49 protein-coding genes and 1 other annotated feature (1 of these 50 running past the window's edge) are annotated in these 57671 nt (G+C 30.4%); of the genes, 42 read left to right on the forward strand and 7 right to left on the reverse strand.

All coding sequences use genetic code 11. From position 1 onward, the window contains the following. From BUA92_RS18995 to BUA92_RS19055, 13 genes are all read left to right on the forward strand, one after another. Nucleotides 1–356 (forward strand): PTS transporter subunit EIIC (locus BUA92_RS18995; RefSeq protein ID WP_139259386.1); only part of this gene is annotated, 356 nt, incomplete at its 5' end. Nucleotides 357–514: 158 nt separating this feature from the next. Further along, on the forward strand, nt 515–1162 hold the full coding sequence (locus BUA92_RS19000; RefSeq protein ID WP_073022247.1) for a YczE/YyaS/YitT family protein: 648 nt from the start codon (nt 515–517) through the stop codon (nt 1160–1162). Between the two features lie 125 nt (nt 1163–1287). Continuing rightward, nucleotides 1288–1719 (forward strand): MarR family winged helix-turn-helix transcriptional regulator, encoded by a 432-nt coding sequence (locus tag BUA92_RS19005; RefSeq protein ID WP_073022248.1) that lies wholly within the window; start codon nt 1288–1290, stop codon nt 1717–1719. Between the two features lie 54 nt (nt 1720–1773). After that, nucleotides 1774–3507 carry an ABC transporter ATP-binding protein gene (locus tag BUA92_RS19010; RefSeq protein ID WP_073022249.1) on the forward strand — a complete coding sequence of 578 codons (1734 nt, stop codon included), beginning with the start codon at nt 1774–1776 and terminating at the stop codon, nt 3505–3507. Then, the gene (locus tag BUA92_RS19015) at nt 3500–5386 is read left to right on the forward strand and encodes an ABC transporter ATP-binding protein (protein WP_073022250.1); all 1887 of its coding nucleotides are present in this window, start codon (nt 3500–3502) and stop codon (nt 5384–5386) included. The genes BUA92_RS19010 and BUA92_RS19015 overlap by 8 nt, the downstream gene beginning before the upstream one ends. Before the next feature lie 324 nt (nt 5387–5710). Further along, the gene (locus tag BUA92_RS19020) at nt 5711–8161 is read left to right on the forward strand and encodes a GH39 family glycosyl hydrolase (protein WP_073022251.1); all 2451 of its coding nucleotides are present in this window, start codon (nt 5711–5713) and stop codon (nt 8159–8161) included. A 166-nt stretch (nt 8162–8327) separates the two neighbouring features. Continuing rightward, complete coding sequence (gene srtB / locus BUA92_RS19025) at nt 8328–9104, forward strand: class B sortase (RefSeq protein ID WP_083553598.1); 777 nt, start codon at nt 8328–8330, stop codon at nt 9102–9104. A 98-nt stretch (nt 9105–9202) separates the two neighbouring features. Further along, nucleotides 9203–11905, forward strand: coding sequence for a prolyl oligopeptidase family serine peptidase (locus BUA92_RS23410; protein WP_073022253.1), 2703 nt, complete (start codon nt 9203–9205; stop codon nt 11903–11905). Between the two features lie 119 nt (nt 11906–12024). Next, on the forward strand, nt 12025–12408 hold the full coding sequence (locus BUA92_RS19035; protein ID WP_073022254.1) for an SdpI family protein: 384 nt from the start codon (nt 12025–12027) through the stop codon (nt 12406–12408). A gap of 299 nt (nt 12409–12707) precedes the next feature. Further along, nucleotides 12708–16232 (forward strand): pyruvate:ferredoxin (flavodoxin) oxidoreductase, encoded by a 3525-nt coding sequence (nifJ, locus tag BUA92_RS19040; RefSeq protein WP_073022255.1) that lies wholly within the window; start codon nt 12708–12710, stop codon nt 16230–16232. A 299-nt stretch (nt 16233–16531) separates the two neighbouring features. After that, complete coding sequence (locus BUA92_RS19045) at nt 16532–17224, forward strand: aspartate/glutamate racemase family protein (RefSeq protein WP_073022256.1); 693 nt, start codon at nt 16532–16534, stop codon at nt 17222–17224. 217 nt (nt 17225–17441) lie between these two features. After that, nucleotides 17442–18173, forward strand: a complete 732-nt coding sequence (locus BUA92_RS19050; RefSeq protein ID WP_073022257.1) for a GntR family transcriptional regulator — start codon at nt 17442–17444, stop codon at nt 18171–18173. Between the two features lie 104 nt (nt 18174–18277). Continuing rightward, nucleotides 18278–19162: an ROK family protein gene (locus BUA92_RS19055; RefSeq protein ID WP_073022258.1), complete on the forward strand. Its 885-nt coding sequence runs from the start codon at nt 18278–18280 to the stop codon at nt 19160–19162. 416 nt (nt 19163–19578) lie between these two features. Here the strand turns inward: BUA92_RS19055 and BUA92_RS19060 are convergent, their stop codons facing one another. Further along, the gene (locus tag BUA92_RS19060; protein ID WP_073022259.1) at nt 19579–20325 is read right to left on the reverse strand and encodes an EFR1 family ferrodoxin; all 747 of its coding nucleotides are present in this window, start codon (nt 20323–20325) and stop codon (nt 19579–19581) included. Nucleotides 20326–20481: 156 nt separating this feature from the next. On the opposite strand from BUA92_RS19060, the gene BUA92_RS19065 reads away from it, so the two are divergent. Together BUA92_RS19065 and BUA92_RS19070 are read left to right on the forward strand one after the other, a co-directional pair. Next, a complete protein-coding gene (locus BUA92_RS19065) occupies nt 20482–21024 on the forward strand; it encodes a TetR/AcrR family transcriptional regulator (RefSeq protein ID WP_073022260.1) in 543 nt (180 codons plus the stop codon). A 111-nt stretch (nt 21025–21135) separates the two neighbouring features. Beyond that, nucleotides 21136–22557: a glycoside hydrolase family 1 protein gene (locus BUA92_RS19070; RefSeq protein WP_073022261.1), complete on the forward strand. Its 1422-nt coding sequence runs from the start codon at nt 21136–21138 to the stop codon at nt 22555–22557. A gap of 46 nt (nt 22558–22603) precedes the next feature. Here BUA92_RS19070 and BUA92_RS19075 read toward each other — a convergent pair whose 3' ends face one another. Then, nucleotides 22604–23602, reverse strand: coding sequence for a choloylglycine hydrolase family protein (locus tag BUA92_RS19075; RefSeq protein WP_073022262.1), 999 nt, complete (start codon nt 23600–23602; stop codon nt 22604–22606). A gap of 180 nt (nt 23603–23782) precedes the next feature. Here BUA92_RS19075 and BUA92_RS19080 point away from each other — a divergent pair, with 180 nt between their 5' ends. The 13 genes from BUA92_RS19080 (at nt 23783) to BUA92_RS19140 (ending at nt 35306) form a co-directional block, all read left to right on the forward strand. Then, nucleotides 23783–25228: a glycoside hydrolase family 1 protein gene (locus BUA92_RS19080; protein ID WP_073022263.1), complete on the forward strand. Its 1446-nt coding sequence runs from the start codon at nt 23783–23785 to the stop codon at nt 25226–25228. A gap of 187 nt (nt 25229–25415) precedes the next feature. Further along, a complete protein-coding gene (aguA, locus tag BUA92_RS19085; protein ID WP_021803253.1) occupies nt 25416–26501 on the forward strand; it encodes an agmatine deiminase in 1086 nt (361 codons plus the stop codon). A gap of 13 nt (nt 26502–26514) precedes the next feature. After that, nucleotides 26515–27384, forward strand: coding sequence for an N-carbamoylputrescine amidase (gene aguB / locus BUA92_RS19090; protein ID WP_073022264.1), 870 nt, complete (start codon nt 26515–26517; stop codon nt 27382–27384). A gap of 231 nt (nt 27385–27615) precedes the next feature. Continuing rightward, on the forward strand, nt 27616–28254 hold the full coding sequence (locus tag BUA92_RS19095) for a beta/alpha barrel domain-containing protein (RefSeq protein WP_073022265.1): 639 nt from the start codon (nt 27616–27618) through the stop codon (nt 28252–28254). A 212-nt stretch (nt 28255–28466) separates the two neighbouring features. Further along, entirely contained in the window at nt 28467–28949 is a 483-nt protein-coding gene (locus tag BUA92_RS19100) for a PTS sugar transporter subunit IIB (protein ID WP_073022266.1), read from the forward strand. A 23-nt stretch (nt 28950–28972) separates the two neighbouring features. Next, nucleotides 28973–29719, forward strand: coding sequence for a PTS mannose/fructose/sorbose/N-acetylgalactosamine transporter subunit IIC (locus BUA92_RS19105; protein ID WP_073022267.1), 747 nt, complete (start codon nt 28973–28975; stop codon nt 29717–29719). Next, nucleotides 29716–30564: a PTS system mannose/fructose/sorbose family transporter subunit IID gene (locus BUA92_RS19110; RefSeq protein WP_021803247.1), complete on the forward strand. Its 849-nt coding sequence runs from the start codon at nt 29716–29718 to the stop codon at nt 30562–30564. The genes BUA92_RS19105 and BUA92_RS19110 overlap by 4 nt, the downstream gene beginning before the upstream one ends. Nucleotides 30565–30659: 95 nt before the next feature. Then, on the forward strand, nt 30660–31589 hold the full coding sequence (locus tag BUA92_RS19115; RefSeq protein WP_073022268.1) for a phosphoglycerate dehydrogenase: 930 nt from the start codon (nt 30660–30662) through the stop codon (nt 31587–31589). Between the two features lie 11 nt (nt 31590–31600). Then, nucleotides 31601–32206 (forward strand): SIS domain-containing protein, encoded by a 606-nt coding sequence (locus BUA92_RS19120; protein WP_073022269.1) that lies wholly within the window; start codon nt 31601–31603, stop codon nt 32204–32206. Between the two features lie 8 nt (nt 32207–32214). Next, nucleotides 32215–32619: a PTS sugar transporter subunit IIA gene (locus tag BUA92_RS19125; RefSeq protein ID WP_073022270.1), complete on the forward strand. Its 405-nt coding sequence runs from the start codon at nt 32215–32217 to the stop codon at nt 32617–32619. A gap of 49 nt (nt 32620–32668) precedes the next feature. Then, nucleotides 32669–33553, forward strand: coding sequence for a 4-hydroxy-tetrahydrodipicolinate synthase (gene dapA / locus BUA92_RS19130; RefSeq protein WP_073022271.1), 885 nt, complete (start codon nt 32669–32671; stop codon nt 33551–33553). Between the two features lie 200 nt (nt 33554–33753). Then, nucleotides 33754–34833, forward strand: coding sequence for a PucR family transcriptional regulator (locus tag BUA92_RS19135; protein WP_242950204.1), 1080 nt, complete (start codon nt 33754–33756; stop codon nt 34831–34833). Next, on the forward strand, nt 34830–35306 hold the full coding sequence (locus BUA92_RS19140) for a PTS sugar transporter subunit IIB (RefSeq protein WP_073022273.1): 477 nt from the start codon (nt 34830–34832) through the stop codon (nt 35304–35306). Before BUA92_RS19135 ends, BUA92_RS19140 begins: the two co-directional genes overlap by 4 nt. Nucleotides 35307–35343: 37 nt before the next feature. Here BUA92_RS19140 and gatB read toward each other — a convergent pair whose 3' ends face one another. From gatB to aspS, 4 genes are read right to left on the reverse strand one after another with little or no spacing between them, the layout of a single operon-like run. Next, nucleotides 35344–36801: an Asp-tRNA(Asn)/Glu-tRNA(Gln) amidotransferase subunit GatB gene (gene gatB, locus BUA92_RS19145; protein WP_073022274.1), complete on the reverse strand. Its 1458-nt coding sequence runs from the start codon at nt 36799–36801 to the stop codon at nt 35344–35346. An 18-nt stretch (nt 36802–36819) separates the two neighbouring features. Beyond that, entirely contained in the window at nt 36820–38283 is a 1464-nt protein-coding gene (gene gatA / locus BUA92_RS19150) for an Asp-tRNA(Asn)/Glu-tRNA(Gln) amidotransferase subunit GatA (protein WP_073022275.1), read from the reverse strand. Between the two features lie 13 nt (nt 38284–38296). Then, complete coding sequence (gene gatC, locus BUA92_RS19155) at nt 38297–38584, reverse strand: Asp-tRNA(Asn)/Glu-tRNA(Gln) amidotransferase subunit GatC (RefSeq protein WP_021803238.1); 288 nt, start codon at nt 38582–38584, stop codon at nt 38297–38299. A 13-nt stretch (nt 38585–38597) separates the two neighbouring features. Continuing rightward, nucleotides 38598–39887 carry an aspartate--tRNA(Asn) ligase gene (aspS, locus tag BUA92_RS19160; RefSeq protein WP_073022276.1) on the reverse strand — a complete coding sequence of 430 codons (1290 nt, stop codon included), beginning with the start codon at nt 39885–39887 and terminating at the stop codon, nt 38598–38600. Between the two features lie 172 nt (nt 39888–40059). Beyond that, nucleotides 40060–40304 (reverse strand) — a binding site (T-box leader). A 157-nt stretch (nt 40305–40461) separates the two neighbouring features. On the opposite strand from aspS, the gene BUA92_RS19165 reads away from it, so the two are divergent. The 7 genes from BUA92_RS19165 to BUA92_RS19195 all read left to right on the forward strand — a co-directional run bounded on the left by BUA92_RS19165 (nt 40462) and on the right by BUA92_RS19195 (nt 48434). Next, the gene (locus BUA92_RS19165; RefSeq protein ID WP_073022277.1) at nt 40462–41109 is read left to right on the forward strand and encodes an HAD family hydrolase; all 648 of its coding nucleotides are present in this window, start codon (nt 40462–40464) and stop codon (nt 41107–41109) included. Between the two features lie 152 nt (nt 41110–41261). Further along, nucleotides 41262–41525, forward strand: a complete 264-nt coding sequence (locus BUA92_RS19170; protein WP_073022278.1) for a late competence development ComFB family protein — start codon at nt 41262–41264, stop codon at nt 41523–41525. Between the two features lie 33 nt (nt 41526–41558). Then, nucleotides 41559–41972, forward strand: a complete 414-nt coding sequence (locus tag BUA92_RS19175; RefSeq protein WP_073022279.1) for an acyl-CoA thioesterase — start codon at nt 41559–41561, stop codon at nt 41970–41972. 150 nt (nt 41973–42122) lie between these two features. Continuing rightward, nucleotides 42123–44228 carry a methyl-accepting chemotaxis protein gene (locus tag BUA92_RS19180; protein WP_073022280.1) on the forward strand — a complete coding sequence of 702 codons (2106 nt, stop codon included), beginning with the start codon at nt 42123–42125 and terminating at the stop codon, nt 44226–44228. Between the two features lie 37 nt (nt 44229–44265). Then, nucleotides 44266–45060: a nitroreductase family protein gene (locus BUA92_RS19185; RefSeq protein ID WP_073022281.1), complete on the forward strand. Its 795-nt coding sequence runs from the start codon at nt 44266–44268 to the stop codon at nt 45058–45060. Nucleotides 45061–45261: 201 nt separating this feature from the next. Then, nucleotides 45262–47733, forward strand: a complete 2472-nt coding sequence (locus BUA92_RS19190; protein ID WP_073022282.1) for an ABC transporter permease — start codon at nt 45262–45264, stop codon at nt 47731–47733. Nucleotides 47734–47744: 11 nt separating this feature from the next. After that, a complete protein-coding gene (locus tag BUA92_RS19195) occupies nt 47745–48434 on the forward strand; it encodes an ABC transporter ATP-binding protein (RefSeq protein WP_073022283.1) in 690 nt (229 codons plus the stop codon). 202 nt (nt 48435–48636) lie between these two features. Here the strand turns inward: BUA92_RS19195 and BUA92_RS19200 are convergent, their stop codons facing one another. Continuing rightward, nucleotides 48637–49653 (reverse strand): oxidoreductase, encoded by a 1017-nt coding sequence (locus BUA92_RS19200; protein WP_073022284.1) that lies wholly within the window; start codon nt 49651–49653, stop codon nt 48637–48639. A gap of 142 nt (nt 49654–49795) precedes the next feature. On the opposite strand from BUA92_RS19200, the gene recQ reads away from it, so the two are divergent. The 7 genes from recQ to BUA92_RS19235 form a co-directional block, all read left to right on the forward strand. Further along, nucleotides 49796–52207 carry a DNA helicase RecQ gene (recQ, locus tag BUA92_RS19205; RefSeq protein ID WP_073022285.1) on the forward strand — a complete coding sequence of 804 codons (2412 nt, stop codon included), beginning with the start codon at nt 49796–49798 and terminating at the stop codon, nt 52205–52207. A gap of 16 nt (nt 52208–52223) precedes the next feature. After that, nucleotides 52224–53264, forward strand: a complete 1041-nt coding sequence (dusA, locus tag BUA92_RS19210; RefSeq protein ID WP_073022286.1) for a tRNA dihydrouridine(20/20a) synthase DusA — start codon at nt 52224–52226, stop codon at nt 53262–53264. 83 nt (nt 53265–53347) lie between these two features. Then, nucleotides 53348–54538 (forward strand): sensor histidine kinase, encoded by a 1191-nt coding sequence (locus tag BUA92_RS19215; RefSeq protein ID WP_242950205.1) that lies wholly within the window; start codon nt 53348–53350, stop codon nt 54536–54538. Then, a complete protein-coding gene (locus BUA92_RS19220) occupies nt 54531–55172 on the forward strand; it encodes a response regulator transcription factor (protein WP_073022287.1) in 642 nt (213 codons plus the stop codon). The genes BUA92_RS19215 and BUA92_RS19220 overlap by 8 nt, the downstream gene beginning before the upstream one ends. A gap of 94 nt (nt 55173–55266) precedes the next feature. Then, nucleotides 55267–56385: an ABC transporter permease gene (locus tag BUA92_RS19225; protein ID WP_073022288.1), complete on the forward strand. Its 1119-nt coding sequence runs from the start codon at nt 55267–55269 to the stop codon at nt 56383–56385. 1 nt (nt 56386) lies between these two features. After that, on the forward strand, nt 56387–57061 hold the full coding sequence (locus BUA92_RS19230) for an ABC transporter ATP-binding protein (RefSeq protein WP_083553601.1): 675 nt from the start codon (nt 56387–56389) through the stop codon (nt 57059–57061). 4 nt (nt 57062–57065) lie between these two features. Further along, nucleotides 57066–57671: the 5' portion of an ABC transporter permease gene (locus BUA92_RS19235; protein ID WP_073022289.1), read on the forward strand. The gene runs 501 nt beyond the window's last position; 606 of the gene's 1107 nt are visible here — the first part of the coding sequence; it begins with the start codon at nt 57066–57068; its stop codon lies beyond the right edge, outside the window.

Below are 57671 nucleotides of genomic sequence, written 5' to 3' on the forward strand. Positions count from 1 at the left end.
AAAACAAAGCATTAGGTGGATTATCTATAGGGCCTGGAATATTCAACATAAATGAACCGATAATATTTGGTTTCCCAATGGTTATGAACCCATTAATGTTCTTACCATTCGTATTAGCACCAACAATTTCAGCAGTAGTAGCATATTTTGCTATGAGAATAGGATTAGTTCCACTATTTACAGGTGTAACTGTTCCTTGGACTACACCACCAGTAATCGGAGGATTAATAATGGGTGGATGGAGAATGGCTTTACTTCAAGTAGTATGTATAACTATATCTGTATTAGTATACTTCCCATTCTTCAAGAAAGTGGATGCTATGAACCTTAAGAGTGAACAAGAAGCTCAAGCTTAATATAGAATTTAATAAAAATAACAATAAAGACTTTAATTAAAGTCTTTATTGTTATTTAAGGAAATATATTTGATTTTCAGAAATAGATAATTTATGGAGTCAAGGTTGTGGTATATTTTTAGTGTATGAATTAGAGTTACTAAGGAGAGTAGTATTAGATGAATAAAAAAATTAATAGGATCATTATGGTAGCTATAGCTATGATTATAACTGCAATGGGAGCAAGCTTAGGGATAAAGATAGCAATAGGGGTAGGTGCATGGGATGCATTAAGCCAAAGTATATCAATGGTATTAGGGGTAAAAGTAGGAACTTTTTCTATGATTCTTAATATTAGTTGTGTTTTAGTACAAATCTTTATTTTAAAAGATGTATTTAGATTTAATCACTTGGCTCAGATAGGTGTTTCAATATTATTAGGAACTGTTGTTAATTTTATGATATACAAAGTTTTAGCAGAAATTGTGATTGATAATTATTTTATAAGTATAAGTTTGTTTGTTTTATCAGTAGTAATGTGTGCTTTAGGTATAGCTATGATTACTGCAATTAATCTTATTAGTTTTCCACTAGAATCATGTTGTATGGTTTTAGCAAAAAAGATTAATAAAAACTTTGGTTCCATAAGACAAGGTGTAGATATAATAGCAATTGTAATATCTTTAATAATTACATTTATCTTCAAAAATTCTATGACGGTAAGAGAAGGTACTGTAATAGCAATGTTGATTTTTGGACCTATGTTAGATATTTTTGTGAAGCTTATGAGTCCAAGCTTAAGAAAATTATCTTTAATTAGAGAATAGTGTTTAGTTTCATGTTATTCTCTTTGTTATTAAACTATACTAATTTTCAAAATTAGAAAAATAATTGACAAATTAGTTTAAGAATTTTATAATTAGTTAGAAGTCTAACAATTAGAGGTAAAGTAGTGGATAAAGAAATCTACATAGGGAAAAAGATTAATATCTTATCACATGGAGTTCATAGAAAAATAGCTAAAGAAGCATCTAAATATGGTTTGACTGGGGTTCAAGCACGGATACTTGGATTCTTGAATCGTGAAACAAAGATAAGATCAATATTCCAAAAGGATATAGAAGAAGAATTGGATACTAGACGCTCTTCTGTAACTAGTGTTCTTCAACTTATGGAGAAAAATGGGTATATAGAAAGAGTAAGTGTATGTGAGGACGCAAGACTTAAGAAGATAATCCTTACAGATAAAGGAACTGAAATTCAAGACAAGGTTTATAGTTACATACTTGAATTTGAAAAATCATTAAGAGATGAATTGAGTAATGAAGAATTAGAAATACTAACTGAATTAATAGATAGATTAATTAAAAAAATTGCTGATTAGGCAATTTTTTTTAAATGATTAGTTAGAAGTCTAACAAAGATGAGGAGGTATGTTATGGTAAAAAAAATAGCAAATTATATTGGAGAGTTTAAAAAAGATACAATTATGACTCCAATATATATAGGATTAGAAGTGGCAATGGAGGTTATGATTCCCTTCCTAATGGCTTGGATAATTGATAATGGGGTAGGGAAAGGTGACGTGAAGTATGTAACAATGGTAGGGATTGGAATGCTTATAGCATCATTTTTATCACTTACATTTGGAATTATTGCTGGTAAGACTGGAGCCAGTGCGTCATCTGGTTTTGCAAGAAACTTAAGAAAAGGAATGTTTTATAATATACAGGACTTTTCTTTCTCAAATATAGATAAATACTCAACTGCAGGGCTTATCACTAGATTAACTACTGATGTTACAAATGTGCAAAATGCATTTCAAATGATAATAAGAATGTTTGCAAGAGCTCCTCTTATGTTGGTATCGGCTATGCTAATGTGTTTTTATATTAATTGGAAACTAGCACTTATATTTTTAGGAGCAATAGTTTTTCTATCTATAGTGTTGTATGCTATCATCATGAAAGCGCATCCAAACTTCGTAAAAGTATTTAAAAGATATGATGATTTAAATGCTAGTGTTCAAGAAAATTTAACAGGAATTCGTGCTGTTAAGGCGTATGTAAGAGAAGATCATGAAATAGATAAGTTCTATAAAGAATCAAAAACTCTTTATGATTACTTTATGAGAGCAGAAAAGCTAGTTATTCTTAATGGACCTATTATGCAGTTTACTGTTTATACTTGTATATTACTTTTGTCTTGGCTTGGAGCTAAAATGATAGTTTCAAACACTATGACAACAGGTGAATTAATGAGTTTATTCACCTATACTGCAAATATAATGATGAGTCTTATGATGATGTCTTTTGTATTTGTTATGGTTATTATAGCTAGACCATCTGCTGAAAGAATTGTAGAAGTTTTAGATGAAAAAAGTGATTTAACTAATGGAGAAAATCCAATATATGAAGTTAAAGATGGATCTATAGAATTTAAGGGTGCTAGTTTTTATTATAAAACTAATAAAAATAACTTAGTACTAGACAATATAAGCCTAAAGATAAACTCTGGAGAAACAGTAGGAATTATAGGTGGAACAGGAAGTTCTAAATCTAGTTTAGTTCAACTTATACCAAGACTATATGATGTTACAGATGGTTCAGTAGAAGTTGGTGGAGTTGATGTTAGAAAATATGATATAGAAACACTTAGAAATGAAGTATCCATGGTGCTTCAAAAAAATGTACTGTTTTCAGGAACCATAAAGGAAAACTTAAGATGGGGAAATAAAAACGCAACAGATGAAGAAATAATAGAGGCATGTAAACAGGCTCAAGCATCTGAGTTTATAGAAAGTTTTACAGATAAATATGATACTTTCATAGAGCAGGGTGGAACTAATGTATCTGGTGGGCAAAGACAGAGACTTTGTATAGCAAGAGCATTACTTAAAAAACCTAAAATATTAATTTTAGATGATTCAACTAGTGCGGTTGATACTAAAACAGATGCTCTTATAAGAAAAGCCTTTATAGAAACAATACCTAATACAACAAAGATCATTATTGCACAACGTATTTCTTCAGTTCAAGATGCTGACAAGATTATAGTATTAAATGATGGGCTTATAGATGGATTTGGAACTCATGAAGAATTATTAGAAAGAAATAATATATACAAAGAGGTTTATGAATCACAAGTTAAAGGAGCTGATAAAGATGAATAAAGACAAGAATTTTAAAGGTAATGTAAGCTCTTTAAAAACATTAAAAAGATTAATAAACTATGTAGTTAAAGAATATAAGTTTCTTTTTTTCATTGTTACTATAGCTATAATAATAAGTTCTATAGCTAATGTTATAGGTACAATGTTCCTTAGAAGCTTAATTGATGATTATATAGCCCCTCTTATGAATAAATCAAATATAGATTTTGCACCACTACTTAAAGTAGTATTAACTATGGCTGTTATTTATTATGTAGGAGTTTTGTGTACTTATATATACAACCGTATAATGATTGTAATTTCTCAAGGATCTTTAAAGAGAATAAGAGATGATATGTTTTCACATATGGAAAAGCTACCTATAAGTTTTTTTGACAGAAACTCTCATGGAGATTTAATGAGTTTATATACTAATGATACAGATACTTTAAGGCAGATGATAAGTCAAGGGATTCCACAGCTTCTAGCAGCTATAATAACAGCTGTAAGCATATTTTTTTCTATGATATTTTTAAGTATCCCTCTTACAATTGTTCAGATAATAGCTATAGCTACTATGTCATATGTCACTAAATTAATTGGTGGGAAAAGTAGAAAGTACTTTGGATTTCAACAAAAGGATTTAGGTAAAGTAAATGGTTATATAGAAGAAATGATGGAAGGTCAAAAGGTAGTAAAGGTCTTTGGTTATGAGCAAGAAGCCAAGGCTAACTTTGACAAAATAAATGATGCTTTACGTGATAGTGCTAATAATGCAAATAAGTTTGCAAATATATTAATGCCTATAATAGGTAATATAGGGTATATAACTTATGTTGTAATGGCTATCTTAGGAGCAACTTTAGCAATAAACTCTTTTGCAGGCTTTACTATTGGAGGACTAGCAGCTTTCCTTCAACTAACAAGAGCATTTAGTCAAACAACAGGACAGATGTCACAACAGTTTAACTTTGTAGTTATGGCTTTAGCAGGAGCTGAACGTATATTTGATTTTATAGATGAAAAACATGAAGAAGATGAGGGGTATGTAACGCTTGTTAATGTTAATGAAGATGAGCAAGGAACATTAACTGAAACTAATAAGCGAACTGGTATATGGGCATGGAAACATCCTCATGAAGATGGATCAGTTACCTATACTAAGCTTTTAGGAGAAGTAGTATTTGATGACGTTGATTTTGGGTATACAGATGAAAAATTAATATTAAAAAATATAAATCTCTATGCAAAACCTGGTCAAAAAATAGCCTTTGTTGGAGCTACAGGTGCTGGTAAAACTACTATAACCAATTTAATTAATAGATTCTATGATATTCAAGATGGAAAAATAAGATACGACCATATAAATATCAATAAGATAAAAAAAGATGACTTAAGAAGATCCCTTGGTATGGTACTTCAAGATCCTCATTTATTTACAGGAACTATAGCGGATAATATTAGATATGGTAAGTTAGACGCTACAAATGATGAAGTAATAGCAGCTGCAAAACTTGCAAATGCAGATACTTTCATAAGACATTTACCACAAGGTTATGATACATTTATTACTGGTGATGGAGGAAGTCTATCTCAAGGACAGAGACAACTATTAACAATAGCAAGAGCTGCAATTGCAGATCCACCAGTATTAATACTAGATGAAGCTACTTCAAGTATAGATACAAGAACAGAGAAAATCGTACAAGAAGGAATGGATAAACTTATGAGAGGCAGAACTGTATTTGTAATTGCACACAGACTTTCTACAGTTAAGAATTCAGATGTTATTATGGTTTTAGACCAAGGAAAGATAATTGAAAGAGGAAGTCATGATGACTTAATTAACCAAAAAGGAAGATATTATCAGCTTTATACAGGAGCTTTTGAACTTTCTTAAAATTATATATATTATATTAAATAGCTGATATTAGGAGCTTGAGGCCCTTAGTATCAGCTATTTTTATTATGAAAATTAAATTATTTTATAATGACTATAAAGCCTAAACACTCAAGAATAATATTCAAACACTAGGGAAAAAGTCACAAACACTACATTGATTTATTAAATAGAAAGTTGATTAATGGCTGTTTTAGTGTTTTGGTATGATATTTGCTGGATTATATTAACAGATATAAGTAAAGTTAATGAAAGGTCTAACGAAATATTAAATGTAAATAATTGTAAGCAAAATCTAAATTTAAGGTCAAAGGGGGAAGGATAATGATATTTGAGAAAACAAGTGATATTCCAATTAGTATTACCAGCTATGGAGTAACTAAATCTCAATACTACTTCAATAAAGAATTGAAGCTAATCTTTATATTAAAGGGGAAGATTAATGTCACAACAAACAGCAATTTATATAATCTTTCAGAAGGAACTGTATTTCTACTCAATAATGAAAGCCTATGTTTATTAGAGCCTTTAGAAGAAAACGTTATTATTACATTAAATATAGATAGTAACTACTTTAACAATTATTATAAAGATTTTTCTGAAATTAGATTTTACTTAAATACTAAAGAAGATAAGAGTTTTTGGAGAATGCTTTTAAAGATAATAGAATCATTTATAAAAAAGGAAAAGTCCTATGCTTTAGAGATTAAAAAGAGGGTTTTAGATTTGATTTTAGTTTTTACAACTAAATATATAGATGAAAAGGAATATATAAAATCAAATTCCCAGATAGAAGATAAAAGAATAGAAAAATTGATTAATTTTATTAATATTCACTATAAAGAAAAATTAACTTTAAATGATTTGGCTGAGGAAGTGAACTTAAACCCTCAATATCTATCTAGATATTTTTCTAAACATATGGGGTTAACTTTAAATGACTTCATTTCTAATGTGAGATTAAAAGAATCACTAAAGGATTTGAAAAGTGAAAAAAATAAGATAACCTATGTTGCTTTAGAAAATGGGTTTCCTAATCTTAAATCCTATTTTAAGGTGTTTAAAGAAAAATACAATACCACGCCGTCAATTTATAGAAAAAATATCCACAATACTAATCCAATTAAAATTAATAATCCCAAAAGTAATATTAATTTAGAAGATATAGAAATTATAGATTTAATTAAAAGATATTGTTCAAATGAAGATAAGGAAAATATAGTCAATGAAAAATATAGTATTAATTGTGAGAAGACTATAGGGGATATAAAAGATTCATGGAATAAAATCATTTGTTTTGGAAGAGCTTCAGAGGGGTTAAGAGCTGAATGGAGGCAGCAGCTTAGAGCTATCCAAGAAGAAATCCCATTTAAATATATAAGATTTCATGGAATCTTTAGTGATGACATGATGATATATAATGAGAATTCCAATGGAGAAGTAGAACTCAATTTCAGTTATATAGATGAACTTATAGATTTTTTATTAGAAGTTAAGTTAAAGCCATTTATTGAATTAAGTTATATGCCTGAAAGCCTTGCTAGTGAAAAAAAGTATATGTTTAATTGGAAAGCAAATATAAGTTACCCAAAAAGCTTAGATAAGTGGGAGAGTCTTGTTAGAAATTTTACAAAACATTTAATAAATAGATATGGAATTGATGAGGTTACTTCTTGGTATTTTGAAATTTGGGATAACTTTACCATTGAAAAGAGTGTGAGCAAAAAAACATTGGAGTTTTTTAAAAGAACTTATTCAGCTGTAAAAAAGGTTAATTCAAAGTTAAAAGTTGGAGGAATAAATAATTTCATCGAGATTTTGATAAACACAGATATTCTAAAAATGTATAATGACTTCTTTCTTAAAGAAAATATAGAACTTGATTTTATATCGCTAAAGATTTATTCAATTAAACCTAAAAACAATACTGATTTAGTTACCATTTTTAAGAATTCTGGAATAGATTCGGATGGGAAATTAATTCTCCAAGACTCCGCTAATGAATGTGTATATGCTGAAGAAATGTATATAAGTGAAAACCTAGATAAACTTATGAAAGTATTAGATAACTTCCCAGCTTTGAAAAAACAAATATTTATTACTGAGTGGAATCTTAATGCCGACCCTAGAGATTTAGTTCATGATACTTGTTTTAAAGCTTCTTATTTAGTTAAAAACGTTGTTGAGAATTTCAATAAAGTTGATGGAATGGGATATTGGACATTTACTGATATTTTTGAGGAAGTAAAAACTAGTTATGATACTTTTCATGGGGGGCTTGGGTTTGTTACTAGCAACGGACTTAAAAAACCTATATATAATTCTTATAAACTATTAAAGAAACTTGGATCTCAAATAATAGAAAAAGGCGAGGACTTTATAGTAACTAAAAATTCTAAAGGGGTTATTCAAATACTAGCCTATAACTACTGTCATTTTAAAAATGAAGATATTAAATACAACGAAAAGGAAGTTTTAAGTGATAGGTATAGTATATTTAAAGAAAAAATAAGAAATATAAAAATCACCTTATTAGGTGTTAATGGAAATATAACTAAAAAAATATATAGAATAAATCAAGAAAATGGTTCTGTTTATGATGAGTGGATTAAAATAGGATGGCAAAAAAATATATATCAAGAAGAACTTGATTATCTTAAACAGAAATCAATATATGGATATAAAAGAGAATATGTTTTTTGTGAAAACGATTTAGAAATCTATGAAAATATGCAACCTCACGAGGTTATGCTAATAGAGGTAGTTAGGGAATAAAAAAATTATATACCCTTTTTTGACTTGGTTAGAAAAGGTGAAAAAGAAGTAACAGAAAGGAATGTAGTAAAAGAGGATTAAAAAAATAAATAAACATACGTTTATTGGAAAGAAATTCTATTGGGTGAAAGATATAATTTTAATAGATTGAGGTAAAGTAGGTGCTATGAATTTAATGAAATTAGAAGATGGAAATAAGAGCAAAAAGAGGAAATGGACAAGATTAGCATTACTTATTATTAGTCTCTCTGCCTTAATATATTCAGCAGTTTCCCTATTAGCTATTTTTAATGAATATAAAAAGGGTAAGAAGGAATATGAAAGTCTTCAGAAATATGTTAATAGAGACTCTAAGATTTCAGAAAGTGAGGATAAAGAAGTTTTATCAGTAGATTTTGGGAGTTTGAAAAAGCTTAATGAAGATATTGTTGGATGGATTTCTTTTAAGGACACAGAAGTTAATTATCCAATTGTTAAAGGAGCAGACAATAGTTATTACTTGAATCATACTTTTAATAAAACAGAAAATGATTCAGGAAGTATTTTTATGGATCTTGAAAACGATTCAAGTTTTAAAGATAAAAATACAATCCTATATGGTCATAACATGAAAAATGGTTCGATGTTTAGCATTTTAAACAAATATATGGATAAAGATTTCTACGAAAGTACTCCATATTTTTGGCTATATACAGAAAATGAAATATATAAATGCGAGATATTTTCTGCTTATAAAACAAGCGCAAATAACAGTAAAAGTTATATTAAAAAGTTCTCTACAGACCAAGAATATGAAGATTTCTCAAAAGAAATAAAGAACAGTTCTTTATATGATACTGGAATAACTGTAAATAAAGATGACATAGTTTTAACCTTGTCTACATGCACAAATAATGATAAAGACAGCCGCTTTGTAGTAAGTAGCAAAATGGTAAAACAATAATTTCTATTAATTAAGTGAAACTTTATAACCATTAATATATAGGTTTTAAGTTTAAAAGGTTCTATATAAGGAACTTTTAAAATGGGAGGGGGATAAAAATGATTAAAAGATTCCGCAAATACGGAAAAAGCTTTATGGCACTTATGTTATCAACATCTATGATACTTTCTTCTGGAGTAACAGTATTGGCAGCTGATGGAAAGTCAACTTCTTACAGTACTATTAGTGAAGTTCATGATTGGGGTATTGCAATCCCAAGAGTAGTAGTTGACTTAGGCAAGACAGTTAATAAAAATTCAATATCAAAGGATACATTTAAAGTACACGTAAAGAGAACTGAAAAAGGTAAAGATACGGTTTTATCAGAAGGGGATCGTAACATCACTAAGATTTACGTATCCGACAAGGATGGTAATGCTCAAGAAAGTGGAAATTATGTAGTTATTGAAATGGAAATAGGACCAACTTTAGATATTGCATCACCAATTCAGTTCAGTATGAAAACTTTCTTGAATGAGTGGATCGATTCTCACTATACAATCACTCAAGTACAAGATATAACTACTCCTACAGAAACAATTTCTGGATTAGTTATTGATACTTTTTCAGGAGATACAAAAAAGCTTGTTGATGATTTTACTGTAGGAAGTGGAACTTATGATAATATAAATTTAAAATATGCAAGCTATGCACCTGAAACAACTGGTGAAAAGAAACCTTTAATTATATGGTTACATGGTATGGGTGAAGGTGGAACAGATGGACTTCTTCCAATATCAGCAAATAAAGCTGCTAATTTTGCATCAGAAGATATACAATCATATTTTGATGGAGCTTATGTATTAGCACCTCAAACACCAACAATGTGGATGCAAGGACCAAATGGTGAGTTTGGAGGCAAAGATTCAAAATATACAAAAGCCTTAATGGGATTAATAGAAGACTATGTTTCTAAAAATAGTAATATAGATAAAAATAGAATTTACATCGGAGGAGATTCTAACGGTGGATATATGACTATGGTTATGGCTAGAGAGTATACAGATTACTTTGCTGCTGCATTTCCAACATGTGAAGCATTGGCTGATTCTTTAATCACAGATTCAGATATTCAGAAAATGAAAGATCTTCCAATGTGGTTTATTGCATCTAAAGATGATACAACAGTTGATGTAAATAACTATGTAGTTCCAACACATAAGAGATTAAAAGATGCTGGAGCTAAAAATCTTCATTTATCATTATATGATAGTGTAGTTGACCAAACAGGTTTATATAAAAATTCAGATGGTACACCATTTAAATATAATGGACATTGGTCATGGATATATGTTTATAATAATGATCCAAAAGAAGTTATAAATGGAAAAGAGACAACCATTATGGAATGGTTAGCATCTCAAAACAAATCTGATTTTACTACCTATAATACTATTACAGAAATCGAAGATTGGGGTCCAGCAACTACAAAAGTTGTAATTGACTTAGGACAAACAGTTAAAGAAGGTTCTGTTAATACTGATAGTTTTTCAGCATTTGTTTCTAGAAGTGACAAAAGATTAGCTACACCATTAATACAAGAAGGTTATAGAAAGATAACAAAAGCTTATGTTTCTGATGCAAAAGGTAATGCAGCTACAACAGGAAACTATGCAACTCTAGAAATGGAAATAGGACCAAGTATAACTTTAGGTTCACCATTTAACTATGTTCCTGCTTCAGGCGGTAATGCATGGATTGACACTAAATATACAATTACTCAAGAAAAGAATATTGTATCTGATAACACTACAATATCACGTCTTGTAGCTAATGAGATTAAAGATCAAATAAAAGTAGGCGTAGATGATTTTGATGTTTCAAAAGCAACTTATGATAACGTAACTTTATCATATGCAAGTTATGCTCCTGCAAAAGATAATGAAAAAAATCCATTAGTTATTTGGCTTCATGGTGGTGGAGAAGGTGGTTCAGATGCAACTGTACCTATATCAGGAAATAAAGCAGTAAACTTCTCTTCAAAAGAAATACAAGATTATTTTGGTGGAGCATATGTTTTAACACCTCAAGCACCAACTAGATGGATGCAAACTGAGTCTGGAAAACTTGATGGAACTTCAATTTATACAAAAGCCCTTATGTCATTAATAAAAGATTACGTTTCTAAAAATGATGACATAGATGCTAATAAAATATATATTGGAGGATGTTCTAATGGCGGATATATGACAATGGTTATGATTCGTGATTATCCAGGATATTTTGCAGCTGCATTCCCAGTATGCGAAGGCTTAAACGATAGTTTAATATCAGATTCTGATTTAGAAAAAATGAAAGAAACTCCAATATGGTTTGTTGCAGCTTCAACAGATACAGTATTGCCACCAGCAATAAACACTGTACCAACTTATGAAAGATTAATAAAAGCTGGCGCAAAAAATGTTTATCTAACACTATTTGATAAAGTAATAGATACAACAGGATTGTATAAAAATGCAGATGGTACTCCATATGAATACAATGGACATTGGTCATGGATATATGTATTTAATAATGAAGTTAGTCAAGTAATAAATGGAAAACAAACAAGCATTATGGAATGGATGGCTGCTCAAAGCCTAAAAAAAGTTGAAACTCCAGTTGAAGAACCAACAGAAGAGCAACCAACCCAAAATACTACTAACACAGATGTAAAAACATCACCTAAAACTGGTGATACAGCACCAATAGCTCCACTATTAGTAATAATGACATTATCTATAGCTGGAATATATATTTCTGTAAGAAAAAAATCAGCTTAAAAACATTTCCACCTAAAATTTAATTTTAGGTGGATTTTTTTACTGGAAGGGTTAGTATATTTACAAAATATGTTATTATTATAGGTGATGATAATTTTAATTTATAATAGGGAGAAATTATGTGGCAAGAAATATTTATATTTGTAAGTAATTTAATTATTCCAATAATGATGTTGTTCTTCGGAATAACATTTAAAAATCAGGGACCTAAAAAAATAAACGGTTTTTATGGTTATAGAACCTCAATGTCAATGAAAAACAAGGAGACTTGGAATTTTGCACATAGATATTGTGGGAAGTTATGGACAAAATTAGGGCTTATAACATTATTTTTATCAATAATTATTAGCTTAATTATCTTAAATTTTGATGAGGAAATTCAAGGTATTGTTGTTGCAATAATAGTAACTGCTCAAACTATTCTTTTGATTGCATCTATTTTTCCTGTTGAGAAGGAATTAAAAAAGAATTTTGATAAGGATGGAAATAGAAGGATTAAGTAATTAATACTTTAGGAGTGTTTTGTTTATGAAAATAAAAGTCCCAATTAAAGGGACTTTTTTTAATTAAAACAATAAATAACTATAATCTAAATAGTTGATTTAATAGCTTTATATATACTTTTGATAACAATATTATAAAGCGTTTAGCCATAGCAGTAAAATGGGGCAAAACAATATAACGTTTTCATCTATAATGATATACTAATATTGGTATAAGATTTAATCTAATGTTCTCTATAAAATAAGGAACTTAATTTAATTCTTATAATTAAATCATAAGAATTATGGAGGAGTAATTAATGTCTAAGGTTATAAAAACTATGGATGGAAATGAGGCTGCAGCTTATGTATCCTATGCATTTACAGAAGTAGCAGCTATCTATCCAATTACCCCATCATCACCTATGGCTGAACATGTAGATGAGTGGTCAGCAAAGGGAAAAAAGAATATTTTTGGACAAAGAGTAAGATTGGTAGAAATGCAATCAGAGGCAGGAGCTGTAGGAGCAGTTCATGGTTCGTTAGAAGCAGGCGCTTTAACAACCTCATATACAGCTTCACAGGGATTACTTTTGATGCTTCCTACTATGTATAGAATAGCAGGTCAATTAAAGCCTGCAGTACTACATGTGACATCTCGTACAGTTGGAACACATGCTCTCTCAATTTTTGGAGATCATTCAGATGTTATGGCATGTAGACAAACAGGATTTGGAATGTTATCCACCTCAAGTGTACAAGAAGTTATGGACTTATCAGGAGTAGCACATCTTAGTGCAATAAAAGGACGTATTCCTTTTTTACATTTCTTTGATGGATTTAGAACATCTCATGAAATTCAAAAAATAGAATGTTTAGAATATGATGATTTAGCTAAGCTTGTAGATAAAGATGCACTTAAAGAATTTAGAAAAACTTCCTTAAACCCTGAAAGGCCTGTACAGCGTAGTACAGTTCAAAATCCAGATATATTTTTTCAAGCACGTGAAGCAAGCAATAGATTCTATAATGAGATTCCAACTATTGTAGAAAATTATATGAATGAAATAAACAAGCTAACTGGAAGGAATTATAGGTTATTTAACTACTATGGAGCACCTGATGCAGAGCGTATAATAATTGCAATGGGATCAGTATGTGGACCAATAGAAGAAACTATAGATTACTTAAATAATAAAGGTGAAAAAGTTGGACTTGTTCAGGTACATCTTTATAGACCATTTTCAGTTACACATTTCCTAAAAGTGGTTCCAGAAACTGTTAAAGCAATAGCAGTTTTAGATAGAACTAAGGAACCAGGGGCAGTAGCTGAACCGTTATATGAAGATGTTTGTGCAAGCTATATAAATAATGATAAAAGACCGAAGTTATATGCTGGACGTTACGGTCTTTCCTCAAAGGATACAACACCAGCACAAATTGTTTCTGTTTTTGAAAATCTTAAAAAAGAAACTCCTAAAAATAACTTTACAATCGGAATAGTTGATGATGTTACAAATCTTTCTTTAGAAATAGGAGAAGAATTAGATGTAGTACCTAAAGGAACTATAACTTGTAAGTTCTGGGGACTAGGTTCTGATGGAACAGTAGGTGCCAATAAAAATTCAATAAAAATCATAGGTGACTATACGGATATGTATGCTCAAGCATATTTTTCATACGATTCTAAAAAGTCTGGTGGGGTGACTCAATCTCATCTTCGTTTTGGAAAAGAACCTATACGCTCTAGTTATCTTGTGAAAAAAGCAGACTTTGTTGCATGTCATAAAGCATCCTATATAGATAATTATGATATAGTTTCAGACTTAAAAGATGGGAAGACATTTTTATTAAATTGCAGATGGAATAAGGAAGAGCTAGAGGAACGTATACCAAAAGCCATGAAGAAGTATATCTATGAGCACAACATTCAGTTTTATACAATAGATGCAACAGGTATAGCTAAAGAAATAGGTCTTGGAAATAGGATAAATACTGTGCTTCAAGCCGCTTTCTTTAAACTTGCAAATATAATACCTATAGAAGAAGCAGTAGCGCACATGAAAAAAATGATATATAAAAGCTATAGCAAAAAAGGTGATAAGATTCTTAACATGAACTATGCCGCTGTTGATAAAGGGGTAGAGGGATTAGTAGAAATTAAAATACCATCCTCTTGGGGAAATTCTATAAAAGAAGAAAAAGCTGAAACCACAGGACTACCAGACTATATAAAAAATATCCTTATACCAATAAATGCGCAAGAAGGAGATAAGTTACATGTAAGTATATTTTCAGGAAGAGAAGACGGTACAGTGCCTCTTGGTACATCAGCTTATGAAAAGAGAGGAATAGCAGTTGATGTTCCTGTTTGGAATATAGATAATTGTATACAATGTAATCAATGTTCCTTTGTTTGCCCTCATGCAGCTATTAGACCTTTCTTAGCAAACGAAGAAGAAACAAAAAGTGCACCAGAAGGTTTTAAACTTAAAAAAGCTGTTGGAAAAGGTTTTGAAAATCTTAACTATAGAATACAAGTTGATGTATTAGATTGTACAGGTTGTGGAGTCTGCTCAGAAACTTGTCCAGCTAAAGGAAAAGCTCTTAAAATGGAGCCAGCTGAAACTCAGCAACAAGAAATGGATAACTGGTATTATGGACTATCACTTTCTAAAAAAGAGAATCCTTCTAATATTAATACAGTTAAAGGAAGTCAGTTTGAGAAGCCACTGCTTGAATTCTCAGGGGCATGCGCAGGATGTGGAGAAACTCCTTATGCAAAAGTAATAACGCAATTATATGGAGATAGAATGTATCTTGCTAGTGCAACAGGCTGTCTACAAGCTTGGGGCGCAGCAGCTCCATGTGTGCCGTATACAACCAATAGTGATGGACATGGACCTGCTTGGTCAAACTCATTATTTGAAAACAATGCAGAATTCAGTCTTGGAATGTGTTTAGCAGTTAAACAACAGCGAGAGAGTTTAAAATCAAAGCTTGAAAAGATTTTTGATTTAACTGAAGATAAGCTAGTAAAAAAAGCAATAAAGGAATGGAGCGACAACTATAATAACGGAAAAACCTCAAAGCTCTTAAGCGGAAAGCTTATATCATCTTTAGAGAATTTAAAAATAGATGGGGAATTAAAAGAATTGGTGGATGAAGTCCTTAATAATAGGGAACATTTAGTTAAAAAATCTATGTGGATGTATGGCGGAGATGGCTGGGCATATGATATAGGTTTTGGTGGACTTGACCATGTTTTATCTTCTGGAGAAGATGTTAATGTAATTGTACTTGATACAGAAGTTTACTCAAACACAGGAGGACAATCATCTAAAGCAACTCCTTTAGGTGCAGTTGCTCAATTTGCAGCCTCAGGTAAAAGGATTCAGAAAAAGGATTTAGGAATGATTGCAATGAGTTATGGACATGTGTATGTAGCTCAAGTTGCAATGGGAGCAAATCAAAGTCAATTTTTAAAAGCAGTTGAGGAAGCAGAAAACTATCCAGGCCCAGCACTTATAATAGCTTATGCTCCATGTATAAGTCATGGACTAAAAGGCGGAATGAGCACTTCTCAGCTAGAACAAAAACGTGCAGTTGAAGCAGGATATTGGCACTTATACAGACACAATCCAGTGCTTAAAGATAAAGGAGAAAATCCATTTGTTTTAGATTCAAAAGAACCTAAAGGAAACTTTAAAGAGTTTTTATTAGGAGAAGCACGTTATTCCTCACTTCAAAGAACTTTCCCAGAAGCAGCGGAAGAACTATTTGAAACGGCAGAGAAATATGCAAGAGAAAAATATGAGAAATATAAAAAACTTGCAGCACAATAAAAACATTTATAATGTAGCATATAAGAACACTTATATTTGATTATTGATATCTAAGGGTATTGAAAAAGTCCCAGTTAGCAACATTATTAAGTTTCTTAACTTAATGATGTTGCTTCACTGGGGCTAATTTTAGTTAGATGGTGACAGTGAGAAATATATATGATTTTAATTATAATAATAGTATATGGGTAAGAATAATAATTTGTTATAATAAAAAATAGTACTTTTAATTAAATATACAAATAATAAATTTATAGTAATTATATTATTTAATAGTTAGACAAGGAGTAGAGATTTTTATGAAGACAATAGGATTAATAGGCGGAATGAGTTGGGAAAGCACTGTAACATATTATCAAATAATAAATGAGGTTGTAAAAAAACAGCTTGGAGGACTACATTCAGCTAAAGTTGTCCTATATAGTGTAGATTTTCAAGAGATTGAAGAGTGCCAATCCAATGGAGATTGGGATAAAAGTGCTGAAATATTAGGTGGATCCGCAAAGAAACTTGAACAAGCTGGAGCAGATTTCATTGTTATTTGTACAAACACAATGCACAAGGTAGCACCTAATATACAAAAAGAGATACAAATTCCTATTATACATATTGCTGAAGCTACTGCTGAAAAGCTTATAGAAAATAATATATATAAGGTTGCGTTACTTGGTACTAAATATACTATGACACAGGATTTTTATAAAGATAAGTTGATAGAAAAGGGAATAGAAGTTTTAATTCCAAATGATAGCGATGTTGAAATAGTAAATAATATAATTTATGATGAACTATGCTTGGGAATTATATCGGAAAAATCTAAATCAGAATATATTAGAATTATAGATAAATTAAAAGAAGATGGAGCTCAAGGTGTCATGCTTGGATGTACAGAAATTGGTTTACTTATTGGACAAGAAGACACGATATTGCCTGTATTTGATACGGCACAAATTCATGCAACTAAAGCTGCAATGCTTGCTATAGAAAAGTAAACAATACAAGCTTTTAGAAATTATTAATAATGATTTTGATGAGTTAAAATAAAAATGTTTAATTAATAGAAGTATCTCAAAAAATTGAGGTACTTCTATTTTTATTTGTATATATTTAATTAAATGTCCGAACATTCGAATGTTCGAATGTTCGGACAAATATAAATTAAAAATAATATAATAAATTATATAAGTTAATAGGAGGTTATTTAAATAAATGAAATTAGATGATAGTAACTCAGCTGCTCCTATGTATTGGCAATTAAAAGAAATTTTAAAAGAAAAAATTAGAGATAAAAATTACAAAGTAGGAGATAAACTTCCTACAGAATTAGAGCTTAAGGAAGAATTTAATATAAGTAGATCAACAGTAAGGCAAGCTTTTGATGAACTTTCAAAAGAAGGATACATTGAAAGAAAAAGAGGAAGAGGTACAGTTATTAGAAGGAAGTTTATTAAACAGATAGAAAAGGTAATAGATTTGAAAGAAGATATTAGTGAGAGAAGACAAGAGGGAATTCATTATAGAAGAGTTGAAGTTTCTAGTGTTAACATAGATGAGAATATTGCAGGAAAGATGAAGCTGAAAATAGGGGATGAAGTTAGGAAAGTAACGGTTAAGCTATCTTTTGGAGAAACACCAATCGCTTATTTTGAGACTTATTTAATAAAAGAACTAAAATTTCCAGATGAATTTTTGGGATTTAAAGAGGGATTATACAGCGAGCTTAAAAGTTGCAATGATCTAACTTTAGGAATGAAAATAGAGACACTTGAAGTTACAAATAAGAATAAGGAAATAAACAATATTTTAGGGGTTAATAAAGATGAACCGCTAGTAAAAACAACTAGAACTGGATACGATAGCGAAGGAGGAATATTTGAATATACAATTAATTATTCTGTTATGGATAAATATAATCTTTATATAGAGACAAAGTTTTGTTAGTATAAAAGTTTTAAATGAAGTCATTGAGAGTAATGGCGAAGATTTAGTATAATATGTACATTGATAGATAAATAAAAAGTACATTGTATAAAGAAGGAGAACTTATGAGTAAGATATTAGTTATGGACATTGGGGGATCCGCTACAAAGACTGCTATTATAGAAAATAATGAGATAGTAGATAGAGATAAAATACCAACATCCACACAATCATTAGAGGAATTTGTGGATAACATTGACAAAGTTGTTAATAAAGTAAAGCCAACAGGAATAGCAATAAGTATACCTGGGTTAGTTAACTCTAAAACTGGACTTATGAAGCATGGAGGATCTTTAAGTTTTATTAAAGACTTTAATATGAAAACTTTCTTGCAAGAAAGATATAAGGTGAAGATAGCTATAGAAAATGACGGTAAGTGTGCTGCACTTGGAGAGTTATATAAGGGGAAACTTCAAGGCTGTGAAGATGGTGTAGTAATAGTTATTGGAACAGGAATTGGTGGAGGAATAATTGCTAATGGAAAACTATTAAAAGGAGAGCATTTATCCGCAGGAGAGTTCTCATTTGTAAGAACTAATGATGAAAACCCAGAAAACTTCAGAAATGCATGGGGTGCTAAGGGAAGCAGTGTAGGTCTTGTTAAAAGGGTGAAGTTAGCTAAGGGAATCGAAGGTGAATTTGATGGAATTGACTTATTTAAGTTAATTGAAGAAGAGGATGAAATTGCTGTAGAGGCTTTTAATAGCTTTTGTAAAAAAATTGCTGTACAAATAGTAAATATTCAAGTTATTTTAGACCCTAAGAAGATTATTATTGGTGGGGGAATTAGTGCTCAAAAAATTCTAACTGAAAAGATACAAGCTATTGCAACTGAGTTAAATACAATACCAGGAATGTATACTCCGGAGATTATAGTAGAGCAAAGTGAATTAGGTAATGATGCTAATATTTATGGAGCGTATTATAACTATATACAAGAGGAACTTTGATATTGGGAGGTGATGAAAATTCATTTGGATTTTCATCACTTTTCTATTTTCAAAATATGAGAATCAATTGACTTAGAGCTAACTTCAACATTTAGAATATATTTTACATGGAGTTAAATTTTAATTGGATAGTAGAAGAAATTCTTTATTTCTAGGAGAATAATATCATAGATCTATAATTAAAGTTATATAAATAAGGTGAGGATATTTTAACTAGGGAGCGAAGAGTATGAAGTCAGTACTTTTTAAATTAGTAAAGCATTTACTACAAAGTTTATTAATGTTAGCTATGTGTGTGGTACTAATGTTACTGTATCTTTTTCTGTAAAGGGGGGTGAAGAGACATCTCCTTTTTTTATTACACAATCGTAAAAACTCCAATCCATGGAATTAAATATGGATTGGAGTTTTTTATATTATTTACATTCTAAATAATATCTTGGTTTACCTTGAGTTTTGTTTTTATATTCAATCGCTAATGTTGGACAACCTGAGATGCATGCCATGCAATGTGTACAGTTATTTTGCCAGCTGGGTTTATCTTCTTTCATTTCTATATTATTAAGAGGGCATAATTGAACACATTTTTTACAGCCTATACATTTTTCAGTTGTATAAAATCCCTTTGATTTAACAAAAAATTTGTAGAAGACCGTATTTACAACACCACTTTTTAATGATGGTTTTGTAGTACGGACAGGAAAAGGTATTTCATCACGAATATCTTCTGCAATCTTAAGTATTTTTGGCATACTTTTTTGAATTATTTTATCTGCTGTAACTTTATCTGGAGCGTTGTACATAGCTATATAATTCTCAGGCATAACGATATCTGCAAATCCCTGTAAGTCAAACCCTTTTACCGTGCATAGCTGTTTTATATAACCTAGTGCATTAGATGTAGATAATCCACAGGTTAGGATAAAATATACTTTATTGCTTCCTGAAAAATCAACTGATTTTATGAAATCTTCTACTACTTTGGGGATTCTCCAGGCATAAGTAGGGCATACAAAGACAAAGGGTTTGTCTTGTGAGACAAGTTGCTTTTGGTTTCCTTGTTTCACAAGCTTATTTATAGAAACAATATCATCTTTTGTTTTTTCTGCAATTATTTTTGCTACATATTGACTGTTTCCAGTTCCACTAAAAAATAGAATCATACTAATCACCTCAACTTATATGATTTATAAACATGTATTGACTATTGAACATGTGTCTATTATACTTTATGATAATATTTGTCTCAATCGGCAATTTATCAATAAGTGTTTATATATGAACATTTATCGATAAATTGTACAGGAAAGGGTGCACTCATGGAAGATAGACGATCAATAAAAACGAAGCGAGCTATTCGTAATGCTTTTTTAGAACTTCTAAAAGAAAAAAGTATTAATAGAATTAGCGTTGTTGAAATATCAAAACTTGCGGATCTAGGGAGAGGAACATTTTATCTTCATTATAAGGATGTTTATGAATTAATGGAACACCTTGAGAATGAGTTAATTCATAATCTAGAGATTTTGTATGATACTTCTTACCCCTGTGGTAATGCTTCAAATATGCTTAAGTTCACGGGAACAGTAACTGATTATATGGAAGAAAATCGAGAAAGTTTTCTTATACTTACAAGAATAGAAAATGGCGGAAGGATACTTGAAAAGATAAAATACTTTTTTAATCAAAAATTAATTTCAAGCGAGGTAGATACTATTACTGAATTAGATAAGGCAGAAGTTCTTTTTATTGTTTCTGGAGCGTTTGGTATTCTTGAGGCATGGTTAAAAGAAGGAATGAAAATGCCTAGTAAATCAGTATCAGAAATGCTTAATCATGTACTTACAAAGTTTGAGTGTTAATATTTAAAGGAATATTTTTCACTTTTTGAAAATAAATCTTGTCCATTTGTATTAAAATAGAGACATAATCAAATATTATTAGATAGAAAATGAAATCTAAGGAGGATTTGTATGTCTAATTTAAAAAATAAAGATTTTCCAAAAGACTTTTTATGGGGAGCATCAACATCAGCTTATCAAGTAGAAGGTGCAAGTTTAGAATATGGAAAAGGACCATCGGTTCAAGATGTAAAAGTAATACCAGAAGGAACAGCAGATTTTAAGGTTGCTAGTGATCAATATCATCATTATAAAGAAGATATTGCATTAATGGCTGAAATGGGTTTTAAAACTTATAGATTTTCTATAGCATGGTCTCGTATAATTCCTAAGGGAGTTGGAGAAGTAAATCCACAAGGAATAGAATACTATAATAATGTAATAAACGAATGTTTAAAATATAATATAGAACCTTTAGTTACAATGTACCACTTTGACTTACCAGCAGCTCTTGATGAGAATGGTGGTTGGTCTAACCCAGATACTGCAGAAGCATTTGTGTATTTTGCAAAAGTTATGTATGAGAACTTTGGAGACAGAGTTAAGTATTGGTTAACTATAAATGAGCAAAATGTTATGATTCTTATGGGGAATGTTATAGGAACTCTTAATGTTAAAGGCATTGATAATGTTCAAAAAGCTTTATATCAACAAAATCATTATATGATGTTGGCGCAAGCAAAAGCCATGATTTTATGTCATGAAATGCTTCCACATGCTAAGATAGGTCCAGCACCAAACATATCATCAGTATATCCAAACTCAAATAAACCAGAAGATATAGCAGCTGCTAATACTTTAAGCGCTATAAGAAACTGGATGTATTTAGATATGGCTGTTTATGGAGTTTACAATGCTAGAGTATGGAGCATACTTGAAACTATGGATGCAACTCCTGAAATTCAAGAAGGGGATATGCACATCTTAAAAAGCGCTAAACCAGATTTTATAGCTTTTAATTACTATAGCACTGCAACAGCTGAATATTATCCAGCAGAGGAAGCTACAGCTGAAGGAAAGGTTGATCAACAAACAGCCTTCTCTTTGCCAGGAGTATTCCGTGGAGTTAAAAACCCTAATCTTCCAAAAACAGAGTTTGGTTGGGAAATTGACCCAATTGGTTTCCGTAATACATTAAATGAAGTTTATTCACGTTACCACCTTCCAATAATAATCACAGAAAATGGTTTAGGTGCTTACGATAAATTAGAAGAAGATGGAACAATTAAAGATGATTACCGTATCAAATATTTACAAGACCATATAGAGCAAATGCAATTAGCTATTAATGATGGAGTAGATATGATGGGATATTGCCCATGGTCAGCAGTTGACTTGATATCAACTCATGAAGGTTTTGATAAGAGATATGGATTTATCTATGTAAATAGAGGAAACTTTGATCTTAAAGATTTAAAGAGAATACCTAAGAAGTCATTCTACTGGTATAAAAAAGTTATAGCTTCTAATGGAAAAGATTTAACTAATAACTAATAATATTAAAGGTGCTAACACTTAAACCGTGTTTAGCACCTTTATTTTATATACTTTCAAATTTACTTGGTCTTATAAGTTTGCCAAGAGAGAAGGGGGATTTGCTTTTTTTATTGTTATCAAAGAGGCTAGCTTTTATTATCTGATTGTTTTCGTAGGTTTTGAAGTAATACTCACAGGTTTTGGTGTTCATAAAGGATATATATTTTGTGAAATCATAAGTATTTTTATCTGTTATTACAGTTCCTTTTGGAAGTGCAACGCTGTCTAATATATGAAAACATGTTGATATCACTTCTAAAGGATTTTCTGGAATTTCTAAATGTGTTTTTTGATAAGCCGTTTTTACAAATCTCTCAGGAGAAGTATAACCTCCAGGTAACATAGATGTTCCTGATGAATGACCAAAAGGTCGTAGTATTATATTACCCCAATATGTTTCGCTAGTTTGTCTAGGTGATAGGGTTGTATAATTTCTTAAATTAGTCATATGCCATGAGAAATCAGGGCTATTTGCCAAAACCCCAATAGGATTTTCAAATATAGTTAGTCCAATCTCCGTTTTTTCTATTACAACACATTTACCGCTTCTATCAGTTGCTATCCAATGTAGAGGAGCTGCTATTTCGGTTATAGGATCTTCAAACCCTACTATAGATACGTCCCTAAGTATTTCGTAAAGTTCATCTACAGACTTTGCTCTTCCTAATATATAATGAAGAAAACTCATAGAGGCTACAATGTCGTTCTCTTTTTTTGTATAACGCAAGGGTAAATCATAATTAGCATAACCAGGAAAATATAATGCAGCTGCCGCAAAGCCTTTTTCATTTACTCCATCAAAAAAATCTAAAAGCCCATCTACTTCCTGACCGATTGCAATAAAGCTATAATAATCCCTAAATTTGCTGGTGTTTAATATATTGTTCCAAGTATAGTTTTTAGGAATAATATAGATTTCTGGATCAATTATATAAGAGAAGTCCATGTTACGACCTAAATAGTTTTCATTCTGTTTAGATTGTAGAGTTATTGCTGTACACATAAAACCTCCTTTCAAAAATTCGAATGCTTATAATTTAATCATATTCAATTCTAGATGGTGATGTTAAAAAGAATTTTGTATTTTGAAATTTCCTTTCATATTTTGAAATTAATTAAACTATGTAAAGGATATAATAATATTAATAAGATTTTATTTGAAAAATTTAAGGAGGATTAAATCATGAAAATGAAAGAAGGATTCCTATGGGGAGGAGCTACAGCTGCAAACCAATTTGAAGGTGGATGGAAAGAAGGCGGAAAAGGGCCAAGTACATCTGATATGATGACCGGTGGAACACATACAACTCCTAGACGTATTACTCATGTTATTGAAGAAGGAACATATTATCCAAGTCATGAAGCTATAGATTTTTATCATCATTATAAAGAAGATATCAAAATGTTTGGAGAAATGGGTTTTAAAACATTCCGTATGTCCATAAACTGGACAAGAATTTTTCCTAATGGAGATGAACTTGAACCAAATGAAGAGGGATTAAAATTCTATGATAATGTTTTTGATGAATTGTTAAAGCAAGGAATAGAACCTTTAGTAACTATATCTCACTATGAAACTCCTTATGGACTTACTAAAAAGTACAATGGATGGGCTTCAAGAGAAGTAATAGATTGTTATGTTAGATATTGTGACACTATATTTAAAAGATATAAAGATAAGGTTAAATATTGGCTTACATTTAATGAAATAAACATATTAACAATGCCTATGGGAGCTTTTATGGGCGGTGGAATACTTCTTAATGGAGACGATAATAGCGAATTATCTAATGGAATAAAGGATAATCCTAACGTAAGATTCCAAGCACTTCATCATCAATTTATTGCTAGTGCAAAGGTTGTAAAATTAGCACATGAAATAAATCCTAATTTTAAAGTAGGATGTATGATTGCTTACATGACTCTTTACCCATTTACATGTAATCCAGACGATATACTACTTGCTCAAGAAAAAGATCAGCTTCAAAATATGTTATGTGGAGATGTTCAAGTAAGAGGATATTATCCTGGCTTTGCGAAAAAGTTCTTTAAGGAAAATGTAATTAATATAAAAATGGAAGATGGAGACGATAAAATACTTAAAGAAGGTTGTGTAGATTTTTATTCATTTAGTTATTATATGTCTAACTGTGTAAGTGCTGATCCAGTTAAACAAGAAGAAGCTAAAGGTAACTTAATGGGGGGAATTAAAAATCCATACTTAAAAGCTTCTGATTGGGGATGGCAAATTGATCCTAAAGGATTAAACTGGACTTTAAATCATATTTATGATAGATATCAAATACCAGTTATGGTGGTTGAAAATGGGCTAGGTGCCGTAGACGTTGTAGAAGAAGATGGATCAATAAATGATGATTACAGAATAGAATATTTAAAAGATCATATAATTGAAATGGAAAAGGCTGTGGAAAACGGTGTTGACCTTATGGGCTATACTATGTGGGGATGTATAGACTTGGTAAGTGCATCTACAGGAGAAATGAAAAAGAGATATGGATTTATCTATGTTGATAAAGACAATGATGGTAATGGAGATTTAGGAAGAAAACCTAAAAAATCTTTCTACTGGTATAAAAAAGTTATAGAGACAAATGGTGAAGAATTATAAAATAACACTTTAATGTAAGCTGCAAGAATTATTACACAATGATTCTTGCAACTTTTTAGTTTAAATTTAATAATTTTATTAGTATAATAGATTATAAATCAAAATAGGGAAATACTAATTTATATAAAATTGTATTTAAAGAGTAAGATAAGTATCTTATTCTTTTTCTTTGAAATGGAGGACAAATATGTTAAATTCAACGCCAAAAAATGATGGATTTTGGATGCCAGGAGAATTTGAAGAACAAGAAAAATGTTATATGCTTTGGCCAGAAAGAGGAGATATATGGCATCATAATGCTGAGAATGCTCAAAGAACCTTTGCAGAGGTAGCAAATGCCATAGGCAGATTTCAAGAGATAGTTGTTGGGGTATCAAAAGAATATTATGATAAAGCAATAACATTATTGGATAAAAATGTACAGGTAGTAAAGATGTCTCATGACGACTCATGGGCTAGAGATGTTGGACCAACTTTTGTTAAAAATGATAAGGATGAAGTTAGAGGAGTGGACTGGAAGTTTAATGCATGGGGAGGACTTGCTGGAGGACTTTATTCTTCATGGGATAATGATGATAAGGTTGCTAAGGAAATATTAGAGTTTTCTAGGAAAGAAAGATATAGAACTGAAAACTTTATTTTGGAAGGTGGCTCTATACATGTTGATGGAGAAGGAACTCTTCTTACGACAAAGCAATGTCTACTTAATAAAAATAGAAACCCTGATTTAACCCAAAGACAGATTGAAAATTACTTAATTGAGTATTTGAATGTTGAAAAGATTATATGGCTTGAAGAGGGTTTATTTAATGATGAAACTGATGGTCATATAGATAATATTTGTTGCTTTGCAAGACCAGGAGAGGTTATACTATCATGGACTGATGATGAAAAAAGTCCAAACTATAAAATTTGTAGAGACGCTTATGAAGTGTTAACTAAGGAGAAAGATGCTAAAGGTAGAAGTTTAGTAGTTCATAAATTAATACTTCCACAGCCTATATATTTTACTAATGAAGAAAAAGAAGGGCTCGTGCATTTAGAGGGTACTAGAGAAATAGAATTAGATGACCCACTACCAGCTTCCTATGTTAACTTCTTAATATGTAATAAAGCTATTATAATGCCTGTTTTCAATGATGAAAAGGATGAATTAGCTATTAAGACTTTAGAAAAAATATTCCCAGAAAGAGAGATAGTGCCTGTCTATTCTAGGGAAATTATATTAGGTGGGGGAAATATCCACTGTATAACACAACAACAACCTAAATAAAGGGAGGATAAAGATGAGAAATGTAACAGTTGGAGCTACTCAGATGAAATGTACAGATGTTGTAGCGGATAACATAAGAAATGGAGAAAGATTAGTAAGAGAAGCAGTAAAAAAAGGTGCTAATATTGTACTTTTGCAAGAACTTTTTGAAAATCTATATTTTTGCCAAAAGCAAGTTGAAGATTATTTTAAGCTTGCCAAAACTCTTGAAGATAGTGATGCTGTAAATCACTTTAAAAATTTAGCTAAAGAGCTTCAAGTAGTATTACCTATAAGCTTCTTTGAAAAGAAAAACAACATGTACTATAACTCTTTAGTGGTTATAGATGCAGATGGAGAGATTTTAGGAACTTATAGAAAAACTCATATTCCAGATGGACCAGGATATAATGAAAAGTTCTATTTTTCACCAGGGGATACAGGGTTTAAAGTATTTAAAACAAAATATGGTACTATAGGTATAGGTATATGTTGGGATCAATGGTTCCCAGAAACAGCTCGTAGTTTAGCATTAATGGGAGCAGAACTTATATTTTATCCAACAGCCATAGGTTCGGAACCATCAAAACCAGAATATGACTCTAGGGATCATTGGCAAAGAGTTATGCAAGGTCATTCTGCTGCTAATATAGTTCCGGTTATAGCTTCAAATAGAATTGGAACTGAACATATACAAGATTCACAAATAACTTTTTACGGTTCATCTTTTATAACAAATGAATTTGGGGAAAAAGTTGTGGAAGCTAATAGAGAAGAGGAGACAGTTTTAACTGCAACTTTTGACTTGGATAAAATAGCTGAAGAAAGAAGCTTCTGGGGAATATTTAGAGATAGAAGACCATCTTTGTATGGTACAATATCAACTAAGGACGGAAGTTTATAATATTTAGATAAATTATAGTGTATGGATACTAATATCTATACACTATATTCTTTTAAGAAGACTCTTTATTTTCATTTTGTTTTAGTTAACAAATGACATAAGAGTCATAGTAGTAGATAAAAGCATTTAAAAATTCGTTTAATATTACAAAATAACAAAATATAATTGGTTTGCTGTACCATTGTGAATTTATATGAAACCTATAAAATAATAAATAAGAGGTGAATTATAATGAAAAAAATGGATATTCTAAATCAAATGTATGAATCAGTTGCACTAGCTATTGTTAGAGCTGAGACTATTGAAAGAGCTTGTGAGATAGCTGATGGATGTATAAAAGGCGGAGTTCCAGTTATGGAAATGAGCTTTACATTAAATAATGCTGGAGATATTATTGAAGGTTTAGTTAAAAAGTATGGTGATGATTTGTGTGTAGGAGCAGGAACAGTTTTAGATCCTGAAACAGCTAGACATGCTATATTAAAAGGAGCCAAGTTTATTATTGCACCAAATTACTGCCCAGAAACAGCAAAGGTATGCAATAGATATCAGATTCCATATGCACCTGGATGTACTTCTCTTACTGAGGCTATTGATGCATTAAGTATGGGGGCATCTTTTGTAAAGGCATTTCCAATCGCAGACTTCTATGGATCAAAGTTAGTTAAAGTATTTAAAACACCTATTCCTAATATGCCTATTCTAGCTAGTGGAGGAATTACTTTAGAAAATCTCCATGTATGGTTAGAAAATGGCGTTGATCTTTGTGGGTTTGGTGGATTATTAACACAAGGGACATCAGAGCAGATCGCAGAAAATGCGTCTAAAATTAAATCTATAATTACAGAATATCGTAATAAGAATAATTAATAAATGAGTCTTGAAAATTCCTTCTAACTGTTATGTTAGGGGGAATTTTTAGTTTATATAGTTATTCTTTAAACTAGTCTTTTAGAACAAAGATATAGATTTTAACTTTGGTACTTTGAATGAAAATGAGCTCTCCTTTTTGTGGTTGTCGAACATTTATTTATAGAAAACGATTGTATTATAATAAACTCATACAAGAAAGGAGGGCTATTATGAGTATAGCTTTAACAAGAATAGACTTTAGATTAATTCATGGACAGGTAATCACTAGGTGGTTAACTCAGTGTCAAATCAATGAAATCGTTACTATAGATACGGCATTAAGCCATGACGATTTTATGCAAGATGTGTTTAAGATGGCTGCACCAAAAGGAGTAAAGATTAGAATTTTATCAGTTGAGGATGCAGTAAAAGCTCAACAAAATAGTGAGTTTGAAAAAAATAGAGTAATGGTTTTATTTAAAAGTGTACAAGAATTAGATAATGCTATAAGAGCAGGTTTAGATCTAAAGGAAGTGCAAATAGGAGGACTAGGAGGAGGAGCTGGTAGAAAAGCTGTCCATAATGCAGTTACATTAGACCAAAAAGATGCTAATACATTATTAGACCTTGAAAAAATGGGAATCAATATTTATTTTCAGACTACTCCTGATTACCCATCGGAGGCATTACAAAAGGTTATTACAAGACTTTAATTAAAAAAGAGGGGGAAAAATAAATGATTATTAAAGCTGCATTAGTAGGTTTGCTTTATTGGATTTCAATGGGAAGAGCTCAATACTTCTTCTCATATGCATTCCGTAAACCAATTATTTTAGGTGTTTTCATAGGATTAGTTTTTGGAGATGTTCAAACAGGACTCATATATGGTGCTACAATTCAATTAATGTACATGGGGGGTATAGAAGCAGGAGGAAATATTCCAAATGACTTAGGACTAGCTTCTTGTATTGCAATTCCAGCCGCAATTATTAATAACTTAGATCCAGCTGCAGCAATAGCAATTGCTGTTCCATTTGGAGTTTTAGGTGTTTTAATTAACAACCTTCGTCGTACAATTAATTCTTTTTATAATACTAAGGCCGATGCATTTGTAGAAGCAGGGGAGTATGACAAACTATCTACTTTCTCATTTTTATTACCATGGTTAACAAATGGAGTTCTTTATTTTACACCAGTGTTTATTGCTACTCTTTATGGCCCAAGCGTAATACAAGCATTTATTCAAGCAATACCAACTTGGTTTATGAACGGACTTGCAAATGCTGGAGCAATGTTACCAGCACTAGGATTTGCTTTGACATTAGTAGTTATGGGTAAGAAGCAATACATACCATTTTTCGTATTAGGTTTCTTCATACATGCTATTTCAGGATTTTCTATGCTAACAGGGGCAATTATTGCTTTATGTATAGCACTAATAGTTTCTTTATTTAAACAAAATGAGGAAGGAGAATTAATATGAGTCAAGCAGTTGAGAATACAGTAGAACAAAAAACAATAGTTACCAAAATGGATTTATTCAAAGCTTGGTGGAAGTGGAATTTAGCAGTTGAAGTTCCTGTAAGTTTTGATAGAATGCAAGCATTAGCTTTTGGGTATTCATTAAATAAGATACTAAGAAAAGTTTATAAAGATGATCCAGAGGAACTTAAGGAAGCTATGAAACGTCATACATCAATGTTTAATACTAACTGTGACTGGGGAAGCCTTATTCATGGAATAGTTATTTCTCTTGAAGAGCAAAGAGCTTTAGGCAATGAAAATATTACTCCGGATATGATTCAATCATTAAAGATAGGTCTTATGGGGCCATTAGCAGGAATTGGGGATAGTGTTGACCAAGGAATAGTTGCTACGATTCCACTTGCTATATTTGTTCCTATGGCACTTAATGGCTCGGTTGTTGCAGCATTTATACCAGCACTTATTTATTTAGCATGGTCATATGGATATTCATGGTTTCTAATAAATAAAGGCTATAAGTTAGGAAAGAATGCAGTTCTTGAAATTCTACATTCAGGGAAGATAAAAAAAGTTATTGATATTGCTAGTATAGTTGGCTTATTTATGATTGGGTGTTTGTCTTCATCATATGTTTCATTTAAAACAATTTGGACATTTACAAGCAGTTCAGCGGCAGAAGTATCTTTACAAAGTATTTTAGATGGTATGGTTCCAAAGTTATTACCGTTTACTTTAGTTCTAGGAATGTATTTCTATATTACTAAAAGAGGACCAAGATACTTACGTATAATTGTTTTTACTATGATAATGGCTTTAATTTTAACATTCTTTGGAATTATATAGTTTTAGATACATAAAGCAAATTCATGACTATATATGAATTTGCTTTATGTTTAAGTATGCATATATGACGTTAAGTTAGAAAGGTAGTGGAAGGTATGAAAGTTTTAATTACTCCTAGAGGGTTTGCCAATTATGGATTAGATAAGGTTAGGTATATGGAATCTAAGGGGTTAGAGGTTCATTATAATAATACTGGAAAGGCATACACAAAAGAAGAATTTTATAATTTAGCTTCCGATGCAGATGCAATTATTGTTGGGGTAGACATAATTGATAAAGAATTAATTGATAAGTGTCCCAATTTAAAGGTTGTATGTAAATTTGGAGTTGGAACAGATAACATAGATGTAGATTATGCAAAAGAAAAAGGTATTTTCGTTGGAAGAACAGTTGGATCTAATTCTAAAGCAGTAGCAGAACATGTAATAGCATTAATGTTTGCAGATGCTAAAAACCTCTATAATACAGCTAAAGAAGTTAAAGATCATAAATGGAACAAACCTACAGGACAAGAAATCAGCGGTAAGACATTAGGTATTATTGGATTTGGAATGATCGGAAAGCACATTGCAAACTTTGCAAATGGGTTAGGTATGAAAGTATATGCCTATGATGCTTTTGAAATTACAGATGAAACTGCAAAAGAGTTTAATGTAGAAAAGAAATCTTTTGAAGAAATTATTGCTGAAAGTGACTATGTATCTTTACATGTACCTCTTTTAGAATCTACTAAGAATATGCTTTCTATAGAGGAGTTTAAGAAAATGAAGAGTAATGCTTGTTTAATTAATGCAGCAAGGGGCGGAATTGTTGATGAAGAGGCTTTATATGAAGCTTTAATTAACAAGGAAATTCGTTCAGCTTACTTTGATGTATATAGTACTGAGCCGCCTACAGAAGATGATAAATTACTTGCTTTAGATAACTTTGTCTTAACACCTCATACAGCGGCAAGAACAATAGAATCAGAAAAAAGAACTTGTGAAATGTCGACTGAAATTATACTACAAAATTTATTAGGTTAGTTGGTGAGAGAATGTATATTGAAATACAAGAGTTTTTAACTAATATTAAAAAAGAGTTTGGTGAGAACCTAGATAACATTGATATAGAAAGTGTAAAAAAAGCTGCTGAAATAATATTAGAAAGTGAGAAAGTTGGAGGGCGTGTTCATGTTACAGGAATAGGCAAACCATCATATGTAGCTGGATATATTGCTTCTTTACTATCTAGTACAGGGACAAGTGCTTACGAATTACATGGTACAGAAGCTGTTCATGGTTCAAGTGGTCAGGTTAAGGCTGGAGATGTTGTTATTGCTATATCTAATAGTGGAGAAACTGTGGAGCTAAAGTCAACTATAGAGACTCTAGCTATGAATGGAGCTCGCATTATTGGTTGTACAGGAAACGGTGCATCATGGCTAGCTAAACATTCAGAAGTATGTTTAGTAGCTCATGTAAATATAGAAGGTGATAGCTTAAACAAACCACCACGTGCATCTATTTTATCGGAGCTATTGATTCTTCAGTGTTTAAGCATAGTATTACAAAAAGAAAAAAAGTTAGATTTGGATAAGTACCTAAAGTGGCATCCAGGTGGAAGTCTTGGTAAAAGTATAAGAGAAATGGAAAGAGAGTAGGAGTTTTTATGGCAAAGTTAAATATTATAATTGGAACCCATGGAAGATTTGGTGAAGAAATCATTAAATCAGCAGAAATGATAGTTGGTAAAATGGAGAATGTTAGAGCCGTGTCACTATTACCAGAAATGTCTTTTGAAGAATTTATGCAGCAAGTTAAGGAGATATTAGCTGAATTAGAAGGAGAGACAATAGCTTTAGTAGATTTATATGGAGGAACACCATGTAATGTGCTTACTGCTTTAACAAGGTCATATAATCATAATGTTATAACAGGTTTAAACTTACCTATGTTAATAGATCTCTATATTAATACATCAAATGCTGAAGAGATAGACGTGAAACAAGCAGTTGAGAATTGTATAAATAACTTAAGAGAAAGTGGAGTTCATACTAATAGTATGCTTGATTAGTTTCTACATTTCATAGAGTAAAATATGTTTAAAATTTAGGAGGAAAGTTATGTTTGAAGGAATTATTACACCAATTGTTACACCATTTAATCGTGACAAAGAACAATCAATTAATTATAAAGCTACTGAGGACTTAATAAACCACTTAATAGAAAAAGGTGTTAATGGAATCTTTATTTTAGGAAGTAATGGTGAGTTTCACGTTATTGATGAAGAAGAGAAAGTTGAATTTGCTAAGAAGGTAATAGAAATAGTTAATCATAGACTTCCTGTTTTTGTAGGAACTGGTGCATGTTCAACAAAAGAAACTATACGTTTATCTAAAAAAATGGAGGAAGTGGGTGCAGATGCCCTTTCAGTTATAAGTCCATACTTTATAAAACCTAGCGATGAAGAATTATATAATCATTTTAAGGATGTTGCTGATTCCGTAAAAATTCCAATTGTATTATATAATATTCCTAAATTAACAGGAGGCAATATTTCAAAAGAGGTAGCTGAACGTTTAGCAGAAATAGATAATATTAAAGCTATTAAAGATAGTAGTGGAGAACTAGAAAATTTAAAAGGTTATATCGAAGCAGGTAGGGGCAAAGAATTCAATGTATTAGTAGGGTCAGATTCTAAGATTTCAGAAGGTTATAGTTTAGGAGCTACTGGAGCAATAGCAGGTACTAGTAATGTTATAACAGAAGTTTTAGTGAAGCTTGATAAGGCACTTAAAACAAATGCTGTTGATGAAGCTAAAAAATTGCAAGCAGATATTGATGTTTTAAGAGATGTTCTAAAATTAGGAACAGTTCCATCAATAATGAAAAGATCAGTAGAGCTAGCTAAGATTGCAGAAGTAGGACCTGCAAGAAAACCTGTTAGAGAAGTAAATCAAGAAGTTGATGAAAAAATTAAAGAAATGCTAAGTTATTATAAATTATAGACTGTTGATTGATTCAGATTTTAATAGTGGATGTTATATTAAAATCTGAATCAGTTTAACTTATTTAGTTTGCAGGCTGGCATCATGTAGAAGATTAGAGCTAATAATGGATTATGAAAGTTCATAAAAACTAATTACTTCAATTTTATATACATGTGCTAAAATATTAATTAACCAGAATAAGAAAGGCAAAAAATATGATGTTAGTTGATATTTTTAAAGAATTTATTAATGTTGTACAGGAAAATAAAAAATACACTATAGGACTATTAAATGAAGAAGGAATAGTTGTATCTTGTAGTAGAGAAAAGTTTGTAGGAGAATGTTTTAATGTAGATAGTTCTGATATTAATAATGTGTTTTATGCAATAAAAATTAAGCGGGAAAGTTATGGATATATCTGGGTAAGAGGTGAAGATGAGAATCTTAAGATGATAAGTAGCCTTTTACTTGATTCTTTGACAACTCGTTTAATGTATGAGATAAATAATAGTTCTTTGAAGCAAAAGGTTACCAAAGACGACGAATTAATTAAGTTTCTATTAAATGAAGAGCAATTTGATTTAAATAATATTTTAGATTTAATTAATAGACTGGGAATTGATGAAAATAAAACTAGAGCTGCTATTTATATAATTAATCAAAAAGGACACAACCTAGAAGAAATTATGCGTTTGAAATTAAGAGCTGATAGCAAACAAATGATATACTCATTGCTTAATAAGAGGAGTTTACTGTTATTTAAAGATATGCCAAGTGGATTGGATAACACTGAAGCTAAAAGATTCTTTAAAAAGTATATTAGAAGTTTACAAGATTGGGGACTACAAGGCTGCTATTATATAGTAGGATCTGCCCAAGATAAATTGAAGCAGTATAGTGTAAGTTATAAAAATTGTTTATGGCTTGAAAAGAATATAAATTATGAGGTAGATGAACCAATATTTTTTACAGATTATTTATTTGAATATTTTGTTTCGAAAATTCATTTAGATGATGTAAGAAATATTTTTGATTTTTATAATGATAGAGGAAAAGGGATAGACATTGACGAATTTACTAATATTGCAAATAAATTACTTATAAATGATTACAATATTACTCAAACTGCAGATGATTTATTTTTACATAAGAATACTTTAATTTATAAACTTAAGAAGTATGAGCAAATCTTTAATATTGATATTAGGGGAGATTTTAAAGGAAAGTTCTTAATGGTATTAATTGCCAATACATTGAGGGAATATCAAAGACAGAAACAGGTTGGTGAAAAAATATGAGCACAAAAATTAAGCTTGCACGTATTGATAAAAGATTATTGCATGCCACAGTGGCTTTAAATTGGAGTCAATTTTTAAATGCTAATTATGTGGTAATAGTGGATCCAAGTTATAGCAATGACCCTTTCATTATTAAAGTAATGAAGCTATGTCTTCCAGAGCCAATGAAAGTTAAAATTTTTTCTACAAAAGAACTGGTAGATTTTATAGAGAAAGATAGTAGTACAAAACGTAATTTAATGGTTATATTTAAGGATTTAGAGGTTGCTAAAGAAGCTGTAGAGGCAGGATTTAAAGTAAATGAAATTCAAATTCCTTATCCAGCAAGTCGCATAGTTATAAAGAAGCTTTCTGACTTTTTTTCTGCTAAAGAGATAAAGTATATACGCTTTATTCAGGAAAAAGGTATTAAACTTTTTTTCCAAACTTCTCCTATGGATAACAAGGAGTACTCTGTATTTAGAAAAGAATAAAAATAAGGTTGATGCGTATAGGCACCAACCTTATTTTTTAGGAACATCTTTCTTTTAGTTTCTCATCTAAAAGCTCTTTTGCAAGTTTAGGATTTGCTTTACCCTTTGAAGCTTTCATTATTTGTCCCATTAAGAATCCAGCTGCTTGAGGTTTTCCAGAGGAGAAATCAGCTATGGATTGTGGGTTGTTATCCAAAACTTCTATTATTAATTGTTCAAGTTCTGAACTATCACTTATTTGAGAAAGTCCTTTAGCTTTTACTATTTCATCTGGAGAAGCACCGGTTTTGAACATTTCTTCAAATACTTCTTTACCAACTGTTGTACTTATAGTTCCAGCTTCAATTATTTTGATAAGATCAAATAGTGCTTTAGGATCTAAAGATATAGAAGTAATTCCTTCAGAAGAATCTCCATCAACCTCTTTTAGAAGTCTTAACATATCTCCAAGTACCCAGTTAGCTACAGATTTAGGGTTAGCACCTAAGGAAACAGTTTCCTCATAGAAAGAAGATAGAACCTTGTCATCTATTATGATCCCAACTTCTTTCTCTGATAGTCCATAGCTTTTAATAAATCTTTCTTTTTTAACTCTTGGCATTTCTGGAAGAGTTGCTTTTATACTTTCTATTTGTTCTTCCTGTATTATTATTGGAACTAGATCTGGTTCAGGGAAGTATCTGTAATCATGAGCATCTTCTTTACTTCTCATAGGAATAGTTTTTCCTTTTCCATTATCCCATCTTCTAGTTTCCTGCTTTATTTTATATTCTTCGCCATAGGTGTAAAGCTCTCTTTGACGTTTTTCTTCTTTTTCTAATGCTTTTTGAAGTTCTTTAAAAGAGTTGATGTTTTTAATTTCAACTTTAGTGTTTAGAACATCTTCTCCAAATCTTCTTATAGAAATGTTAGCATCACATCTTATTGAACCTTGTTCCATTCTACAGTCTGATACATCAGCATATTGAAGAATGGATCTTAAAGTTCTTAAGAAAGTTACAGCTTCTTCAGGTGAACGCATATCTGGTTCAGATACTATTTCAATAAGCGGAACCCCTACACGGTTATAGTCAATTAGAGAGATGCCGTCATCATCAAGGTGAATTAATTTACCTGCATCTTCTTCTATATGAATTCTGTTTAATTGAACTCTTTTTGTTTTTCCACCTACTTCAATATCAACATGACCACCGCTGCAGATAGGCAGGTCAAATTGAGAAGTTTGGAAGGCCTTTGGAAGGTCAGGGTAGAAGTAGTTTTTTCTATCCATTTTATTTAGTTTATTAATTTCACAGTTTAATGAAGTCCCTGCTTTTATTGCATAGTTAACCACTTCTTCATTAAGTACAGGAAGAGTTCCAGGTAATCCTAAGCATATAGGGCAAGTGTTTTTATTAGGCTCTGCACCAAACTCAGTAGAGCAGGAGCAGAATATTTTAGATTTTGTTTTTAGTTCGGCATGTATTTCAAGACCTATGACTGTTTCAAAACTCATAATATATCCTTCCTTTCTTTATTGCACTGGTGCTAGAGTAGATACTTTTAGTTCTTGCTCTAAAGCATAAGCTGTTTTTAATATTTTTTCTTCACCAAAGTGAGGCCCAAGTATTTGAAGTCCTATTGGTAATCCTTCTTTGCTTAAAGCACAAGGAATTGAAATTGCAGGAATACCAGCAAGGTTTGCATTAACTGTGTAAATATCGGCAAGATACATTGATAATGGATCTTCAGATTTTTCTCCACATTTAAATGCAACAGTAGGAGTAGTAGGACTTAAGATTACATCATATTCATCAAAAGCTTTCTTAAACTCTTCTTTAATTTTCTTTTTTAGTTTGTGAGCTCTGTTGTAGTAAGCATCATAGTATCCAGAAGATAAAGCGTAAGTTCCAAGCATTATTCTTCTTTTAACCTCTTTACCAAAAGCTTCAGTTCTACTCTTAACCATTAAATCATCAATATTTGAAAATTCTTCAGGTCTGTAACCATATCTTACTCCATCAAATCTAGCTAAGTTAGAACTAGCTTCAGCAGAAGAGATTATATAGTATGCAGACAGTCCTTCTTCAGTTATAGGAAGAGACATCTCACTAACCTCAGCACCAAGATCCTTTAACACTTGTATAGATTGTTTTATTGAATCACTGATTTCTTCATCAAGACTGCTTTGGAAAAATTCCTTAGGAACTCCTATCTTCATTCCTTTAACACCATCAGCTAAGGTACTTAAATAATCGCCTTTTATTTCACCTTTATAGGAAGTTGAATCAAGAGAATCTTCTCCCTGAATAACTTCTAAAGTTAAAGCTGCATCTGTAACAGATTTAGAGAATGGTCCTATTTGATCTAAAGAAGAACCAAAAGCTATAAGACCAAATCTTGATACTATTCCATAGGTTGGTTTAAAGCCTACAACACCACAAAAAGCAGCTGGTTGTCTTATAGAGCCGCCAGTATCTGATCCCAAAGAAATAGGAGATAAACCAGCAGCAACAACAGCAGCAGAACCACCAGATGAACCACCAGGAACTCTAGTTAAATCCCATGGATTTTTTGTTGTCTTAAAGGAAGAGTTTTCTGTAGAAGAACCCATAGCGAATTCATCCATATTAGTTTTACCTATTATTATTGCATCTTCTTTAAGAAGCTTTTTTATAACTGTAGCATCATAAGGAGGAACAAAGTCTCCAAGCATTTTTGATGCACAAGTAGTTAAAGTACCATCAGTACAAATATTATCTTTTATAGCTATAGGAACTCCAGCAAGTCTTCCTACAGGTTCACCAGCTGCAATTTTTTTATCAATTTCCTTAGCTCTTTCTAAAGCTTTTTCTTCGCAAAGCGTTATATAAGCTTGAACCTTAGGTTCAACTTCTTTTATCCTATCAAATAGAGCTGTTACTACATCAACAGCAGTAAAGCGTCTAGCTATAATACTTTCTCTAATTTCATTTGCTTGTAATAATTCAATTTGCATTTATATTCACCACCTATTCTATAATCTTTGGAACCATTATCGCAGTATCTCTCATAGATTTTGTATTAGAGAATAACTTCTTCTTATCCTCAAATACCGCCATTTCATCTTTTCTTAGTACTGGTTTTAAATCTTCAGAAAAAATATTCAAATCAATATCACTTAAATCAAATTTGTCTATAGTTTCGAAATGAGTTAAGATGCTTTCAAATTCTCCTGCAAGCTTTTCAGCTTCTTCTTCTGTAAATTTAAGCTTAGCTAGTTTTGAAATATATTCTACATTTTCAACAGTAACTTTCATTTTTACAATCCTCCTATGGTTCTAATCTTTTTAAATCTCTTGGTAGAAGAGTAGCTTCTCTTATATTTTCTAAATCTAATATTTTTAAAGTAAGTCTTTCAAGACCTATAGCAAAACCACCGTGAGGAGGCATTCCATATTTAAAACTATCTAGATAGAAACCAAAATCTTCTGGGTTTAAACCAAATTTTCTAATGTTTGCGGCTAACATATCGTAGTCATGTATTCTTTGACCACCAGTTGTAATTTCTAGACCTTTATATATTAAATCAAAGCTTTTTGTAAGTTCAGGTCTTTCACTATCAGGCATTGCATACATAGGTCTCTTTGATACTGGGTATTCAGTAAGGAAAACAAAATCACAATCGTAAGTTTCTTTTATATATTTTGAAAGAATAACTTCTCCTTCAGCATCTATATTTCCTACTGGAGATTTCTTGTTGAATTTCTCTAATAAAATTTCTTGTGCTTTAGCTAATGGCATTCTAGGAATTTCTAACTTATCAGGAAGTTCAATTCCATACATTTGAAGTTCTTTTGGACATTTTTCCTTAAGAGTTTTAAATAAGTAGTTTAAGAAACCTTCCTCTAAATCCATAACTTCATATTCATCCTCTATAAAGCCCATTTCAACGTCTAAACTTACGTATTCACTTAAGTGCCTCCAAGTTCCATGAAGTTCAGCTCTATATGCATGACCTACTTCAAAAACTCTTTCAAATCCAGCTCCAACCATCATCTGTTTGTAAAACTGTGGACTTTGTGATAAAAATGCACGTTTGTTAAAGTAGTTAACAGTGAACATTTCAGATCCACCCTCAGTACTAGATGAGATTATCTTAGGTGTATGAATTTCAGAAAATCTTAAGTCCTTTAAGTAAGTTCTAAAAGCATCACCAATTTCTTCTTGAATTTTAAATACAGCTCTTGTTTTAGGTGATCTTAAACTTAAACTTCTGTAATCCAATTGTTTTTCTAATGAAGCCTTTTGTTTGTAGCTGTTTACTTCAAAAGGTAATTTATCATAAAATGCCTTTCCAATTACAGTAATTCCTTTAGATATAAGTTCTACACCACCAGGTGCCTTTTCATTTTCAACTTTATCCCCAATTGCCTCAACACTCATTTCAAGTCTTAAGTCTTTAATTTCATCTTTATCAACAACTAGTTGGATTATTCCAGTTTTATCTCTTAAATGAAGAAAAGTTATTTTACCAAGGTCGTGAATTTTATGAACCCACCCTTTAACTAAGACACTTTCTTCAGTTGTTTCTTTTACATCGCATACATAAGTTCTTTTCATTTTCTAATAGCCTCCTATAACTTTTAATACTTATTGCATATTTTTATAAACAAAAAAACCGCCTCTATACCATAAATTGGTATAGGGACGGTTAAAATTCCGCGGTGCCACCCTAGTTAGCATAGTAAATTTAGAAGCCGTAAGAATAAAAAAAACCGTCCTTATACTTACGTATAGGAACGGATTATCCGCGGTACCACCCTAAATTAGCTAATGCTCACTCATATTGATACAAAAACTCTAACTTGTTTTTATATCTAGTCATTTTAACGGTTGACTACCGGCTAAGTCTACTCTTTACATTTCGGTTAGCATCTCAAAGGTGTTCTTCGATACATACATCATACTGGGCTTTCACCGTCCCCAAGCTCGCTAAAAATCAAGTTATGTATTTACTCTCCTCGTCATAGATTAAGAGTTGAATATTGTTTTTCTTATTATATTATTATATAAATAAAAAATCAATAGTATTTTTAAAAAAAGTTTAATATCTTATTTTGAAAATAATTAAATAGGGTTTATGTTATAATAATTAAAAGCAATTTACTAAGGTTTTTAGCAAGGAGTGTAGCAAATGAATGGAGTAAAACTAGCAATATTTGATATGGATGGGCTGATGTTTGATACAGAAATGCTTACCAAAAGAGCATGGATGGAGATAGGAAAAACTTATAATTATGATATAACTTTAGATTTTTTAATTGGACTTTTAGGAATGAATAAAACTTCAATATCAAATAGATTTAAAAGTATACACGGAGAAGAATTTCCATTTGATAAGCTATATGTTGAACAAGGCAAGGTTGTTAATAGGATAATAGAAGAGGAAGGCCTTGGAGTAAAAGAGGGACTTATAGAACTTCTTGACTTTCTAGATGAAAAAGGTATAAAGAAAGCTGTAGCAACATCTAGCAGTAGAGAAAGAGCTGAAAGATTATTATCTATAGCTGGTATATTGGATAGATTTGATAGAGTAATATGTGGAGATGAAGTAACAAAAGGAAAACCAGACCCAGAGATATTTTTAACGGTATGTAAGAAGTTAGATGTTGAACCTAAGGAAGCTATTGTGTTCGAAGATTCGGAAAGAGGATTAGAAGCAGCAGTTGCTGGAGGTATAAAATGTGTAATAATACCAGATTTGGTTGAGCCTTCTGAAAAACATGTAGGTTTAGCTTATGCTAAACTTAAGAATTTATTAGAAGTTATTAATTTAAAATAACATCTAAAAACCTTTATAAACTAACAATTTATAGAGGTTTTTTATAAACATATTCCAAATTAAGTATATAAAGTACATACAATCTTTTACGAATATATGATATGTATAGTATAATATATAATATTGTATATTTTAATATGTGGAGGCCAATAATGCTTAAAAATTGTATGGAAGATATGGTTAATGATATGTTACCAGATTTATTAGAGAAGTATGAAGGAATATGCACTTGTGAAAAGTGTATTCAAGATATAAAAGCAATAGCTTTAAATAATCTTCAACCTTTGTATGGAGTAACTGAAAAAGGAATATTATATATAAAAGCGAATCAATTAGGAACTCAATTTAAAATAGATATTGCAAATCAATTAATAAAAGCCATAGATAAAGTATCTTTAAACATAAAGCACGTATAGAAAAACTGAAGATAGTTTTGGAGGAAGCATATTATGTACATAAATAAAACATCTTTTAAAGTAAGATATGTGGAAACAGATAAAATGGGGATTGTTCACCACTCTAACTATTATCCTTGGTTTGAGATAGGTAGAGGAGAGTTTATAAAAGAAACAGATATATCCTATAAGGATATGGAAACGCAAGGAATTCTTATGCCTTTAGCTGAAAGTTATTGTAAATACATAATTCCCGCAAAATATGAGGATCTTGTTACAATAGAAACGTGGATAGAAACACTAAGCCCAGTAAAAGTTATTTTTAACTATAAGGTCATAAGAGAAGAGGATGGAGTACTTTTAGCAAAAGGGAGTACTACTCATGCCTTTGTTAATAGTGATTTTAAGATAATAAATATTAAAAAGTTAAATAATATAATTTGGGATAAGATAAATGAATTAAAATAAATATAGTGGCTGTAACTATTATTAAATTAGTAGTTATGGTCATATTTATTTTAATGTTAAAATTTTATAACATTTATTCAGTTGTGTCATAAAATGACGAAATTTGAAATAGAGGTATATGTAAAAATAAAAGAATTAGGGGGAAGTAAAATGAAAAATTTAAACTTAGGAAGTAAAATATCAATATTTCTAGGGGGTATAATTACAATAGTTTTTGTTGCAATATTCTCATTAGTTCTTAAAAATGTATATACAACCAGTATTACGAATGCAGAAATTCTCGCTAAAGAAACTTCAAAATCATATGCTAAAGAGTTTGAAAATAGGCTTTATAATTTAAAAAATATTGCAGAAGTAGTAGATAATGCAGTGGAAAATCAGATGAAGGCAGATATTAAGGATAGAAATTTAGTAATTAACATGCAGAAAGATATATTAGCTAAATATCCAGAAATATATGGTATTACAGTTGCATTTGAGCCTAATGCTTATGATGGAAGAGATTTTTCTTATAAAAATACTGATGAATACGGGGAAGATGGTTTATTTATACCTTATGTAACAAGAGATGGAGATAAATATCATGTTGAGGCTGCATATAGTTCTGAAACTGACATGACTTGGTATAATGAGCCTAAAAAAAGTAAAAATATATTTGTTACTGAACCTACAGTATACCAGGTAAATGGTTCTCCAATATCAATGGCATCATTAGTGTTACCTATTTTAAATAGTGAAAATAATTTTATCGGTGTTATTTCAATAGATTATAAATTAGACACTTTTCAATCAATAGTTGAGAATGTTGAACTTATTGGGGGATCAGCTTCATTAATATCTAAAAATGGAATATTTATAGCAGATGGATATAATAAAGAAAATTTAATGAGAAATGCAGCTGATATTGATACATCATGGAAGGATACAATAGATAAAACCTCAAAAGGAGAAGAATTTAATAATTACGTAATGTCATCGGAAATGGGTGAAAATATATTAAGAGTAACTCATAAAATTAATCTTGAGGGAACTGATACTAACTGGGCATTTGTGAGTAATATTCCTAAAATAAATATCCTTCAAGGCTTTTATTCTCAGTTAAAATCTGTAGTTATTATAGCAATTAGTTCGTTAATAATCATAATACTTTTAATATTATTAATTGTAAGAGGCTCTATAAAAGAGTTAAAGAAAGTTGAAAAACAATTAGAAAATATAGCAAATGGAGACTTAAGTAAAGTATTAGATTTGGATAAGGCCTCTTCAAATAATGAGATTGGCAGAATGCTTAAATCTACAGCTAAAATGCAGGAATCATTAAAAAATATAATAAAGGGAGTAAAAGATGAATCTAATACAGTATCTAGGTCTATAAATAATGTTGAAGATAATATTAAGGAGCTTAATATACAGGTGGTGGATGTATCAGCTACAACTGAAGAGTTATCAGCTAGTATGGAGGAGACTTCAGCAAGTTCAGAAGAAATGACTGCGTCAACTTCAGACATAGAACGAGAAGTTGAAAATATGTCTGAAAAAATACAAGAAGGTCTAAAATCTTCTAAAGAAATATATTCACGTGCTGAAAATTTAAAGGTTTCGGCTATTGAAGCACAAAAAAATGCAAATGATATTAAAGTTGATATAGATAAGAAATTAAAAGTTGCACTTGAAAAATCAAAGTCAGCAGAACAAATAAAAAACTTAACAGAGGGGATATTGCAGATTACTTCTCAAACAAATCTTTTAGCACTAAATGCGGCTATAGAAGCAGCTAGAGCAGGAGAGGTAGGTAGGGGTTTTGCTGTAGTAGCAGAAGAAATTAGAAAGCTAGCAGAATCATCTAAAGAAACAGTAATAGAAATACAAGAAATTACAAGAGTTGTATTAGAGGCTATTATTAGTTTAAGAGAAGGCGCTAATGAAGCATTGAACTTCATAGATTTACAAGTGCTTCCAGACTACTCAAAGCAGGTTGATACTGGAGAACAATATAGTGAAGATGCAAATAGAATTGAGAATATAATTACTGATTTTAGCAATAATTCTAAGGAGCTATTAAAAGCAACTAAAAATATAGTTTCAGCTATAAATGAGGTAGCATTAGCTGCTAATGAAGGTGCTGTTGGCTCAACTAATATAGCAGATAAAACTAGTAACATTGCAAATTTGACAGAAAAGGTATTAAATGAATCAGAGGAATCAAAATTAAGTTCTCAAAAATTGCTGGATATGATTTCTATATTTAAGTTATAATATTTCTATATATATTAGAATTTTAGAGGTGTTTTAAATGAATATAGAAAATGCAATTTATAGAAGGAAATCAGTAAGAAAGTACAAAAATAGTAGTATTTCAGAAGAAGACTTTGATTTCATCAATAAACTAATAAAAGATGTTCCAAGATTATATCCAAAGATAGAAATGAATATTGAGCTTATTAAAGATGGTAAAAAGATTCAAGATATAAGTAAGGGTATAGTGGGAAGTTATGGGAAAATAGAAGCTCCACATTATTTAGTAATTACCTCAGAGGAGAAAAGTGGATATCTAGAAAATATAGGATATACACTTGAAGAAATAGTTTTAGAACTAGCTGATAGAGGGATAGGAACTTGTTGGATAGGTGGATTTATAAAGAAAAATTTATTAAAAGATGTAATGACTATAAAAGAAAATCACAAGCCTGTAATAGTAATTTCTTTTGGTTATCCTGAAAATGAACAGGAATTAGATGTTAAAGAGTCAAACTCTTTTAAAAGAAAAAAACTTGAGGAAGTTATATATGAACCTTTTGAAGATAAATGGGTGAAAATATTTGATAAGGTTAGAGTAGCTCCATCGGCGGTTAATCTTCAACCTTGGGTATTTACTATGGAAGGTGATACTAAAATAGAGGCTTTTGCTAAAACTGGTAACTTAATCACTAAAAAACTCATGCATTTTAGCGACTTAGATGTGGGAATAGCAATAAAACATTTGGAGCTAGCATGTAAAGAGGAAAATATAAAAACTATTTATACAAAAACTTCACATGATTTAAAGGGGTTAAAGTATATTTTAACAATAGAATTAGAAAATATTTAATGAAAATAAGAGCAGAGAGATCTGTTCTTATTTTTTTCAAGGAATTTAATGAAGCATGAGAAGCGGCTTCTATGGATTCAGCAACTCTTTTGTTTAAATCTTACCAAACTCTTAAGATTTACTAACTTTAACCTTAATAGTGATTAATTTTAAGGAAAATATGGTAATGTAATAAATAAGATGAAACAAAGGGGGCAAATTATGAAGATATTTTTAAAATACGTACTAAAGAGCATGTTAGAAAAAAAAGCAAGATTCTTTCTTTTGCTAATAGCTATAGTACTTAGCACAGGATTATTTGTAGGAAGCATGGGAGCAGTAGATGCAGCTATAGACAGTTTTGTAAAACCGCAGCTAGAACAACTTGAAAATAAAGATGTATATGTATCAGCTAAAGATGGATCAATGGCCTTTGACTTAGAGGGGTTAAAGTTAGATGGATTAAAAGATATAGTACCTGAAATAAGAAGTAGTTTTATATATGATACAGATGATATGCAGACAATACAAGTAATAGGGCGTGAAGAAAAGTATATAAATAAAGATGTATTTGTAGATGGAAATGAGTTAAAAGATTTTAATGGTGAGACGTGTATAATCTCAAAAAGAGTTAGTGAAGAGTTTGATCTTAAAGTTGGAGATAAACTAAATACACTGCTTAATGGCGAGAAGGTTAGCCTAGAAATCTCAAAAATTTCAGCTAATCAAGGAGTTTTTTATGGTGATACAAAAGAGAACTTTCAGATAATAGTTCCTTATAAATATTTAGCTGAAAAGTTTAATATGAAAGGTAAATATAATGTTGCATTTGCGAATAAAACAGAAGCAAACATTAAAGATTCAATAGAAAAATTTAATGATGTTAACACTAATTTTATAGCTAAAGAACTTTATAATGAAGATGCTGTAAAAAGTCAAGTTGCACAAATAAACAACATGCTTTACATGATGTTATTAGTAGTTGTATTTATGAGCAGCATAATAATATATAGTTCTTTTAAATTAACAGTAACAGAGAGAATGCCAATTATAGGAACGTTTTTAAGTCAAGGTGCAACTAGGGGGACTATAAGAAGAATATTATACTTAGAAAGTTTGTGTTATGGAGTTTTAGGAGGGGTAATAGGTAATTTATTAGGAATTGGAATATTATACCTAATAAATTACGTTATATCTCCTTTAAAAGAGTATGGAATACTACAACAACCTAACATAAATATTAGATATTTAATATATGGACTAGTATTTTCAATACTACTATCTGTTGCATCAGCTGTAGTACCGATTATAAAGACGAATAAGCTTCAAGTTAAGGAAGTTATATTAAATACCTCAGATAGCTCAGAACAAATAGGGATAGGTAAATTTATAGCAGGCATAGTGCTTCTACTAGGAGTGATTATTGTAAACTCACTTAAAACTAAATGGTTAATAAATATAAGCCCAGTATTATTTATATTAGCAATAATTGCAGTAATACTAATTTATCCTAAGGTTGTAGAGTTTATATCAAAAAATATATTTTCTAAGCTTAGAGATACTAATCCTATAAATGCGCTAGCCCTAAATAACATGAGTACATCTAAAGTTTTGCTTGGAAATATTAACTTAATGAATATAGCAATTATATCTATTATAATGATAAATTCTTTAAGCATTAGTATAAAAGACGTAGTAGTAGAGGCTTATGAAAAATTAAACTATGGTATAGAAATAAATGTTCCTGAAAGTGGTGCCTTTGATCTTAAGGAAAAGGTATTAGATATACTTAAGGAAGAACCTAATGTTGTTCAAAGTTCAATACAAAGACAGCAATATGCGAGTGGAGATATTGATGGCAATAATTATTCAGTTATGGGAATAGAGCCAGATAAATATTTAGACTTTGATAATTATCTAAACTGGGATAAAGAAGAATATAAAGAATTTGAAAATGGTAGTTTAAATGATGTTGTTATAACTGAAAAGATAGCAGAAAAAGTAAAATTGAAAAAAGGCGATAGCTTTGATATGAAAGTTGGAACTACCAATAAAAGCTATAATGTTGTAGGGATTATTGATGGTAAATTATATAATGGTGGATCGGTTGTTTTTATAAATTATAAGGGTCTACCAAAAGAATATGTAGATAGTGCGTCTATACAGTTTTACTTAAATACTACAGGACGTTCAGCAGATGTAAAAGAAAATATCAACAAGAAAATCAGAGCTCTTGGAGGCAGTGTTTTAACATTTGAAGAAACAAAAGCAAGAAATGTTGAAAATAACAAACAACTTACAGATATATTGAGTATATTCTCATTTATGTCGGTTGTTATAGGAGCTTTTGGAGTTCTAAATAATATAGGAATAAGTTTTATTCAGAGGAAAAAAGATTTAGCAGTTTTAAGTTCAGTAGGTATGAGTAAATTCCAAAGAAATAGAATGCTTATAGTAGAGTCTGTTCTTACAGTATTATGGTCAATAATTATTGTAACGCCATTCTCTTATCTTGGGATGTCAATAATGAGTAAGATAAGTAAGTTATTAGGATTTGATATGGAAGTTGTATTTAATATTAAGTTTGTACCAGTAATATTTTTAGTATCTCTGGCAATAGTTTTAATAGCAACAATACCAGTATTATTTAAAAGTAAAAAACTATCTATTATAGAAGAATTAAAATATGAGTAGGAGGAAAAGAAATGAGAGCAATAGAAGTATTTGATTTAAATAAAAATTTCAAGGTAGGTAAAGAAGAAATAAATGTTCTAAAGAATTTAAACTTTTCTGTGGATAAGGGGGAGTTTCTTTCTATAATGGGACCATCAGGTTGTGGAAAGTCCACACTTTTATATCTATTAGGAGGATTAGATAAACCTTCAAGTGGTATAGTAAATGTTAATGGAAAAGACTTAAGTAAATTAAGTGAAAAGCAAAAAAGTATAATGAAAAGAAGAGAACTTGGATTTGTATTTCAGTTTTATAATTTAGTTCCTAACCTTTCTGTAGAAGATAATATTTTACTTCCAATAATTTTAGATGGAGGAAAGATAAAAGATTATTCACGTAAGCTTACTGAAATATTGGATAGAATAGAAATGAGTCATAAGAGAAAAGTGACACCTAGAGAATTGTCTGGTGGACAACAGCAAAGAGTTGCAATAGCTAGAGCATTAGTATTTGAACCAGATATAATATTAGCAGATGAACCTATAGGAAACTTAGATTCAAAGACAGGTACGGAAATAATGAGACTTTTCAAAAATATAAATAAAGACTTAGGGAAAACAATAATACAAGTTACTCACTCACAAGAATCGGCTGCTTATGGGACTTCAATATTAAAATTAAGAGACGGAGAAATTGTAGTTAGAGAAGAAGTTGCATCGTAGCAATTTAATTGAGTTTAACTATTTTGCTGATAGTAATAGATGTAAATTTAAATAAAACTTTATAAAGTTTAATAAAAAAGCAGCATTAAGCTGCTTTTTTATTCTATATGATATATTCTTATTGTTGAATACCTGAGTACATAGATACTTGAGTACCTGAGTACTCAGGTACTCAAGTATTCAACTATTTAAATTAGATAAACTATTTTAAATCTTTTACTCCTGTTTCTAAAATTTCCATTTGCAATAAAGTTTGTTCATCAGTAATAGTTTTTTCTTTTCCATTTATAATAGCTTCGTATAAATCATCATAAACTCTTCCATAATCACCATCAACTGATTTAACTTTTTCTTCATGAGTTACGCCTTCATCATCTATATAAGTTATAGTCCCATAGTGCTCAAGAGTATCAATACCAAAATCTTTATTATGAGGCATGTGGAATAGTTTTAAGTGTTCTTCTTGGCGGTCTTTAGTTTGTTTAACGAAGCATCCCTTTTTACCATATACAACAAAACTTGGTCTTTCTTTTAATCTAAAGTAACTAGATTTAACGGACACCTTTAAAATTCCATAATATAAATCTAAATCAAAATAATCATTCATTCTTCCAGAACCTAATAATTGTCTAACATCATAATGAATGTCGTCAGGTTTTCCAAAATAACTTATTACTTGATCTAAAGTATGGCAGCCATGTCCATATAAATAAGAAAAGTGAGGAATAAAATTAGTTACTGATTCAGGAACTTCAGGACGATAATAATCATAATGCATTTCAACTTCAAGTAATTCTCCAAGATTGCCTTCTTCAATAACTTTTTGAACTGTTAAGAAATCACTGTCAAAACGTCTATTTTGATACGCTTGAACAATTAGACCTTTTTCCTTTGCAAGTTCAAATATTTCTTTAGCTTGAGCTGATGTTTCCATAAAAGGTTTTTCAACTAAGCAGTGTTTATTATGTTCTAATACCATTTTTGCATATTCATAATGACTATCATGTCTTGTACAGACTACTATAAGCTGTATATCTTCATCATTTAGTAATTCATTTAAATCAGAAGTGTAGTTTACACCTTCTATCCTAGCCCAACTTTCGTGTTTAGGGTTTCTTTGATATATTGTTTTAACTTTTATATTTTCTCTTCTCAAAACGAATGGTAGATGATATCTATTTGTACTTTTACCATTGCCAATATAACCAATTGTAAGCATAATACCCTCCTTAAAATATGATATACTTAATTTTAACATAAATTTAAAAGCAAAAAGAGCTGAAGTGTTATAATTAGATGAAAAATAATGCTGAGTTATGTTAATAATTATGATAATAAAGATTTTGTAGAGGTGTTTTAAGTTGATTGATAGAGGATTAGAACTGTTAGAAAGATATTTTGGATACAAGAGTTTTAGAAGAGGACAAGACGATATTATTAAAAATATTGTTGAAGGTAATGATGTATTAGCAATTATGCCAACAGGGGGAGGAAAGTCTATCTGTTATCAAATTCCTGCACTTATGCTGGAAGGAATGACTTTAGTAATTTCTCCGTTAATTTCTTTAATGAAGGATCAGGTTGATACTATTAAAGAAATGGGAATAGAAGCAGCTTATATAAATAGTTCATTATCAACTAATGAATTTAAAGAAGTATTAGATGGAATAAGAAGTGATAGATTTAAAATTATATATGTGGCTCCAGAACGACTTGATTCTTATGAATTTTTATCTATACTTGGAGAGAAAAATATATCGCAAGTGGCTATTGATGAAGCTCACTGTGTATCTCAATGGGGACATGATTTTAGAACAAGCTATAGAAAGATACCTTTTTTTATTAATAGCTTAAGGAATAGACCTATAATAACTGCCTTTACAGCAACAGCTACAAATGAAGTAAGGGAAGACATAATTAATATTTTATCTCTGAATACTCCAAAAGTATTTATATCAGGTTTTGATAGAGAAAACCTTAAGATAACTATAGTAAAATCAGGTAGTAAAAAGGATTATCTTTTAGATTATATAAATAATCATAAAGAAGATTCAGGAATAATATATGCGGCTACCCGTAAAGAAGTAGATGCAGCTTATACATTACTTTTAAAAAAAGGTTTTTCTGTGGGAAGATATCATGCAGGCTTATCTGATAATGAAAGAGAAAAAAGTCAAGAGGATTTTATCTACGATAGAGTTAATATTATGGTTGCTACCAATGCTTTTGGTATGGGAATAGATAAATCTAATATTAGATATGTTATTCATTATAATATGCCTAAAAATATAGAAAGCTACTATCAAGAAATAGGTAGAGCAGGTAGAGATGGTTTAGATAGCGAATGTGTACTTCTATTTACTCCTGGGGATGTACAAACTCAAAAGTATTTAATTGAGATGAGTATAGAAAATCCAGAGAGAAAAAATAATCAATATAAAATGCTGCAATATATGGTTGATATGATTCACTCTAATGATTGTTATAGGAGATTTATACTTAATTATTTTGGAGATGAATATCCTAAGGATTGTAACAATTGTAGTAATTGTGAAAGTGAAGGAGAAATAGTTGATAGAACCTTAGATGCACAGAAGGTTTTGTCTTGCATATATAGAATGAAGAGAAGCTTTGGTTCTACAATGATTGTAGATGTACTTAGAGCATCTAAAAATAAGAAACTTCAAGAGTTTAAGTTCAATGAATTATCTACCTATGGAATAATGAAGGAGTTCTCCAAAGACGATTTGAAGAATTTCATAAACACTCTTATTTCTCATGGATATATGGATATGGTAGAGGGAACTTACCCAGTTATTAGATTAAATGATAGGTCTATAAAAGTATTAAAGGGAGAAGAACAGGTTAAATTCAAAGAAATCAAGGTGGAAAGAGTATTTAAGATTGACGATTCATTATATGAAGAGCTTAGAACTTTAAGAAGAGAGATTTCGGAGAGAGAGGGAGTTCCTCCTTACATAATATTCCCTGATGTAACCTTAAAGGATATGTCTATAAAACATCCAGTTAATAAAGAGCAAATGCTTTTAATATCTGGAGTAGGTGAGGTTAAGTATAATAAATATGGTGAGGAATTTGAAAAGCTAATACTAAAATATTTAGAGAAAAATAGAGCTATTTTAGATGATGAGGTATGTTATGTTTCAACTGATGAAAGATTATTAGAAGAATTAATAAAGGTTAGGAATGCTATTGCTAAAAAAGAAAATCAACTTCCTCAAGCTGTAATAGCTAAAAATACATTAAAAGAAATAAGTGGAAGGTATCCTAGAGATACAGATAACTTAAAGGATATAACAGGTCTTGGACCTAAGAAAATAGAAAGATATTCAGAGAAAATCTTGGAAATAGTAAATAACTATGTATTAGAACATGGTATTGGAGTTAAGTGGAGAGATAAAAAAAGAAATAAGCTAATAATAGATGGCGAACATAGAAAGCCGGATGAAATTGCTATAGATATGCTTAAGGAAGGAAAGGAACTTCAATATATTTCCCAGGAATTAGAGGTTTCAATATCTACAGTATTAGGTTATGTTACTGACTATTTAGAGTCAGGAAGAGAACTAGACTTTTACTTAGATATAAGAGGGCTATATACAGAAGAGGAGAGAGCTTTAATTATAAATGAGTGCAGAAACTCGGGGTACAGCTCTATAAGTTCAATAAAGAGAAAACTTCCTGATAACATAAAATATGAGAGTATAAGGGCAGTTATTTTGGACGAATACTATCTTAAAGACAAGGTTTAATGGAAGGAATGAAATTATGAATATAGATTCAAAGATACTTACTCCTAAAGTGAGTATAGCACCTATGGTAGACAGAACAGATAGACATTTTAGATATTTTGCTAGAATTATTACTAAAAAAGCTTTGTTGTATACAGAGATGGTAACAGCACAAGCTATAATAAATGGAAAAAGAGATAAGTTATTAGATTTTAATCCATTTGAGAAGCCTATTTCATTACAGATAGCTGGATCTAATCCAGAAGATATTTATAAAGCAGTAAAATTAGCTGAAGATTGGGATTATGATGAGATAAATTTAAATGCTGGTTGTCCTTCTGATAGAGTGGCTGGAAATGAGATGGGAGCATGCCTTATGGCTTATCCAGAGCTTGTAAGAGATATGATTAAGGCTATGAAAGAAGCTACTAAGAAACCTGTAACCCTGAAACATAGAATAGGAATTGAAGGAAAAAATATATTACCAGATAGTTTTGAAAGAACTTTGCTAGATAGATATGAAGACATGATAGGATTTATAAATAAGGTTGAAGAAGCTCAACCTGATAGGTATACAATACATGCAAGAATAGCTATTTTGGAGGGGTTAAGTCCTAGAGAAAATAGAGAAGTACCACCATTAAGATATGAAGATGTATATAAAGTTAAAGAAGAGAAACCTAATCTACAAGTAGAAATTAATGGTGGAATAAAAACCATAGATGAAATGAAGAACCATTTAAGATATGTGGATGGTGTTATGATAGGAAGAGCTGCCTATGACAATCCTATTATCCTAAGAGAAGTAGATAAATTCTTCAAAGGTGGCGAGATAAATAATATATCAAGAAGAGAAATAATAGAAGAATTTATTCCTTATATTGAAAACCTTGAGAAGAATGGAGAAAATCCTCATGTAGCCTTAACTCATACTTTAGGATTATTTTTAGGTGAAAAAGGTTCTAAGATATGGAAGCAGATAGTTTCACCAGCTAGTTCTAAGAATATAAAAAGATCCGAATTACTTAAAGAAGGACTGAAAAATTTACCAGAGGAATCTCTTGATAGTAGAATTTAATTTAGATTTGGGAAGGTGCTTAAGTTACCTTCCTTTCTTGTATTTGGTATAATTAAAGTAATAATTGTATAAAGGGGTAAATCATGGATTTGAGGGTTAAAGATATTATAACAATAGTTGATTATATAGTTTTTACAATAATACTTATTATCTTAGCATTTTTAAGTGGGAGTAATTTTTTATTACTTATAACTTATCTTCTTTTTCTTACCTGTTTCACCATAAGAACTTATTTTTGTTATGAAAAAGAGAGAGAAATTGCAAAAAACATATTATTAATTTTAGAGGTAATGATAATATGGTTTATAAATTATAGTTCTAAAAGTTTCGTAGCTATGATTTTATATTTATTTTTAGTGGACAGTATAATAATTAATTTTAATAAAAAACAAGGATACATGTATTCAGTATTAGTGTATTTGATGAATTTTTTATCTGCAATTATTATGTTAAAAGATAAAATAAACTTGATTCCAGTATTTATATTAGTAACAATGCCCATATATATTATATTTATAATTATATTTAAGCTTATAAACTATTTATTATTTCAGAATAAGATAATAGAAGAGTCTTTGAAAGAAATTACCGTTAAAAAGATAGAAAAAGATGAGGTATATGGACACTTAAGCGAGGCTTATGAAAAAGTAGAGCTTATGACCGCTAATTCTGAGAGAAACAAAATAGCCAGGGAAATTCATGATACAGTTGGACATACTCTCACAACTGTTTTGGTTGAAATGGAAGCCTCCAAAAGGCTTATGGATAAGGATATTATTAAGGCTAAGGAAAAGTTGAGTTTAGCCCAGGAACAAGTTAGAAAAGGTCTTAATGATATAAGAAGTTCTGTAAGAATATTAGAACAAGGAAAGGAAATTATGGACTTTTGGGGTTCTTTAAAGACCTTTATAGCGGATTGTGAAATGCATTCAGATATTATTGTAAAAAGTCATATAGATAGTGATATGAATGTTTATGATAGTGGGAAAAAGGTTATTTATAGAGCGCTTCAAGAAGGATTAACTAATGGAATTCGACATGGGAAAAGTACTGCCTTTATTTTTAAGTTATTTGAGAGAGATAATTCAATTAACTTCTCTTTAGAGGATAATGGTATTGGATCTGTAGCGTTAACTAAAGGTTTTGGGCTTAGATCCATGGAGGAGCGTGTAAAAGAGCTAGGTGGACAACTTGATATATATTCAGAAGAAGGCGAGGGGTTTTCTATTTATATAAAACTGCCATTAGTTGAAGGAGGAAAAATAAATGATTAGAGTAGTTATAGTGGATGATCAAAGGTTAATGAGAGATGGATTAAAAACTATATTAGAACTTCAAGATAATATAGAGGTTATTGGCACTGCTTCTGATGGTAGAGAAGTAATTGATATATGCAGAACATGTACTCCAGACGTTATTTTAATGGATATAAGGATGCCGGGAATGAATGGAGTAGAGGCTACCAATATAATAAAAAACAGTTATCCAGAGATTAAAATATTAGTTTTAACAACCTTTGATGACGAAGAGTATATTGTTGATGCACTAAATTATGGAGCGTCAGGGTATATGTTAAAGGATATAGATGGAGATGCCCTAATTAAAGCCATAGAAGATGCTTATGATAATAAATACATACTTCCATCCTCAATAGCATCTAAGTTGGTAAATAAGCTTATAAGCAACAATATAAGTGATAAAAAAGAAGAAAATCTAAAAGGTCTATTTACTGATAGAGAACTTGAAGTTGCAAAGATGTTATCACAAGGTTTTACTAATAAACAGATAGCCTCCTCTCTATTTATATCAGAGGGAACTGTAAAAAACAATGTAAGTAATATATATTCTAAGATACAAATATTTGATAGAACTTCAGCAGCATTATATTTAAAGGAGATATTAAAATAAATGACCACGGTAACTAGTATGTAGTGACCGTGGTTACTATTATTTATGGAGGAATTTTTATATTATATTTATAAGAATTGAAGGGAGGATTGAAATGAAACCTTTATCTGTTAGTAAATATATAAAAAATAACAAAAAGTCCTATATAACTTCAATAATAGCTATAGCTTTATCTATTATCTTAGGATATGGAGTAGAGTGTTTTATAGAGTCTATATCAGAAAGCTCATATTCATCTCAAGTGAAGCCATTAGAAAAGGCATTTACAATAAGTAGAATTAGTGATAAAGAGATATCTTTAGAGTATGTAGATAAGTTAAAGAAAAGTGATCTTGTAGAAAAGTTAATACCTACAAAGATATCTTATGTAAAATATTCTACCCAGGGAAGTGTCAGTAATGTAAGAATATTTTCTATACTTCCAGAGGATAGAGAATATTTTATGAATGAATATGACATTACTCTTGAAAAAGGGAGCCTTCCAGAAGAGGGACAAAAAGAGATAGCTATAGATGAGAGGGTAGCTACAAATAATAATGTATCTATTGGGGATAGTTTAGGAGATAGCAAAATTGTAGGGATTTTAAATAGTGAATATTTTTTATCCTTAAGTAGCTATTCGTCTACTTCTGATGAAGTTAGTAGATATAAAGATATTAGTAAAGATGATTTGATAAAACATGAGATGGTGATATTTCCCAATGATGATAAAAGAGATGATTTAGATCAATTAATAAGGACATTCTCTAAAAAGGATATAAATTATAGCATATTATCAGAGGGAATGGAAAAATATCAAAGTGGAACGGCATCTTCAAAACAAATACTAGATGCACTTTTTGTTCTTATCGTTATTGTTATGGTGGTTACTTTATCAAGCTCTAAATATGCGCAATTCATAAATAGAAAAATAGAGTTTGGTATATTAAATGCTTTAGGATATAGCAGAGGAATGTTGATGGAAAGAGCATTAAAGGAAGTGTTGATATTTAATTTATCTGGATTTGTAGTAGGCATTATATTAGGAGTAGCTACTAGTTTTATTGTAACAAAAGCAGCTTTTACTGATCTAGGAGCAATTGGCGTGTTTATAAGCATTAAGGGTATAGTAATATCTTTACTGACACCAGCTTTTACAGCTTTATTTACATTAATACCAATTTACAGAGTTTTAGGTAAATTAGATGCTATAACTATCATTGAGGAGGGATAAAATGATTTTTAATATAGAAAATTTAAATATGATATATGATATGGAAAAAGAAGCTATGACCTATGCGGTAAAAAATATAAATTTAAGTTTAGAGAACAATAAAATGATAGGAATTATGGGACCTTCAGGAAGTGGAAAAAGTTCATTGATTTATTCAATGGCTGGATTAAAGAAACCAACTTCAGGAAAAATATCTTATAATGGACAAGACTATGAGAGCATGAGTTTGAATGCTTTAGCTAAGCTAAGAAAAAAAGAGTTTGGATTTATATTTCAGAGACATTTTTTAATTGAGTACATGAGTGTTCTTGATAATATATTAGTTCCTATAAACTCTAATTCAAAAGCTGACAAGCAAAGAGCAATAGAACTTCTAGGCAGGATGGGAATAGAGAATCTGTATAATAAAAAACCTTCAAAACTTTCAGGAGGGCAAAGACAAAAGGTTGCAATTGCTAGAGCTCTTATAAATAATCCTAAGGTGATTTTTGGAGATGAACTTACAGCTGCTTTAGATCATGAAAGTTCTTCAGAAGTAATGAAGATGTTAGATGAATATAAGAAAAATGCTCTTATTGTAATTGTTACTCATGATAAAACTATTTTAAAAGATGCAGATGCAATAGTTAATATTTGGGATGGAAGTATAACTTCCATTGAAGAAAAAGAGAGGTGATACTATGAGGCCACTTTCTCCACTAAAATATATATTAGCTAATATTAAAAAAGTTTTAATAACTATAATAACTGTAGCTATAGGTGTTTTTGTAGTATATTTTTATTCTTTAATAAGTGCAACAACAGAGGAATTGGTTGATCTGACAGGTGGTAACTTTGTAGAGAATCATAGTATAGTATATTCTAAAAGTTATGTTGAGATTCCAAAGAGCATAATAGAGGATCTTAAAAGTAGTAGTAATACAAAGAGCTTAATTCCTATTAAACCTATTGCAGGCAGCCTTAAATATTCTCTAGGATTAGGTTCTTCAAGTTTTGATGTTGAAAATTTGTATAGTGAAGATATAGTAGGCTTGATGGACGCTCTGGATCAAAATATTGTTGAAGGAAGTATTCCTAAAGAAAACTCAAATGATATTCTAATTCATTTAAGATATGCTAAACAAAATAATCTAAAAATAGGTTCAATAATAAATGAAGATAATTCAAACTTAAATAAAGAATATAAAGTTTCGGGAATAATGGATGGAGAGAATATAATAGCCATAGTAAATACAGATAGTGAAATGAAAAGAGAAGAGGCTTTTACAAGGGGATTTATTTATAGT

It is taken from the genome of Clostridium intestinale DSM 6191, assembly GCF_900130055.1.
Taxonomy (GTDB): domain Bacteria; phylum Bacillota; class Clostridia; order Clostridiales; family Clostridiaceae; genus Clostridium_T; species Clostridium_T intestinale.

Bases quoted from the DNA above. Each gene is read 5' to 3' on its own strand.
- BUA92_RS19000 (WP_073022247.1), top strand. From the start codon at position 515: ATGAATAAAAAAATTAATAGGATCATTATGGTAGCTATAGCTATGATT.
- BUA92_RS19010 (WP_073022249.1), top strand. From the start codon at position 1,774: ATGGTAAAAAAAATAGCAAATTATATTGGAGAGTTTAAAAAAGATACA.
- BUA92_RS19015 (WP_073022250.1), top strand. From the start codon at position 3,500: ATGAATAAAGACAAGAATTTTAAAGGTAATGTAAGCTCTTTAAAAACA.
- BUA92_RS19020 (WP_073022251.1), top strand. From the start codon at position 5,711: ATGATATTTGAGAAAACAAGTGATATTCCAATTAGTATTACCAGCTAT.
- srtB (WP_083553598.1), top strand. From the start codon at position 8,328: ATGAATTTAATGAAATTAGAAGATGGAAATAAGAGCAAAAAGAGGAAA.
- BUA92_RS23410 (WP_073022253.1), top strand. From the start codon at position 9,203: ATGATTAAAAGATTCCGCAAATACGGAAAAAGCTTTATGGCACTTATG.
- BUA92_RS19035 (WP_073022254.1), top strand. From the start codon at position 12,025: ATGTGGCAAGAAATATTTATATTTGTAAGTAATTTAATTATTCCAATA.
- nifJ (WP_073022255.1), top strand. From the start codon at position 12,708: ATGTCTAAGGTTATAAAAACTATGGATGGAAATGAGGCTGCAGCTTAT.
- BUA92_RS19045 (WP_073022256.1), top strand. From the start codon at position 16,532: ATGAAGACAATAGGATTAATAGGCGGAATGAGTTGGGAAAGCACTGTA.
- BUA92_RS19050 (WP_073022257.1), top strand. From the start codon at position 17,442: ATGAAATTAGATGATAGTAACTCAGCTGCTCCTATGTATTGGCAATTA.
- BUA92_RS19055 (WP_073022258.1), top strand. From the start codon at position 18,278: ATGAGTAAGATATTAGTTATGGACATTGGGGGATCCGCTACAAAGACT.
- BUA92_RS19060 (WP_073022259.1), bottom strand. From the start codon at position 20,325: ATGATTCTATTTTTTAGTGGAACTGGAAACAGTCAATATGTAGCAAAA.
- BUA92_RS19065 (WP_073022260.1), top strand. From the start codon at position 20,482: ATGGAAGATAGACGATCAATAAAAACGAAGCGAGCTATTCGTAATGCT.
- BUA92_RS19070 (WP_073022261.1), top strand. From the start codon at position 21,136: ATGTCTAATTTAAAAAATAAAGATTTTCCAAAAGACTTTTTATGGGGA.
- BUA92_RS19075 (WP_073022262.1), bottom strand. From the start codon at position 23,602: ATGTGTACAGCAATAACTCTACAATCTAAACAGAATGAAAACTATTTA.
- BUA92_RS19080 (WP_073022263.1), top strand. From the start codon at position 23,783: ATGAAAATGAAAGAAGGATTCCTATGGGGAGGAGCTACAGCTGCAAAC.
- aguA (WP_021803253.1), top strand. From the start codon at position 25,416: ATGTTAAATTCAACGCCAAAAAATGATGGATTTTGGATGCCAGGAGAA.
- aguB (WP_073022264.1), top strand. From the start codon at position 26,515: ATGAGAAATGTAACAGTTGGAGCTACTCAGATGAAATGTACAGATGTT.
- BUA92_RS19095 (WP_073022265.1), top strand. From the start codon at position 27,616: ATGAAAAAAATGGATATTCTAAATCAAATGTATGAATCAGTTGCACTA.
- BUA92_RS19100 (WP_073022266.1), top strand. From the start codon at position 28,467: ATGAGTATAGCTTTAACAAGAATAGACTTTAGATTAATTCATGGACAG.
- BUA92_RS19105 (WP_073022267.1), top strand. From the start codon at position 28,973: ATGATTATTAAAGCTGCATTAGTAGGTTTGCTTTATTGGATTTCAATG.
- BUA92_RS19110 (WP_021803247.1), top strand. From the start codon at position 29,716: ATGAGTCAAGCAGTTGAGAATACAGTAGAACAAAAAACAATAGTTACC.
- BUA92_RS19115 (WP_073022268.1), top strand. From the start codon at position 30,660: ATGAAAGTTTTAATTACTCCTAGAGGGTTTGCCAATTATGGATTAGAT.
- BUA92_RS19120 (WP_073022269.1), top strand. From the start codon at position 31,601: ATGTATATTGAAATACAAGAGTTTTTAACTAATATTAAAAAAGAGTTT.
- BUA92_RS19125 (WP_073022270.1), top strand. From the start codon at position 32,215: ATGGCAAAGTTAAATATTATAATTGGAACCCATGGAAGATTTGGTGAA.
- dapA (WP_073022271.1), top strand. From the start codon at position 32,669: ATGTTTGAAGGAATTATTACACCAATTGTTACACCATTTAATCGTGAC.
- BUA92_RS19135 (WP_242950204.1), top strand. From the start codon at position 33,754: ATGTTAGTTGATATTTTTAAAGAATTTATTAATGTTGTACAGGAAAAT.
- BUA92_RS19140 (WP_073022273.1), top strand. From the start codon at position 34,830: ATGAGCACAAAAATTAAGCTTGCACGTATTGATAAAAGATTATTGCAT.
- gatB (WP_073022274.1), bottom strand. From the start codon at position 36,801: ATGAGTTTTGAAACAGTCATAGGTCTTGAAATACATGCCGAACTAAAA.
- gatA (WP_073022275.1), bottom strand. From the start codon at position 38,283: ATGCAAATTGAATTATTACAAGCAAATGAAATTAGAGAAAGTATTATA.
- gatC (WP_021803238.1), bottom strand. From the start codon at position 38,584: ATGAAAGTTACTGTTGAAAATGTAGAATATATTTCAAAACTAGCTAAG.
- aspS (WP_073022276.1), bottom strand. From the start codon at position 39,887: ATGAAAAGAACTTATGTATGCGATGTAAAAGAAACAACTGAAGAAAGT.
- BUA92_RS19165 (WP_073022277.1), top strand. From the start codon at position 40,462: ATGAATGGAGTAAAACTAGCAATATTTGATATGGATGGGCTGATGTTT.
- BUA92_RS19170 (WP_073022278.1), top strand. From the start codon at position 41,262: ATGCTTAAAAATTGTATGGAAGATATGGTTAATGATATGTTACCAGAT.
- BUA92_RS19175 (WP_073022279.1), top strand. From the start codon at position 41,559: ATGTACATAAATAAAACATCTTTTAAAGTAAGATATGTGGAAACAGAT.
- BUA92_RS19180 (WP_073022280.1), top strand. From the start codon at position 42,123: ATGAAAAATTTAAACTTAGGAAGTAAAATATCAATATTTCTAGGGGGT.
- BUA92_RS19185 (WP_073022281.1), top strand. From the start codon at position 44,266: ATGAATATAGAAAATGCAATTTATAGAAGGAAATCAGTAAGAAAGTAC.
- BUA92_RS19190 (WP_073022282.1), top strand. From the start codon at position 45,262: ATGAAGATATTTTTAAAATACGTACTAAAGAGCATGTTAGAAAAAAAA.
- BUA92_RS19195 (WP_073022283.1), top strand. From the start codon at position 47,745: ATGAGAGCAATAGAAGTATTTGATTTAAATAAAAATTTCAAGGTAGGT.
- BUA92_RS19200 (WP_073022284.1), bottom strand. From the start codon at position 49,653: ATGCTTACAATTGGTTATATTGGCAATGGTAAAAGTACAAATAGATAT.
- dusA (WP_073022286.1), top strand. From the start codon at position 52,224: ATGAATATAGATTCAAAGATACTTACTCCTAAAGTGAGTATAGCACCT.
- BUA92_RS19215 (WP_242950205.1), top strand. From the start codon at position 53,348: ATGGATTTGAGGGTTAAAGATATTATAACAATAGTTGATTATATAGTT.
- BUA92_RS19220 (WP_073022287.1), top strand. From the start codon at position 54,531: ATGATTAGAGTAGTTATAGTGGATGATCAAAGGTTAATGAGAGATGGA.
- BUA92_RS19225 (WP_073022288.1), top strand. From the start codon at position 55,267: ATGAAACCTTTATCTGTTAGTAAATATATAAAAAATAACAAAAAGTCC.
- BUA92_RS19230 (WP_083553601.1), top strand. From the start codon at position 56,387: ATGATTTTTAATATAGAAAATTTAAATATGATATATGATATGGAAAAA.